Consider the following 57,671-nt stretch of genomic DNA (forward strand, 5'->3'; position numbering starts at 1 on the left):
CCACCTGATCCCTTCCCGAACTCAGAAGTGAAACATCGTTGCGCCAATGGTAGTGTGGCTCCGGCCATGTGAGAGTAGGTCATCGTCAGCTCTCTATACCCTAAAAGCCCCCACAACATTGTTGTGGGGGCTTTTTTTTGTAGCTGATAAATCGAATGTTAAAAATCTAATCTACCTATTGAAGTTTAATTGCTAAACTACTGGCTAAATGAATAAAGTAATAGAGAGTTTTAATCATGGTTCAGGTCGTTTTCGGTATTATCTTAGGTGTAATTGTTACTGTAGGCTACTTAGCTTTTAATTCTAAATTTCATTTCGACCATGAGCTTACTCTTAATATGGTTATCGCTACTGCAACGGTTGTAGCAACAGTGATTCATTTTGACAGTGTTCAGAAGCAAAAACGTGACCGAGTTTGGGAAATAAATAAAGGTAGCTTGCTTAATTTATCTCATGCCGTTGCTGATGCTATTGAAACTTCTTCTAAGTTAACAGACCAAGCATTTAATGAAATGCAGGGTATACCTGATGATACTTGCAATATTGATGCTACAAATACTTGTAATAAATTTCAAAAAACAATTTCAGAATCATTAAACGTCTATAAGCCATTACTTAATTCAAAGTTAATTGAAGCAATTGAAGACTATCAAGAAACTGAGCAAAAAATTATAGATAAATTTAATTTTAATGCTATAAATATGTTCGAAGCTTATGAGCTTCAATGGTCAGCACAACAGGATCTACAGCATATCATTCATAAATTTATTAAAAAGATATCAGGCATTTAATTTTAGGTATAAAACCTTAAGTTCAGATTAATTACTTGAAAGGATTAATGTGTGATAGAAGTTTATATAGAATCTTGAGGTGTCCCAATGTAAGAGAGAGCAGGCAACTAAAGTAAAACTTCACCACAAAAAAGCCCATATTAGCAAACTAATACGGGCTTTAATATTCAGTAGAGTATTCAACAAATTAGGCTATCAACTAAGCCCCTTCACCAAATTTACCACTTTGGAAGTCAGTGACAGCTTGCATAATTTCTTGCTGACTGTTCATCACAAACGGACCGTATTGCACAATCGGCTCATCTAGTGGGCGACCCGTGATTAAGATCACTTTGGTGTCTTCTTCACTATCCGCTGTAATAGTCACGCCATCGGCATCTTCGTCATTTTTCAAGATAGCCATGTTCTTCGTCGGTACGATTTCGCCTTCAATATCTAGCGTACCGCGATATACAAAAGCAAAGGCATTATGATCGGCTGGAATGACTTGGCTAAAGCTCGTGCCTGCTGGTAGATGGATATCTAAATAAGTCGGCTCAGTGGTCTCGCGGGTGACTGCACCTTCTATGCCGTGCGATGTACCTGCGATTACCGTAACGTTTACGCCATCTTCAGTGGTGTATTTAGGTAAATCATCACTTTGGAAGTCTTTATACCAAGGGTCGTTCATTTTGTCTTTGGCAGGCAGATTGAGCCACAGCTGAAAGCCTTCCATCGCGCCGTCTTCTTGTTCCGGTAGCTCTGAATGAATCACACCACTAGCCGCTGTCATCCACTGCACGCCGCCATTTTGCAATAACCCTTCGTTACCCGCGCTATCACGGTGACGCATACGACCGGTAATCATATAGGTAATGGTCTCAAAACCGCGATGCGGGTGATTGGGGAACCCAGCGATATAATCATCTGGATTGTCGCTTTTAAAGTTATCTAGCATTAAATACGGATCGAGGCGCTGTTGCAGCTGCTGCGTGAGCACGCGAGTTAATTTAACACCAGCACCATCTTGGGTGTCTACCCCAGCGTGTAGCTGCTCGATTTGACGTGAGTGGGTGACGGTGTCTTTTACGCTATTTATTAGGCTGTTATCCATTGTACTCTCCTACATTTTTCATGACTACTCGTATATATTTGAGGATATGGATATAAAATTCAATAGCTACTATGTAGTTAATCTATAATAGCTTGAGTCGTTATTAAACGCATATTAACTATTTTCCATTGATTAAAACAGCTCTCCTGTCTCAGCCACTTCGTTAAAATCAAAGCCTAGCTGCTCGTTTTTGCGCTGGCGCATCTGCTCGATACGCTGTCTGCGCCCGTTGACCAGTCGTAGTACTTCACGGCGCTGTTCTGTCGTCATCTCGTGCCATAGCTGACGTTCTGTACGACTACGCAGACAGCCAAAGCAATAGCCTTTTTTATTGCTTTGACAGACACCAATACAGGGATTGGCAATCTCGAACAGTTCAAACTGCTGATTCATGGCAGCTCCATTGCTATTGTCGTTAGTCCTTTTACTTATATCGTCGTATAGTCAGATACTGTTATTATGGCGCAAATACTGAATAATAGTGTGCCGTTTTAGTGTTATTGTTTTACTTGCGGCAGTGCTATGCTGGGTTTTTATTATCGAGATAAAACCATCTTAACAAAACCAATAAGTGAGATGATACGTGAATATTATTTATATCCATGGCTTAGACAGTGATGCCAATTCTATAAAAGGCTCGCTATTAGAGGAATATTGCCGCCAGTATGATCCTGATATCAAGGTGTTACGCCCCGATCTAAATAAGACGCCAAACCAAGTGTTTGACCAGATGCTGTCGTTAATCGATAGTGTGGCGAGCAAAGACACTTATGGTCAAGATACGGTTTTGGTCGGTAGCTCATTAGGCGGGTATTTTGCTACGTTGCTCAGTAACCATACCGGCTGTCCGGCGCTTTTATTAAACCCTAGTATACAGCCGCATCAGACACTGCAGCGATTTAAGCATAGCGCTGAGACTAAGGATGAGAGTGCGAAGAACGAAGCATCCGAGGTGTTATACACCACTTCAGGTGGTTGGCGCATCACGAATGCTGATTTAGAGTGGTTTGCGTGCCATCAGCTATCGAGCCTGAACTATCCTAAAAAAGTAGTCGCGCTAATCAAAGAGGGTGATGAATTACTTAATAGCAGTCTTTCTGCCAACTTCTATAGGGAGCAAGGAGCGACGGTCGATATGCAAAAAGGCGGCGATCATCGCTTTAGTGATTTTAAAACACAATTGCCCAAAGTCATCGAGGTCATACAGCAAGTAGTCAAAGGCCGCTTGGTTTAAAGAGACGACATTATCTGACGTGAGCGACTGAGTATTGACCTTAATGCCGTTATTTTTCGTTATAATGGCTGTATAGAATTCATCGTATATAAACAGTTAAGGATGCATTTGTGAGTCAATATAATGCGCAATCGTTAGAAGTTTTAGAAGGGCTGGAGCCGGTACGCCGTCGCCCCGGGATGTATACTGACACCACTCGTCCCAACCATTTGGCCCAAGAGGTCATCGATAACTCCGTCGATGAAGCGCTGGCAGGGTATGCCAAAACCATCAAAGTACAGCTGCATAGCGACGGCTCGCTATCGGTCGAAGATGATGGCCGCGGTATGCCAACCGATATCCATCCTGAGTTTGGTCAGTCAGGTATTGAGCTGATTTTGACGCGTCTACATGCAGGCGGTAAATTTTCGACCTCCAATTATGAGGTGTCGGGCGGGTTGCACGGTGTCGGTATCTCTGTGGTCAATGCGCTATCAACACGCGTTGAGGTGACGGTATGGCGCGATAGTACGCAGTTTGCGATGGCGTTTGAAAATGGCGCAGCGGTGACGCCGTTGACTAAGTCTGTCAGCTCCAACAAACGCAAACGCGGTACTCGGGTGCAGTTTTGGGCCGATGGCAGTTTTTTTGATACGCCGAAATTTAATGTCAAACAGCTCAAGCATAACCTAAAAGCCAAAGCGGTATTGGCCGCTGGTCTGACGATTGAGTTTGTCGATGATATCAATGACGAAAAAGTCGTTTGGCAGTTTACCGATGGGGTGGTTGAGTACCTCAGTGAGCAGCTAGACGGGCTTGAGACCCTGCCACCTGAGCCATTTTATTATAGTCATGAGGCAAAAGACGGTGAGCGCGCGGGTATTTCCTTTGCTTTATCGTGGCTGCCTGAGGGTGGTACGCCGATTCAAGAAAGCTATGTCAACCTGATTCCAACTGCGCAAGGCGGCACGCATGTCAATGGCCTACGTACTGGTATCTTAGAGGCCCTGCGCGAGTTTTGCGATATTCATAATCTACTGCCTCGCAATGTGAAGCTGACGGCAGAAGATGTGTGGGATGGGGTCAACTATATCCTATCGCTCAAGTTTTCTGAGCCGCAGTTTTCTGGTCAAACCAAAGAGCGTCTCTCGAGCCGTGAAGCTGCCGGTGCGGTGCAGACCCTTGCAAAAGATGCCTTTAGCCTATGGCTCAATCAGCATGCTGATATAGGCACTCAAATCGCCGAGCTGGCTATTAATAAAGCTGGTCGACGGCTCAAGTCTGCCAAAAAGGTCGCCCGTAAAAAAATCTCCCAAGGGCCTGCGCTACCAGGTAAGCTTGCCGATTGTCGCGGCGATCTGCGTGATGGGGCAGAGCTGTTTTTGGTTGAAGGCGACTCTGCGGGCGGCAGTGCCAAGCAAGCACGCGATCGACATTATCAAGCGATATTGCCGCTGCGTGGTAAGATTCTAAATACATGGGAAGTGTCATCAGATACGGTGCTGTCGAGCCAAGAGATTCATGATATCGCCATCGCTATCGGTGTTGACCCTGCCTCAGATGATCTCTCTGAGCTGCGTTATGACAAGATATGTATCCTCGCCGATGCCGACTCTGATGGCCTACATATTGCCACGCTTATCTGTGCGCTGTTTGTCAAACATTTCCCAGCACTGGTGGATACCGGGCATTTATTTGTCGCGATGCCGCCGCTGTATCGAGTTGACATTGGTAAAGAGGTGCATTACGCGCTAGATGAGTCTGAGCTTGAGCATATTTTAGCGGGCGTACCGGGGAATAAAAAAGCGCAAATCACTCGCTTTAAGGGGCTCGGTGAGATGAGCGCTGAGCAGTTACGTGAGACCACCATGAACCGCGATACACGGCGTCTGGTGCAGCTGGATATGGATGATATGATACTGACCAACGGCGTGATGGATATGCTACTGGCCAAAAAACGCGCTGCCGATCGCAAGTCGTGGTTAGAGAATAAAGGTAATTTAGCAGACATACCGTGATGTATGTCATCGCTCGCTCGCCCATGCGCCAGTGTCTGCCGAGCGCCTATGCAATAAAAGTATAAAAGATAATCTCGCCCGATAAGCTTAATGTTATGATATGGCTATCTTTAATTATATGGTGCCGTCATGACATCAACGTTATTTAATCGTGCTAAATCGGGCCGCTCTGAGTCTGCACGAGTCAAAGCATTACCAAAACTTAGCAAAAAAAATCTGGGTGATTTGGTACCAAGACGGGGCAATAAGTTTGCGCCTGTCCTTGCTTCTGCCTTACTCAAAGCAGCTGGCTGGCGTACAGTCGGCGAGGTGCCCAATATCGCACAAGCGGTGGTATTGGCACTGCCTCATACTTCAAATGTCGATGGTATTTATGCCATTCCAAGCCTATTTGCGCTGGATCTTAAGATCAGTATTTTGGGCAAACATACTTTGTTTAAAGCACCTGTCTTTGCCCAGTTGTTAAATTGGATAGGCGTGATTCCGATTGATCGGGGCAACAAAGGCTCGGTACTACAAGCGAGTATCGATAAGTTTAAAACCGGTCAGCCGCTGTTTTTGGGTTTGGCACCAGAGGGCACGCGCCAGTACACCAAAGGCTGGAAGTCGGGATTTTATTACTTGGCAATGGGTGCCGGCGTGCCTATATTGCCAGTGGCGATGGATTATAAAACCAAAGAGATACGTTTTATGTCGCCCATTTATCCGAGTGGCGATATCGATGCTGATTTGCCAAAAATTTATGCGCAGTATAAAGGGGTGGTGCCCAGACATCCTGAGCGCTTGTCGCAGCCTCTGCAAGACATCAATCGCGCGACAGATTAAGCGCTATGGGTTTTTTATACGCCGCACAGGCTTTGAGGTTTTATATATAACCAGCCCCTGATATCTGATGATATCAAGGGCTGTTTTTTATGAAAAAGACAAGAAGCGCTGGCTATTAGCGAGCGAGGTAACAGTAATTATGAGGTTTGATGGTGTTTGATTGATGGCTGGATCAAAACTGCGGCTGGCCGTTTGAGGCACTGACGCCGCCATCGACGGGTAAGTTTACCCCCGTGATCATCGCCGCGTCGTGACTGGCCAAAAAAGTAATGGCGGCGGCAATATCGTTTGGTGTCGCTAAGCGGCCGAGTGGACAGCGCGCCAAAAATTTATTGGTTTTATTGTCGTTGTTTTGAATGGCGCTGCTCATGTCAGTTTTGGTAACGCTGGGATTGACCGCATTGACCCGCACGCCATCTGGCCCATGGTCTAAGGCTAGCGTGCGGGTGAGGTTGGTCACTCCGGCTTTGGCAGCGTTATAAGCGGCCATGTTCCAGTCGCCGCCGACCCCTGAGAGCGAGGAGACATTGACGATGTTGCCCTTGGTCGCAATCAGATGCGGCATGGCGGCTTGCGAGACATAAAACGTACCATTTAGATTGACATCGATGGCAGCTCGCCAGTCTTCGGCTGCCAAGTCAGTAATTTTTCCTTGCATGGCTTTGCCAGCGTTATTGACTAAAATATCAATTTGTTCGAACTTATCGACGGCGCGTTTGATCATCTCTTGTACTTGGCTTTGTATGCTGATATCACAAGTGATGGTCAGATAGTTATCGGTATGAATCCACGTACGGTCTTGTGGAAACTCTTTTGCAGTCTCTTCTAAGGTTTCAGCAGTACGACCGACCAAGACGACATTGGCACCTTCTTGGGCAAAACGAATAGCAGTCGCCCGGCCAATACCTGAGCCTGCGCCTGTGACGATGACGGTTTTTTCTTTAAAGCGTTTCATGGTATTCAATCCTTGTTATTATATGACAATCATGGGCGATGTGAGCCGAGTATCCCTGAGGTGTCAGATATGACAGATGCTGAGGGGATAAAAGACCATCAGCTGCATCGAGTCGCGTCTGGCTCGTCTCGTCAAATCCCTAAACTATATAAAGACGCACGTAAGCGCTGCTGTGCTGATATCATCATAACAACTCATTGCGGTGAAAGCGACTGTGTCTCATAATGCTTATGTCGTTTAATTTTTCATAATATTAGGGCGTGTTGAGCACGCCATAATCATAAAAGGTTGAAACGGTGGCTGATTTGACTGACCTAACCGAGGATCTGGCTTGCTATCTGCAGGGCGCCGCGGTAGGCGTAAGCGTTGGCGATATGCAAGCCGTGACGCATCAATATAACGCCTACTATGACGCTCGGCAATCCTGCTATCAGCTGCCGCTGGGGCTATTGCAACGGCTGGATCTGACACTGTATCTACCAAGGCATAGTAGCGCGAAGGCTATTGAGGGGGCGCGAACGGCGACGCTAAAGGCGGTGCTGGCATGGTATAAGACTTCTTGCGTCGTGGATAGCAATGACAATCAACATAAGCATGATCGAAGCGATAACGGTCAAAGCGATGATCAAAGCGATACTCAAAATCATGACAAGAAAAGCCGCCGCGATATATTGATCTTTGATATCGTCTTTTTTGATGAGACAGAGATGAGCGCTGATATACCGACACTCTCACCGAAACAGCGCTTAGCAAATCGCCTGACGCATTATTTTGATACTGCTTATTTTATGGAAGATTTGGTCATCGATATGAGTGGTGAGCCGCGGCCGTTACAAATCTTCAGTCACGCTGACTGGCAGGAGCTGTCATCAACGCTACAGACGCCTTGTGAGCTATGGCGGTTTTTGCGCCATCATTTACAGCAGCTTCAGCAGTCCCTTAGCGATCAGCACGCACATTTTGAGAGGGTGGCAGATTTGGTCACTCAGTTTTTGTACAGCCCGTCTGTATTTACTCATGCCATCACCATTGATAATGCCCTTATAAAAGCGGGCGTGCAAGATGCGCCCAATGCGGCGTTGATCGCCATGACACTGGCGCACAAAAACCAAAGTGCGACAGCGCAGATGTATCAGCAGCATATGGCACAAGCTGCCACACTATGGTCACAGCTAAGCGACCAGATGATAGCGATGTGCCGTGATGAGCGACTGAGCAATAGCGCTCAAATGTCCTCAGAGGTCGATTTTTTATATTGGCAGCAGCAGCTACTCGACGAGTCTTTGTTTTCTCGTCACGAGCTGGTGCGCACTTTATACCGACATCCAAAGCAACCAGACAACCTAAAAAGCGCCGGTTACGTGGTACATCAGCACTCGTATGAGAGTCTGGGTCGGCATTATGTGCTGATATTTTATGGTCAAAATCGGGAAGGGCAGCATAGCAAACAAGCCATTCAGCCAAACTTGGCAAAAATTGCTCAAGATGTGGCCACACGCTTACCGATAGCAGCGCTGCATCATGTCATTATCTTGGGGGTGGAGTTTATCGATGAAGGGCAAGAAACCTTTATCGATATTGATTTGTGGATTCAACCCGTTGCGACCATGACTCAGCGTGAGCGCCAACTCACCAAGCAGATACAACAGCTGCAACAGCAAAAAGTGCCAAAACCGAAATTGTCAAAATATAAAGTGCCAGTGGCAGGCACTTCTGCGGATAACGGCCATTCAGCAGATGCACTACCGCAAGTTCACTTGAATCTCACCATTCCTGCTCGTAAGAGCAATAAATAGCACTATCGATAGCGATTGGTAGGTATAAAACACACATTTATGCCCATAAAAAAAAGACAGCCTAAGCTGTCTTTTTCTTTGGTTTAAGCGAGCATACAACTGATGAATTTATCTCAAAAATACATATTTCGAGAGCAAATTATTTATTATTGATATCGTCGTTTAGACCGCTACCTGGTAGCAAGTTGTTATTGTCGATATCTTCATCAGTGATACTACCATCGGTAACATCGTTATCGATATCAGCGGTGTCGATAGTATCGGTATCGACGCGAGTGGTATCAATGACATCAGTGTGAGTATCAGTGGTCTTCGTTGCCGCTGATGGGGTGTTTTCGCGGACAGCGTCAGCAAATTTCTCACGAGTTGATGCACTCGGCTGTAGCGTAGACTTGGCTTGAGCTTCATCTTGCTCTTTATCCATTTTGTCTTGCATCTTGCGTAAGAAGCGGGCGGCTGCTTCTTGACCACCAAGACCGAACGAGAGAGCAAAGGCCACGGCAACTGCGCCTAGTGTCAGACCAAAGGCTAGGTTGACGATAGAGTCAGCAATACCCATCGCTTTTAGACCCATAGCAAGTACGAGACCCATGATTAAGACACGCACGATGTTTGCTAAGAACTGTGAGCCTTGCTCAGAGCGCTCCACCACACCAGCGATGATGTTGGCAAGCCAAAAGCCGATGAACAGAATAATCGCGCCCAAGATAATATTGGCACCAAAGGCGATAAACATCGCGATGATGGCTGAGATTGGCTCAAAGCCTAATAAATCAGCGGCAGCGATAGCAGCAAACAACATGGCAAAAAAGACAATGGCATAACCGACAAGATCAGAGACCTTCTTATCACCCATGGTTTCTTGTAGACCAACCTTGGCAGGTATCTGATTGATCTCTGTGTTTTCAATCAAACCTTTGATGATATTGGCGACCATACGCACCACATAAAACGTCACCACTAAGATAGCCGCTGCCATAAAGATGTTTGGCAACGCTTCCATGATTTTGTTTAGCATATTGGTCGCTGGGCGTGCAATTACTTCGATTTTTAAAGCGTTTAATGCCGCGATAATCGTCGGGATAATCACCACTAAAAATGCCAAAGACCCTGCAATATTCGGCAGGCTGTTTTTTTCGCTCAAGCCAGCTTTTGAGGCCAGCTCTTGTATATTAAAGGTAGACACAAAATTGGTGACGATACCGCGCACCACTTTTGCAATGATATAGCCGACGACAAACACCACGCCAGCAATGATGATGTTAGGGATGAAACTAAAGATTTTATCAACCATGTTGGTCAATGGCGCAAACAAGCCATCAAGCTCTAATTGACCGAGTACCATGGTCAATACCACCAATAAGATGAACCAATAAACCATATCGGCGATCGTGCTGCTCATGGGTTTTACGCCTGCTTGTGCGCTTAGACGCTCATCCATCGAGGTTTTAGCAAGGGCGGCGTTGATAGCAGTACGCGCCACAGTGGCGACGACCCAACCGATTACTCCAACAGCGATAGCGCCGATCAGATTAGGGATAAAGGCCAGCACTTGATTGACCATATTGGCAAATGGTGTCGAAATGGAGTTTAGATTCAATTGGTTCAACGCTCCAGAAATGGCGATGATAAAGATAAACCAAAATACGATTTTAGAGATGATGCCTTCTAAATCGTAGGTTTTGCCGGTTGAAGAATTCATGCGTTGGTTGAGATTCACTTTAGACAGTACATTGCGAACCAAAGCCGCGATACCCAGTGCGACAAGCCAACCAATAATAAATATCAAAATGGCCCCAATGATGGAACCAATAGGCCCACCCAGATAACCGTTAAAAGACGCAAACATTGGATTCATCTTATCCTCCTTTAATCATCATATAAAAGCCGCCGAATGATAGGCTAGGTACTGCTATCAGCGAGCGAAACCAACATAGATGGTTATGATAAATAGTTTTTTTTAAATCAGTTATGCGGTGATATTATAATTTTTAAGTGTAAAAATTCATCGAAAAAACATCGGCTTATCTTGTACCAACTGCTGTACTACCAATGTCGTATCATCCATGATAAAGAGTTACACTCGGTTACTTATCACCTGAACTCATTCAGCTTAGCTGATGTATTAGGGGATTTAAAGATAGAAAGCTTAACGTGTTACTGTATTTGTGTGATAACTTGTTATCGTGACAGTAAATATTAACACAGACTGTACATTCGCCCGATAATTTTTTGCCAAACATGGCTCCTAAAACTAAGATTTGCTATCATAGGAGCATGTGACATCTTGCCACTATTCTTACAATTTGAGAGTACTTTATGAAAAAAATCACTACCTTAAGCGTTGGTGCACTTGCTAGCGCTATGTTGTTAGTTACAGGCTGTAGCACCAATAACGGCAATCAAGAAACCGCGGCGCAAAGCATCTCAATCACTGAGCAAAGCTCGGCGAACGAAAAAGTAGGCTATAGCTTGGGTTATATGATGGCCGAAGGTAACAAAGAAGCGGTCGGTGATCTGAATCTTGATACTTTTGAGCAAGGCTTTCGTGATGGCTATGAAGGCAATGACTCAGCACTGACCCAAGAGCAGATGCAACAAGTCTTGATGGATTATCAAAAAGAGCAAGAAGAAAAGTTTGTTAAAGACATGGAAGCCAAAGCCACAGAAAATAAAGCGGCAGGCGAAGCATTTTTAGCAGAAAACGCTAAGAAAGAAGGCGTAAAAGAAACCTCTTCTGGTCTGCAGTATAAGGTCATCGAATCAGGTACAGGCAAATCACCAAAAGCCACTGATGTGGTCGAAGTCAATTACGAAGGTAAGCTGATCGACGGTACAGTATTTGATAGCTCATACGAGCGCGGCGAGCCAATTGAGTTCCCACTCAATCAAGTCATCGCGGGCTGGACAGAAGGTCTACAACTGATGAAAGAGGGCGGCAAATACGAGTTTTATATCCCATCTGACATCGCGTATGGTGAAGCGGGTAACGCGGGTATCGAGCCAAACAGCACGCTTATCTTTACGGTTGAGCTATTAAACGTAAAATAATGCATTAGGGGCACTCATCGCTTTTAGTGTTATATCTGGCATTGACAGACTGATATCTGTGCGCGACTGCTTCTATCGGGTGTCATTTATAAGGCATCCCTTATAAAGTGCCATTTACAGAGTGACATTGAGAAAGTATCAGTGACCAAATGAAAAGCTACCCTACCGATTTTTAGCGTTGATAAAAAAGCCCTCATTTATAAATGAGGGCTTTTTTGGTTTGGCGCGGCGATTGACTAAAGCCTGCCTAGATTATAAGGTTTTTTGAAAGACCTTAGAGTTACGACCGTTGTTGTATTTTTCGCGGCGCGCAGCGGGCAGGGCGCTGGCATCGACTTCGGCAAAACCGTGCTCGACAAACCAATGGGCGGTGCGAGTCGTCAAGACAAAGAGCTTGTGTAGGCCATGGCTACGTGCTTGCTGCTCAATAAACGCCAGCAAATCATTGCCGCGGCTGCCGTTACGGTATTCGGCATGGACGGCGACACAAGCGACCTCTGCTGAGTCGTCATCGAGTGGGTATAAAGCGGCGCAGCCTAAAATCATGCCATCACGCTCGATGACGCTGTAGTTGTCGATTTCTTGCTCGAGGCGCTCACGCGAGCGAGCCACCAAGATACCTTGCTCCTCAAGTGGCGTCAAAAGCTCGAGCAGGCCGACCACGTCATCGATGTTGGCGTGGCGGATTTCTTCATAAGGGTCGTGGCTGATCAGGGTACCAGAGCCATCACGGGTGAACAGCTCTTCGAGGAGCGCGCCGTTTTTGGCGTATGAGATGATGTGCGTGCGATGGACACCTTGACGGCAAGCCACACTGGCACAGTGTAAGAAATAATTGATCTCACAGTTTAGGTCACGGTCGCGTAAGAAGCGATCGACTTCGTTTGGAATCATCTCTCGTAGCAAGCGGTCGTTGTCATTGATGCCGGCTTCTTCTCCTAAGAAAATAAGCTTATCGGCACCCAAGCTCACTGCGGTGCTAAGCGCCACGTCTTCGGCGAGCAAATTAAACACTTCGCCTGTCGCTGAGTAGCCCATCGAGCCCAATATCACGATATGGTCGTGAAGCAGATTGTTTTTGATGGCTTCAACATCGATCGAGCGTACTTCGCCTGTCATTTGGTAGTCGACGCCATCACGGACGCCATAAGGGCGCGCTGTGACAAAGTTGCCTGAAATTGCATCGATACGAGAGCCGTACATGGGCGAGTTGGCCAAGCCCATCGATAGCTGCGCTTCGATCTGTAGGCGGATGGCACCGACCGCCTGTAAGATGGCAGGCATCGCTTCTCGCGGCGTGACACGAATATCTTGATGCAGGGGCGAGGTGATGGCGGCGTCTTTTAAGTTTTTTTCGATTTGTGGCCTAGAGCCATGCACCAGCACCAGCTTGATACCTAAGCTATGGAGTAAGGCAAAGTCATGGATTAGAGTGCTAAAATTTGGGTGGTTGACCGCTTCACCACCAAACATAATCACGAACGTTTTGCCGCGATGCGTATTGATGTAAGGGGCTGAGTTGCGAAACCAATGAACGTATTCAGGATTGATCTGTGGCATGGCGCTAGTAGTCATAATAGGGGCAGTAGTGGTTAGAATAAGAAAGGCGCGGCAAACAAGCCGATCGCTAAAGAATTACCATAGCAAAAAACGCCGTTATGAGCCATCTTTTATTTCAGTGGTGTTCATCATTTTCAGAGCCGATGCACTATATACACAACCGCAACACGGGGCTTATGTACAGCCATAGGGTTTTTGCTATGCTAAACGCTATTGCTTTACAGACCGCGAACGAAGATAATCAAGAAAAATAAACGCCGCCTTTGGCACGCAAATATACTGCCAAATGCCGGAGAGCCACGCGCGTATCAAAAGATGAGCGAGCGTCATACCGATAGTGAAGCGGTATCGCGGCGTTTTATCGATATATCAACGAGGGATAATGAACATCATGAAAAAAACCAATCACTTTGCCAGTCCATTTAGCGCATGGAGCGGACATCGCTTATTTCACGTTGTTGCCGGTACGCTTATCGGCGCAATGGTCGTCACGCAAGCCTCGGCCATGTTGCCAACGCCAGAACAGACGGTAGACGCTTCAGCTGCGGTACAAACAAGTACTAGCAACGCCGGTAACTCAAGCGCTCAAGCAGTCACTAGTAAAATTACTGCCTCTTTGGTTAGTGTCGATGCCAATGGCGAAGAAGTGCTGGTACCAGTCAATGCCAATACCCGCTTGCAGTCAGGCAACGTGCTGGAGTATCAAGGATACTTTACCAATACCAACGCTGACCGCGTGCGTAAGATGACCGTGACCATGACCATACCTGAGCAGGTCGAGCTGCTGCGTACAGTAGCGCCTGATTTTCCATACGGCAGTGTCGATGGCAACACCTTTGCACGTATGCCGCTGCGTACTCGCGTAGACAATCAACTGGTCGATGTCGATCTCAAGCATTACAAAGCCGTACGCTGGGATTTGCAGGGCGTCGGTCTCAATGACACCGTGGCAGTAAAATACCGCGCACGCGTCAAGTAGCCTCGTAGCCGGCGATGATGATATGACTGCTCGTTAAGTCATGGCATCACATTATTTATACAGTCATTTTTATAGTGTATTAACTATAGATAAATGAATAAAAAGCACTGCAATGTATCAATTGTGGTGCTTTTATCGTATTAGGCATCTTTGCAGCACGTGCGCACGACACGCCCTAGTCCGTTCAAAATAAAGTGGTTATCTGTTTAAGCACGCGACTGAATCGAAGGCACGCAGTACGCAAGTAAAGTTTATACCAGTAGCGCTATGTCATTGTTAGAGGGGGTCGACTGCTAGATACCGTGTTATCAAATCGCTTGGCATAATCGATGGTGTTGTCAGTTATAATAAAATCAGCCAGTGATTTATAGTGTGATGATAATACTTGCTTTTGTCGATGGAAATAAAAAATTGTTAGGATCTTCGATGACCACATCCGCCAATCAGTCCCTCAGTCATTTTACCGCACCTGCACGGCCAGCAGGCGCAGTCTCGCCATTAGATATGCCAGTGACAGCGCTGGCGGGTGTTGGGACAAAGGTCGCTGCGCAGTTGGCGCAGTTGAATATCAAGCGGATATTTGATCTGCTGCTCCATCTGCCGCGTGATTATGAAGATCGTAGTCGCTTGGTGGCCATCGCTGACGTGGAGCACGGGCAAGCGGCGTTGATTACGGGACGTGTGGTGCATGTCGATACCAAACGAAATGGCATGACCGTCATTGTCGATGACGATACAGGCACGATTTCTCTGCGATTTTTTAAGGTCTATCGTGGTCTTGCTCAGACCATGAGTGTGGGTGCGCGGCTACAACTGTTTGGTGAGGTCAAAGTCAGTCGCTATGGCAAGCAGATGCACCATCCTGAATATCAGGTGCTAACTGATAGTACTGCCATCACCAATACCGGTCTGCAGCCAATTTATCCTACTGTCAAAGGCCTACATCAAAACAAATTGCGCACCTTGATTAAGCTGGCACTACAGACGGTGCGCAGCCAAGGTCTGCCGATGACGCTATTTACGCCAGCGGATTTTGCGGTGGTGGCAGATTTGCCGTTGGTGCCTTTTGCGCCAAAACCGGCAGTGACCGCAGAGATGGACTATCCAGACGATATATTTTCAACGCTTGCGCGGCGTGTGCCAGATCATACTCTAGCTCATGGTGCCGATGAGTCCAGCAGTGCAGCTAGTACGGCCAATAACAATGTCTATAACTTGACGATATTTGAGGCATTGGTTTTGCTGCATACCCCGCCCACTTATAGCGATGCCAGACAGCAATATCAGCTGCTGACTCAGCTCAGCGCTCGTAGCCACGCGGCGTGTCAGCGCCTTATCATTGAGGAGCTGACCGCCCATCAGTTAAGTTTGCTATATCGTCGCCAGCAGTTGCATCAGTACAAAGCGCCTAAATGTGCCACTCACAGCCCTTTGGCTGACAAGCTGTTTGCCGCGTTGCCGTTTGATTTGACCGGTGCGCAGCGGCGCGTGCTCACAGACATTACCACAGATATGGCAACGTCGATCCCCATGCTCAGGCTGGTGCAGGGCGATGTGGGCGCTGGCAAGACATTAGTCGCCGCAGGCGCGGCGGGCTATGCGCTCGATAGTGGCTGGCAGGTGGCCGTCATGGCACCGACTGAGATTTTAGCAGAGCAGCATCTGTTAAACTTTAAACAGTGGTTTGAGCCATTAGGCATCGGTGTGGGCTGGCTGGCAGGCAAGCAAACCGCCAAGCAGCGCCGCGAAGCACTAGAGGCGGTAAGTGAAAACACCGTGCAAGTGGTGGTCGGTACTCATGCGCTGTTTCAGGAGCAAGTGCAATTTGCCAAACTGGGCTTGGTCATTATCGATGAGCAGCATCGTTTCGGTGTCGAGCAGCGCATGGCGCTCACTAATAAAGGCGTAGCAGGCAGTACGCCGCATCAGCTGATCATGACCGCGACTCCTATTCCGCGTACGCTGGCGATGAGTGTCTATGGTGATATGGATACCTCTATTATCGATGAGCTGCCACCGGGACGCACGCCCATCACCACCGTGACGATTGACCGGAATCGCCGTGATGAAGTGATTGAGCGTATTGCGGTGAACTGTGCTGCAGGGAGTCAGGCGTATTGGGTATGCTCGTTGGTAGAGGAGTCGAGCGTGCTCGATGCGCAAGCGGCAGAAGCGACGTTTGAAGATTTAAGTGCACGCTTAGATATTCGTATCGGGCTGGTGCATGGCAAAATGAAAGCTGCTGATAAGCAAGCCATCATGCAGGAGTTTAAAGCAGGCAATCTTGATTTATTGATTGCCACCACTGTCATCGAAGTCGGCGTCGATGTGCCCAATGCCTCGCTGATGGTCATCGAAAATGCCGAACGTCTGGGTCTATCGCAGCTGCATCAGTTGCGCGGCCGCGTTGGACGTGGCTCTACCAAGAGCTTTTGCGTCCTACTGTATCAAAAGCCTTTATCAGAGACGGGCACTGAGCGGCTAAATGTGCTGCGAGATAGCACCGATGGTTTTGTCATTGCCCAAAAAGACTTGGAGCTGCGCGGACCAGGTGAGCTACTGGGCAAACGACAAACAGGCAATGTCGGCTATTATTTGGCTGATTTGATTCGCGATGAGCAGTTATTTGCGATTGCGCAGCGTTTGGCCAAGCATCTAATTGCAGATCCCGCGCGCAAAGCCGATGTCAGTCAGCTGATACACCGCTGGATGCCGGAGGCCAGCCGTTATACCAATGCTTGAGCTGCTTGAGTCGCATGAAGCATTTTAGACTGAGGCCTTTACAGCTGAAGGCTTTAAGACAGCGAGCAATAAGAGAATAACAAAATTATGTTATTCTTAATGGTTTTATAAATTACTATACTAAAAAACAGTAGGTTATGAGTAAGTAGCGCAATCATCATTGCTCGCCCTGTTTTATCTTATGATGGCTTGTATTGATAGAGACTACCCATGAATGATTCTGACAAGACGCACCCAAAACCCGTAAATGAGACAGAGCTACCGCCGTACCGTCAGCCCAGTACGCCCGCAGCTGTTTCAGCAAAACCGCCTTTATGGCTGTGGCCGGTACTGGTGGTGGTACTGGTATTAGGTGTCTTGTTGGGGAGATATTGGGGCGCTGATAAGACGGCGGCGGATACTCCCACTGCGCCTAACGCGTCAAGCAATGAGGTAGGGGGTAAGGCGGCCAGTGACGCGCAGGCGGTGCTATCGGTTGAGACAGTAATGCCCAGCCAAGATACGATTGGCAATACCTTGAGCGCCGACGGTACGATTAGTGCCAAAGACACGGCCAATGTCAGTGCCAAAGTCAATGGCGTGGCTGTCGAGCGTGTCTTGGTGGAGGAGGGCGATCGCGTCAAAGCAGGCCAAGTGCTGGCGGTGTTTGATACCGATGCGATGGAGCAGCAGGTGTTGCAAGCCGAAGCTGACGTGGCTGAAGCCGAAGCCACCCTTGCCAATGCCAGTGCCGACGCCGCACGAGTCCTACCCTTGATAGACATCGATGCTATTAGTAGGCAAGAAGCCGATCGCTATCGCACCTCTGAGGTGCGTGCTAGAGCGTCTTTGCAGGCGGCAAAAGCGCGGCTAAACAGTCAGCGTTTGACCTTGGATAATGCTAAGGTCGTCGCGCCAGTCAGCGGCGTCGTCAGTGACAAAATGGTGGAGGTCGGCATGGTCGCAGGCGGCGAACCGCTATTTACCATCATAAAAGGTGGGGTATTAGAATGGCGCGCAGATATCGATCCAAAGCTTGTTGAGGAAGTCAGTATTGGCACGCCTGTGCGTGTCAGCCTGCCAGGAGGCGACTCTGTAATGGGGAAAGTCAGTCGCATCGCGCCGACAGCGGACAATAATCGTCAAATCACCATCTATGCTAGCTTAGCGGCCAACGCGAAAGTACGCGCTGGCATGTATCAAACGGGCGAGTTTTTATTGGGTAGCAGCAACACCCAAACCATTCCTAACAGTGCGGTGGTCAGCAATGATGGTTATGACTATGTGATGATGGTCACACAAATCCGCACCGACCACGCAGCGCAAAAAGTAGGCCGTATTAAGCAGCAGCGTGTGAGTTTGGGTGAGCGCCTCGGCGATAGTGTGGCGGTCACTGAGCCATTGCCGAGCGACAGTCAAATTGTCAAGCAAGGCGGTAGTTTTTTAAATGATGGCGACTTGGTGCGCATCGTCGATGGTCTTAATCAATACGATGATAATGCTGACACAGCCTCGCAGGCGCGTTCATGAGCCTAAATGTATCTGCTTATTCGATTAAAAATCCGTTGGTCGCTATTCTGCTGTTTGTACTGCTAACGTTGGGCGGTATTTATGGCTTTATGCAAATGAAGGTGCAACAGTTCCCTGACATTGATTTGCCTGCCGTGGTGGTGACCGTCACCCTGCCTGGCGCGGCACCTACCCAGCTCGAAAACGACATTGCCAAAAAAGTCGAAAACAAGCTGACCAGTATCGAAGGTGTCAAGCATATTCGCACCACTTTGCAAACCGGTGCTGCCACCATGGTCACTGAGTTTGTCCTAGAAAAAGACATCCAAGAAGCGGTCGATGATGTGCGCTCAGCCGTCGGTGAGGTGCGAGGGGATCTGCCAGCCGCGGCCAATGATCCGATTATCACGAAGGTCTCAACGGCAGGGTTTCCGGTGGTGACTTATTCTGTCGCCGCAGAAAACATGAATGTGGCAGATCTGTCTTGGTTCGTTGATGATACGGTCACCAAGCGTTTATCAGACATCCCTGGTGTCAGTACCGTTGGCCGTATCGGTGGCCTGCAGCGTGAGATCACCGTGGCAGCAGACCCGATTGCGCTCAGTGGTTTAAATTTTCCTATCTCTCAGCTATCGCAGCAAATCGCTGGGATTCAGCAGGACAGCTCAGGCGGTGAAGCCGAGGTCGGTAAAACCACCCAAACCATTCGCGTGCTTGGGGCGGTCGAGCGCGCAAGCGACTTAAACGACCTACAAGTGGCCGTGCCGACTGGTGGCACGCAAGCGCTTGGACGTATGGCGCAAATCACCGATGGTGCTGCTGACCCAAGTTCGATTGCTAAGCTCGATGGGCAGACGGTGGTGGCGTTTAACATCACCCGCTCGCGCGGTGCCAGTGAGGTCGAGGTCATGGAGCGTGTCGATGCCGAGCTTGCCAAACTGGCGGCCGATACGGGCAATATCAGTATCGAAAAAGTCTATGATCGTGCCACGCCTATCGCCGAGGATTATCAAGCATCACTGCGTATGCTGATAGAAGGCGGACTATTGGCCGTCGTGGTGGTGTTTTTATTTTTGCGCAATATCCGTGCGACCATTGTCGCAGCTGTGGCGTTGCCATTGTCCGTTATTCCTACCTTTTTGGGCATGTATCTGTTTGGCTTTAGTCTCAATATTATTTCCTTATTGGCATTGTCATTGGTGATTGGGGTGTTGGTCGATGATGCCATTGTAGAGGTCGAAAACATCATTCGTCATCTGCGTATGGGTAAGACGCCTTATGAGGCGGCGATGGAAGCGGCTGATGAGATTGGTCTGGCAGTCGTTGCTACTACCTTTACCTTGATTGCTGTGTTTTTGCCGACGGCTTTTATGGGCGGTATTGTTGGGCAGTTTTTCCGTCAGTTTGGCTGGACAGCGGCTTTGTCGATATTTGCGTCCTTGATGGTAGCGCGACTGATCACGCCGATGATGGCAGCTTACGTACTGCGACCAGAAAAAAAGCGCGTGGAAAAACAAAGCGCGCTGATGGATTGGTATCTTAAAGTGGTTGCATGGACCTTGCGCCGTCGTTGGGTAACGATGGGAGCGACTTTAGTATTGTTTGTGGCGTCGTTGGCTTTGGTGAAGTTGCTACCGACCTCCTTTATTCCTGACAATGATATCGATCAGACGCGCGTTGAGATTGAGCTGACGCCAGATGTGGCGCTCGAAGATACCGAGCGCGTGGCAGCGATGGCCAGTGAGCGTATCTTGGCCATGCCTGAAGTGACCAATATCTTTACCTCGGTAGGGGAGGCGCAAGCTGCTATGGAGCCCAGCTCTGGCGGCAAAGCCGAAAATCTCGCAGGGCTAGATATCGTCCTTGCGCCGCGGGCAGAGCGTATCTCTAAGCAAGAGATTGAGCGCAAAATCAGTCATCTGCTCGCGGAGGTACCTGGCGCACGCTTTACCGTTGGTCTATCGAGCGGCGGCGAGACGGGCTACAACTTTTCTTTGACCAGTACCAATCCAGAGGTGCTAGCGCAGACCGCCCAGCAGATTATGACTGAAATCCGAGCACTGCCCAGCGCCGGCGCAGTGACCAGTGACCGTAGCCTGCCGCGGCAAGAGCTTACGGTCATGCCTGACAGACTGGCGATGGCAGATAAAGGCGTCACCACGCAAGATATCGCCACCACGCTACGAGTGGCGACGGTCGGCGACTATGAGCAGCGCTTATCTAAGCTTAATCTCGATACTCGGCAGATTCCTATTGTGGTGCGACTGCCTGATGTCGCCAAACAAAACGTCAGCCAATTAGAAGGCCTATACGTGCCAAGTGCACTGCCTGCAGGGCAAGGGGTACGCGTGGGCGAAGTGGCCGATCTAAACTTTGGGACAGGCCCGGCCCAGATCAACCGGCTCGATCGCGAGCGCGCCATTAGTATTACTGTGCAGCCTTCTGATGGCGAGCTTGGCGACTTGGTACAAGCGGTCAAGTCGGTACCAGCGATGCAGACGCTGCCGCCATCGATTACCATCATTGACCAAGGTCAGGCAGAAAACATGGCAGAGCTGTTTAGTGGCTTTGTCATCGCCATGTCGGTCGGTGTGGTCTGTATTTTGGGTGTGCTGATCTTATTATTCGGCCGTATATTGCAGCCCTTTACCATCCTGATGGCGTTGCCGCTTTCGATTGGTGGTGCGTTTGTCGGCTTGGTCATTACCAATAGTAGCTTGTCGATGCCATCGATGATTGGCTTTATTATGCTCATGGGTATCGCCACCAAAAACTCTATCTTATTGGTGGATTATGCCTTAATCGCTCAGCGCCGCGGCTTGGCTCGTTTTGATGCCATCATTGATGCTTGTCGCAAGCGTGCGCGCCCAATTATCATGACGACCATCGCCATGGGCGCAGGGATGCTGCCTTTGGTATTTGGGTGGGGCGATGCCGATCCGACGTTCCGTCGCCCGATGGCCGCAGCTGTATTGGGCGGCCTTGTCACCTCGACACTATTGAGCTTGGTAGTGATTCCGGTGGTATATACATTGATGGATGATCTATCGGGATGGTTTGCCAAATGGTTGACGCCAAGTGGCAAGCCGCAGTCGAGTACTGATAATCACACTTAAATAAGGAAAAGCAGTGCTTTGCTCAATCCACTCTCTAAGCTGAGGCTAACATTGCCCATCCTGCATTACAAATCTAGCTAAGGCATTTCATTATCATCGCTTTGCGCCTTGGCTGGAGCCATTTTAGTCATCAGCAGTGCCTATTCGTGAATATTCAACACGGCCTAGAGATGAGCAAGACAATTGAGCTGAGGGTACCAGTGATTGACCTCTCTTAGCCGCTTACTTAACCTACGTAGATGAATTAAATTCATCTTATATTTAAATAACCTCGTTTTTATTCATGTAATAGATTGGGTATGATTTATCTCATACAGACCCTGGATTCATATCAAAAAATAAAGGTAGCCAATTATCATGACTAAACCATTTACCTACTCCATCTCAAGTATTCGCTTTGATGAAAACTATCAGCCAGCTGATAGCACGCGTTTGACGACCAACTTTGCCAACTTGGCGCGCGGTGCTAGCCGTCAAGAAAACCTACGCAAAACACTCACCATGATAAACAATCGTTTTAATGCCTTGGCGCATTGGGACAACCCTCATGCCGACCGTTACTCAGTAGAAGTCGACATCATCTCGGCAGACTTGGACGTGGAAGGCAATGGCAATACCTTCCCTGTCATCGAGACATTGCAAACCACCATCATCGATCACAAAGAAAACACCCGTATCGATGGCATGATTGGCAACAGTTTTTCTTCTTATGTCCGTGATTATGATTTTAGTGTTGTCTTGCCAGCGCATTTCGCTCAAAACCCTGAGTGCCCGCCGCCAGAGGATTTTGGCGACTTGCACGGCAAGCTGTTTCAGCATTTGTTGAACTCAGATGCTTACCACGCAAGATTTAACAAGCAGCCTGTCATTTGTCTGAGTGTGTCGACCAGCAAGACTTATTATCGTACGGGCAACCAGCATCCTGTCTTGGGGACTGAGTACAGACAAGACGGCGGCTCATTGAACAAAGGGTCATTGACCGATGAGTACTTTTTTAAAATGGGCTTAAGTGTTCGCTACTTTATGCCTGAGGGTAGTGCGGCGCCTTTGGCGTTTTATTTTGCCGGTGATTTGCTCAGTGATTATACCGACCTTGAGCTTATCAGTGCCATTAGCACTATGGAGACGTTTCAAAAGATCTATCGCCCAGAGATTTATAATGCCAACGCTGCGGCCGCTCAGGTGTACCAGCCAAGCCTAAACTATCAAGACTATTCACTCACGCAAATAGTCTATGACCGCGAGGAGCGTAGCCAGTTGGCGGTGACACAAGGCAGGTTTACCCAAGAGGCCTTTATCCAGCCGTATCAAGCCATATTAGAGGAATGGGCGACAAACTACCCAGTGCAACCGCCAGCGCTAAAACAAACAGCGGCAAAAAGACAAGCAGCATGATGGTATCGGTGACCTGTCAGGCAGTTATCTGTCGTTTATTAGACAACCAAACATAGTAAAAACTATCACAGTAAAAAGAGACAAGCCATGGATATATTATTACCAACTTCTACTGCTGGCAGCTTGCCAAAACCTGTATGGCTGGCTGAGCCTGAGAAACTGTGGTCACCTTGGAAGCTAGCAGGCGATGAACTGCTAGAGGCCAAGCAAGACGCGCTACGGGTATTATTGCAGGAGCAAATACAGGCAGGCATTGATATCGTGAGTGACGGCGAGCAGACTCGTCAGCATTTTGTCACGACCTTTATCGAGCATCTTGAGGGTGTGGATTTTACCAATCGTGAAACGGTCAAAATTCGTAATCGCTATGAGGCCAGCGTGCCGTCGGTAGTGGGCAGTGTTAGCCGCTCAAAGCCTGTGTTTGTAGATGATGCAAAATTTTTACGCAGTCAAACCGACCAGCCGATCAAATGGGCATTACCCGGCCCGATGACCATGATTGATACTTTATATGATGGTCATTATAAAAGCCGTGAAAAACTGGCGTGGGAGTTTGCTAAAATCTTAAATCAAGAAGCCCGAGAGTTAGAAGCAGCTGGCGTGGATATCATTCAATTCGATGAGCCTGCGTTTAACGTGTTTTTTGATGACGTCAATGATTGGGGCATCGCTACGTTGGAGCGTGCTATCGAAGGCCTAAAGTGTGAAACAGCGGTGCATATTTGTTATGGTTATGGCATCAAAGCCAATAACGACTGGAAAAAGACACTGGGCTCAGAGTGGCGTCAGTATGAGCAGGCCTTTCCAAAGCTGCAACAGTCGAGCATAGATATTGTCTCGCTTGAGTGCCAAAACTCGCACGTCCCGATGGATCTGATTGAACTAATCCGCGGTAAAAAAGTAATGGTCGGTGCCATCGATGTGGCGAGCGATAGTATCGAGACGCCTGAAGCGGTGGCAGAGATACTACGCAAGGCCTTGCAGTTTGTCGATGCAGACAAGCTGTATCCGTCCACCAACTGCGGCATGGCACCATTATCTCGCGGCGTTGCACGCGGTAAATTAAGTGCATTGAGCGCGGGCGCGGCAATCGTGCGTAAAGAGCTGGGCGCTTAACGCCTGTCTGGCACGGGTCACATGCTAACTGAGGATAAAAGCGATGATTGAAGCAAGCGGTTTTAGAGAGGCCATGTCTTTGTTGACGACAGCAGTCAACGTGGTCACTACAAACGGAGACACAGGCCGACATGGTTTTACCGCCTCTGCGGTATGTAGTGTCACAGACACACCACCGACGCTACTCGTCTGTATGAACCAAGCCTCGCGCTCACACAGTCATTTTATCGACAATAAAACGCTGAGCGTCAATGTGTTGGGCGCTCAGCACCAACAGTTATCTAATGTGTTTGCCTCAAGGCTCAGCTCAGCAGAGCGATTTGCCCATGGCGCTTGGACGGAGCTGAGCACTGGCGCGCCTGTGTTAGAAGATGCGCTGGTGAGTTTTGATTGTGAGATTGAACAGGTGCAAGAAGTGGGCACACATAGTGTGTTTATGTGCCGCGTGGTCGCCATCAAACAGTCTGGCTCAGCAGGTATCAACGATGAGAGTTTGGTATATTTTAATCGAGCCTACGCGCGCGTGGGTCAGACAAAAGATGAGTTTATCTTGGATATTTCTAAGACATCGAGCCTACGCGCGCGTGGGTCAGACAGACTTGGCATAAATGCAGGGCACGCGTGTATCAATACAATCATCCTTTCACCAAAATCAAATAAGAAGTAGCTATCCTGTGGAATTAATCATTTTTTTAGTAATAGGCGCGCTCGCAGGGTTTGCGGCAGGGCTGTTTGGGGTAGGCGGTGGTACCATCATCGTACCGCTATTGTTTATCGTCTTTACCCAAATGGGTTATGATGCCGACGCGATTATGCACCTGGCGTTAGGGACATCGCTTGCCACCATTATCGTCACCTCGATCAGCTCCTTGATGGCGCATAATAAAAAGGGCGGCGTCATCTGGCCGGTCTTTAAAAATCTGGCCCCTGGTATGGCGCTTGGGTGTTTTTTGGGTGCAGGGATTGCTGGGCAAATCTCTGGGTTGTATCTGCAGATTGTTGTTGGGGTATTTTTGCTGTGGGTCGCTTATAAGATGTTTTTTGCTGGTAAAAAACAAGCCATGAATAATGCCAATAGCGCCAGTAGTGGTGCCAACTATCGCAATACAGCACTACCATCAAAACCCAAGCAGCTCGCAGCAGGCGGCGTCATCGGTATTGCCTCTGCTATCTTTGGGATTGGTGGTGGCAGCTTAACGGTGCCATATCTGACGCGTTATAATGTGGTGATGCAAAAAGCGGTGGGCACCTCAGCGGCGTGCGGTCTGCCGATTGCGGTGGCAGGCGCTCTAGGTTTTATGCTCTTTGGTATGCAAAAGCAAGTAGATGTGCCCAATACCATCGGCTTTGTGCATATTTATGCCTTTTTAGGTATTAGTATCATGAGCTTTTTTACCGCAAAATTGGGCGCAAAAGTCGCTCATATATTATCACCGCAATTGTTAAAGAAGTGCTTTGCGGTGTTATTGACCGTCGTTGGGTTTTATTTTCTGTATAAAGGGCTGGTTTAGAGAATGATATTTGTATAATAGGGCGTGTTCTCTTTAGAGAGAGAACACGCCCTAAGCATATTATTTTGGCTAACAACGTTCACTAAACCCTGTGCTATCTAGTAATGCTAGACAGCACAGGGTTTAGTGTTATATAATGGTTTAATTCATAAAAAACCATTTAAAATCAATGATTTGTATTATTCGACCGTCACTGATTTTGCGAGGTTACGAGGCTGGTCGACATCTGTACCGCGCATCACGGCCACATGGTATGACAGCAGCTGCACAGGTATGCTATAGACGATAGGGGCAAGTATCTCGCAAACCTCAGGCACATAGACCACGTGCATTCTATCTTCTGCAATCATCTTGCTCTCTTCACTAGCGAAGACAAACAGCTCGCCATGGCGCGCATGTACCTCTTGCATGTTGGCTTTGAGTTTATCAAACATACTGTCTTTTGGCGCGAGCACCACGATTGGCATGTCTTTATCCACTAAGGCTAATGGGCCGTGTTTTAGCTCGCCGGCCGCATAGCCTTCAGCGTGGATATAAGAGATCTCTTTTAGCTTCAATGCGCCTTCTAGTGCAATAGGAAATTGTAAACCGCGACCTAAAAATAAGCAGCTTTTCTTATATTCAAAATGCTCGCTCATGACTTTGATAGGCGCATCGAGGTGTAAGCTGGCATGCAGTTGGCCGCGCAGCGCTTGTAATTTCTCTAGCAGCGTGCTCAGTTTTTCGTCTGTCATGCGCGCTTGGACGGCGCCTACCTTTAACACCAGCAGCATCAAGGCGGCCAGCTGAGTGGTAAAAGCTTTGGTGGAAGCGACACCAATCTCAGGGCCCGCCAGCGTCGGCAAAAAGATATCGGTCTCGCGCACCAAAGACGACGTCGGTACGTTGCACAGTGCCAAGCTCACAAGACTGGCTGGGGTGTTTTTTTGAATATCGCGTAGCGCCGATAAGGTATCGGCTGTCTCACCAGACTGCGAGATGCAAATGACCAGTGTGTTATCGACGACGACTGGATTGCGGTAGCGGAACTCACTAGCCACTTCGACTGAGCACGGCACACGAATGAGACTTTCAAACCAGTACTTTGCCACCAAGCCTGCGTGATAACTGGTACCACAAGCGATGACTTGGACCTGTTTAATGCCTTTTAACTGCGCTTCATGATGCTGTAAAAAGTCGTCGCGCAGCTTAGACGGTGCATCGCTATCTACTGCCATCTCAATGGTACGAGCAACTGCATCTGGCTGCTCGTAGATTTCTTTGAGCATATAATGTCTAAACTCGCCTTTATCAGCATTATGCTGGGCGGCGTCAATCTCATGTATTTGACGTTTTACCTTTACACCGTCTGCATAAACGTCAATGCTATCGCGTGTCAGCTTGGCGATATCGCCTTCTTCTAGATACATAAAGCGGTTGGTCACGGGCAGAAGTGCTAGCTGATCGGACGCGATAAAATTCTCGCCGATCCCCACACCGATGACCAGCGGTGACCCTAGGCGTACCGTGATGAGCTCGTCTGGGCAGTCGATATGTACGATACCAAGGGCAAACGCGCCGTGCAGCATAGGAATGACCGCACGCACCGCTTCTAATAAGTCAGGTGTGGTTTTATAGATATCATTGATTAAGTGCGCAACGACTTCGGTATCGGTCTGTGAGGTAAACTCGTAGCCTTTTGCTACCAGCGTTTCTTTAAGCTCAGCATAGTTTTCCACGATACCGTTATGCACCACCGCGATCTTACCAGAGATATGCGGATGGGCGTTGCGTTGGGCAGGCTCGCCATGTGTCGCCCAGCGGGTATGGGCAATACCGATATGACCATCAAAAAATTCAGGATTGACGGCGACGGCATCGACTAAGGCTTGTACCTTGCCCACTTGGCGTTCGCGATGTAGCTCGCCATCACGAATGACCGTTAGGCCAGCGGAGTCGTAGCCGCGGTATTCTAAACGTTTTAGTCCTTCAAGTAAGATATTGGCGATATTACGCTCAGCAACTGCTCCAACGATTCCGCACATAATTATTCCTTAAATTTTATGTTCTCATACCATGTGATTTGAAAAGATGCCAATACATGGATAATCATTAATCTGTCAATATAAATAAGCAGCACCACAAATTATTGTCGTACTGCCTTAGTGGTCTTACTATCGTTTTTATCGAGTTGACGATCACCGCCGTCTTTATTTTTTAGTTGGACGCTGAAAGTTCTCTTTTTGCGTTTGCCGAGCGCGGCCAAACGCTAAGGCACTAGCATCGACATCCTTGGTAATCACCGAGCCTGCCGCTACAGTCGCTGTATCACCGATGGTAACCGGCGCCACCAAGCTGGCATTGGAGCCGATAAAGGCGTTGTCCTCAATGATGGTTTGTGACTTATTGACGCCATCATAATTACAGGTAATGACACCTGCACCGATATTGACGCCTGTCCCGACGATCGAGTCGCCCACGTAGCTTAAGTGATTGACTTTGCTGCCCTGACCGATGGTGGATTTTTTGATTTCGACAAAGTTACCGACCTTGCTCTGGTCTGCTAGTACGCTTTCAGGGCGCAAATGTGCAAAAGGCCCGACATCGACACCAGCGCCAATCTTGGCATGATCAATGACGCAGTAGGGTTTGATATGACAAGCATTGCCGATATGAGCGTTTTTGATGACGCATCCTGCCTCGATATAGACATTGTCGCCTAAGGTACAATCACCCTCAAACACCACACCAACATCGACAAACACATCTTGACCGGCGCTTAGAGTTCCTCGAATATCGACACGACTAGGATCGGCAAACTGCACGCCGGCTTCTTGTAAGTCGGCGACTAATTTCCCTTGCCACGTCCGCTCTAAGCTGGCGAGCTGCTGACGGTTATTGACGCCTTCAATCTCAAAGGTATGCTCAGGCTCGATCGCAGCGATGGCGATACCATCGGCCACGGCCATCTTGACGATATCCGTCAGATAGTATTCTTGTTGGGCGTTGTCATTTGATAGTTTTGGCAAGTATTTATGGAGCAGGGCATTATCGACGCAGTAAATACCGCTATTGATCTCTTTGATGGCTTGCTCATCAGCGCTGGCGTCTTTTTGCTCAACGATGGCTTCGATATTACCGTTGTTGTCACGTTTGATACGGCCTAGCCCAAATGGGTTATCTACCGTTAGCGTCAGCATCGACATGCCATTGGTGTTGGCCGATTTTAATGCGGTTAACGTCTGGCAACTGACCAATGGTACATCACCATAAAGAATCAGACTTTGCCCGTCTTTTGGCAAATCGGACAGCGTGACCTTGACCGCATGCCCGGTCCCTAGCTGCTCAGTTTGTGCCACCCAAGTAATGGCTGACTGGGCGTACTGGGTGGTGATTTCAGCTTTGACTTGCTCGCCGCCAAAACCATACACGATGATGGTCTCATCGACCGTCAGCTGGTGACAGGTATCTAAAACGTGAGCAAGTAAAGACTTGCCAGCCAGTGTCTGCAGGACTTTGGGTTTGGCCGACTGCATGCGCGTGCCTTTACCCGCTGCTAGGATAATTACCGAAAGAGGAGAAGTCATAATGGCCTACAAATGTAACAAGATGTGATTTGAATTATAACGTAAATGCGTAACCAACCAAACTGCTAAGTCGTGACATCTTTGTAACGTCTTTTTTGCAGCGTCACGAAATGTGCTAACGACTCATAGCAGCATCAGTTAGCAAATGATAATACGCTACTATAAAGAATAATCCAAACAATTGCCGCCATGATACCTGCGATGATGTCATCGAGCATGATACCTAGGCCACCGGCGACTTTTTTGTCCGCCCAGCCGATCGGTGGTGGCTTGATGATGTCAAAAAAACGAAACAGGATAAAGGCGATAAGAAGCGCGATGAGAGAAGAGGTTTGGCTGATATTTTGCCAAAAACTGCTATCGGCAACGCCCATATAAGACATCGGCAGTAAGGTGAGCCACATACCCGCCCATTCATCCCAGACGATATGCGGGTTATCGTGACCGCCCATCAGAGTGGAGGTTCTGCCGCATATTGAGTTACCAACGACACAAGACAATATAGTGATTATCAAAAACGGCAAAAAGCCGAAACTCATCAGCGGTATCGCGACGAGTAGCCCGCCCACTGTCCCCCATGTGCCGGGGGCACGGCGGGGCAGGCCACTACCAAGACCAATACCAAGCCAATAAACCACACGATCGAGCGTGCTGGCCGTGGCAGGTAGAGGCGGGCAGTCATTGGCTTGCCGGATGTTAGGCTTGGATAGATCGTGATCGGTCATGGATTAACCTGTAAAGTGTTGGTAACCCGTCAGCGTGGGCCATGTGGCAAAAGGGGCAGGGTGCGTCGGTGTTACCCGCTGTCCTTGATAATACAGCTCAGCATGCTTATTTGTTGCCGTGTCTGCCTTGGCCAATGCTATCACCTCGCCAATACAGGTCACTGGCGTGTCACTGATATCGTTGACGAGTAGCTCGATATCAGCGGGCAAAGTAAAAGCAAGCTCATAGTCGTCGCCACCTGCCAGCTGGCATAGTAAGCGCTCAGATACATCCACGCTCGCTAACGCTTGGCTGGTTGGCAGCTGCTCTAAATCAAGGCGTATGCCAACGCCGCTTTGCGTACAAATATGACCAAGGTCTTGATACAGACCATCAGAGATATCGATCATTGCTGTGGCGCCGACTTTGGCCAGCGCGGCCCCTAAGGTGATGCGCGGCGTGGGCATATGCAAGCGATGCGCCAGCGCTATGCCTTGGCTACTATCAGGATGTTGCAGCGCATATGCGGCATCCCCAAGCGTGCCTGATACATAGACTTTATCACCGACTTGCGCGCCTGAGCGATAGACGGCTGGTGTATCAGCCGCTAAAAATCCTTGCGCGCTAACGCTTAACACTAAATTATCGCTGCGCGTGGTATCGCCGCCTATCAGGGTCACGCCAAAGAGCTGGCAGGCATGAAACAAACCCTTGGCAAATTCAGTGAGCCAAGTCTCAGTCGCTAAGCGCTCAGGCAATGCCAATGCCAGCAAAATACTGTGCGGCGCCGCGCCCATTGCGGCGATATCTGAGACATTGACCGCGACCGCTTTATAGCCAATTTGAAAGGCTAATTGATTTACCTCATCCCAGTCGGCGCTAAAATGCCGCCCTTGGACGAGAGTGTCAATGCAGCTGACCAAGCGCGCGCCTGTAGGCACGCTCATCACCGCCGCGTCATCACCGATGCCTTTTTCGACGTCCGTTGCCGTGCCTGCTGGCGATATTTGCATCTGTGCAAAGATGCGCTCGATCAGCTCAAATTCATTCATGGTTAGTCTTTACTTTTTTCGTCTGAGTTGACAAGGTTTGAGTCCTGTAGCCCCACATCGGCGGCAGTACTCTCAGTGGTAGAGGCTGCTGCCTCATTATGTCCCTGCGCATTGGCTTTTTTGCTGGCTCTATAATCACTGATATTTGCCTGAGCCTTGTTAGCACGTGGCCGTTTAATGGCTTTGTTGGCACTGATACGAGGTTTGCCAGTTGTGGTCGGCGTCTCGCTGGTGTCGTCAGCGTTAGTGCCAGCCTTGGTTTCATCAGCAGTTTTCGGCTGTGACTGTGGCTGCTGTGCGGCGGGTGTAGTGGCTTTTTGTGAGCGGCGGCGGTTGGCCTTGATATCAGCCTGTACTTCGAGGTCGCGCAGATCTGTGGCCATTTTATCGAGCACCGCGTTGATTAGCTTGTGCGCGTCAGTGGCGCCAAAGTGATTGTTAAGCTTCATCGCTTCATCTAGTACCACTTTATAAGGAATTTCTAAGCGGGTTTGCAGCTCGTAGGCACCAATCAATAAAATAGCATGCTCAACAGTGTCTAATTTATCGATATCGCGATCGAGATGCTGACTGATAAGCGCATCTAGCGCTTCGATTTGCTCGGGAATATCGCGCATCATTTCGTGATAGTAGCCGATATGTACCGTATGCATGGCGTTGGTCGCACGGGTGCGTGCGGCGATATCGTGCGGCGCATTGTCTTTCCAGCCAAGCTTACCGTCTTTATCAAAACGGCGGTCGGTGACCAGCCATTCATATAAGCCTTGCATAGCAAAGCGTCTGGCTTTGCGCACAGCGGTGTGACTGGTCTTATAAGAAGACTCACTCATATCAAATTTTTGCTCACCGGCACTGCTGCTTGCGAGACGAGTCGCTTCAGCTTGTTGGTCATCGGTCTGTGCGGTTTTTGCAGCGTTGATGGCGCGCTTGAGTTGGTCAGTCATAGGGGGTTAATACCTGAATGTTAAGTGGCTGTTTTGAGTAACTGCTTTTATTAACTATTTTTTGATTGACTGTATCCATCAATTATTTAACGACTTTTTAAGGTAAATATATTGATGCCAATAGCGTCAGGGTACAATCAGCTTGATTGTAAAAAATAGCCTGTGATAAGAAAAGCATAGACGTTTGAACTAAAAATGTTAAATAGTAATCGACTGGCAGATGATGACAATCGAGTGTTAAAGCAAAATTGCAGCGTTTTGTCGGCAGTGCCGCGAGCTTTAAGACACTGGCGCCACGAGTTTTTAACCCGTCAGCGCCAATCAAAAACAGTAAAGCAATAAATAATGAATAATAAATATATAAAACGACTGCGATGTAGTAGATTCAATTTAAAAGTGTTATAGCACTACTGGTATAAATCTTCCTTGCGTGCTATATACACAGAGGCTGCGTAAAACCCATCCCAGTCGCGCTTTGGAACTTATGACAGTTTGGTTTTCAACTGACTATATTACGCGTCATTATCATTGTCGTAATCATCAACATCTAATTGTGATAAAACCGCTAGCATCTCAAGGACGACCATTGCTGCTTCCGAGCCTTTATTGCCCGCCTTCGTGCCCGAGCGCTCAATCGCTTGCTCAATGCTGTCGGTGGTGATGACGCCGTTGGCCACAGGGATATTATAATCAATCGCAACGTTGCTAAGACCTTTGGCTGACTCGCTAGCGACAAAGTCAAAATGTGGCGTGCTACCACGGATGATCGCACCTAGGGCAATGATGGCATCAAAACGATCTGACTCACCGGCGCGCTGGGCGACCAGGGGTAGCTCAAAGGCACCTGGTACACGAATCACAGTGATGTTGCTGCCCAATACGCCATGACGTAGTAAGGCATCGATAGCCCCGTCGACTAATGACTCGACGACAAATCCATTAAAGCGGCCAACGACGATACCGATACGTGCCGCTTCGTTTTGATGCAAGTTACCATCGATATGGGTAATATCGTTGCGCTGCTGCTGTAAATTTGACATAAAAAATCCTTTGAATAAGTAGCATTATAAGCAAAATTTTTGTACAAAATCTCGATTGTTTTCAATAGTTAACTGACAAAAATAAATAAATAGCGCTATGATAACATTTTTTGTCAAGGCAGTTGTATTTTACCAAGCTTATAGGCGCATGGGTATGCCTTTTGCTGCCATATAGGCTTTGGCCTCCGACACGGTGTATTCGCCAAAGTGAAAGATACTGGCCGCCAGCACCGCATCAGCACCACCTTCAAGCACACCATCCGCCAAATGTTGTAGGTTGCCCACGCCGCCTGAAGCAATGACAGGGACATTGACTTGGTTGGTAATCTCACGCATCAGCGCCAAATCATAGCCTTTTTTGGTGCCATCGCCGTCCATCGAAGTGACCAATAATTCACCTGCGCCAAGATCGCTCATTTTGCTTGCCCAAGCAACGGCATCAATGCCAGTCGGCTTACGTCCGCCATGGGTAAAAATCTCCCAACGTGGTGTGAGTACGCCATCCACCTCTACGTCAGCGACACGTTTGGCGTCGATAGCGACGACGATACATTGGTTGCCAAATTTTTGCGCCGCCTCTCCGACGAACTCAGGCGTAAACACAGCGGCTGAGTTAATCGCCACTTTGTCAGCCCCTGCATTGAGCAGGTTACGAATATCGGCGATTTTGCGCACGCCGCCACCGACAGTTAAGGGGACAAACACCGTCTCTGCCATACGCTCGACAGTATGATAAGTGGTATCACGCTCATCGCTGGTGGCAGTAATATCCAAAAAAGTAATCTCATCAGCGCCTTGTTCGTTGTAGCGCTGCGCTACTTCGACAGGGTCGCCCGCGTCTTTGATATCGACAAACTGTACGCCTTTGACCACGCGGCCATTGTCCACGTCCAAACAAGGAATGATACGCTTTGCTAACATAGGGTCTTTCACCTTATAATCAATTCAACCATAAGCGCTAGTCTAGCAAAATCGCTGCCATATCAGGCAGGTTTTCACAAGATTATTATGCTATTTATGATGGTTTGCTGATACGCGGGACGATTATTGTCATTAGCGTCCAGATTTATTCTATTTATCTTCTTATCCAATTGCCAAAGTGAGATGTCATGTCCGTCTATACCCAGTTAACTGATGATCAATTTGCCGCCTTTTGCCAGCGTTTTGGCGTGTCATTTGCCCGCGCGATTCCGATTACCCAAGGCATCAAAAATTCTAACTGGTTTATTCAAACGACGGACGATGTCGATGGCGCGCACGCTTATGTGTTTACCTTATTTGAAGAGCGCCCGCCAGAGGATATCGAAAAAATGGCGGTGATATTAAACCAACTAGATGGCAAGCTGCCGGTCGCTGCCCCATTGGCACTGGTAGAATTAGATGCTGATGATAATGCTGATACGGAAAAACGCTATGTCATTCATTATGAAAACAAAGCAATCACTTTGGTGCCGTGCTTGTCTGGCGCGCATCCGCAAGAGACCACGCCTGCGATGTGTCATGAGATCGGCGCGGCGTTAGCGATGCTGCATGAAACCCTGCAAGCGCTACAACCGGCACAAGACTACGGCGTGCCCCTCTATCCATGGAGCGAGGTGCGCGACCGTGAAATGCAGTTTATGCCAGGCGATGAAGCCAAGCTCATGCGTGATATTTGGCAAGCTTACTCAAATCTACCCCTGACCGACTTACCAAAAGGCTTGTGTCATCTCGATATGTTCGCTGACAATACCCTATGGGACTTGACTAAAGGGCAGGAAAAGTTGACAGGTCTATTGGACTTTACTGAGGTCAGTGTCGAGCACTATGTGATGGATATCGCCATTACCATCAATGATTTTTGTACCACGTGGGGCGATGCCGAGCAAGGTGAGCTGGTACATTTTGATCGTCGTAAGATGGCAGCGTTTCTAGAAGGATATGAGTCAAAACGCGCGCTAAACTGCGATGAAAAACGCGCGTTACCTGTTATGCTTGCCAAAGCGGCGGTGATTTTCTGGCTTTTGCGTCTTAATGTCATTCATTACAACCGTACCGAAGGTCGGACGGGCGACAATATCATGGTGAAAAATCCTGACCTTATGAAGCGTCTGGCGGCTTATCATTGGGCGCATGTTGAAAAAGCGCAAAAGACGGTATTTGTATTATCAAATGATAAGAGCGACAAGCAAATCATTGGCGTATTTAGCGATATCACCCACGCTGAGCAAGCGCGTGCTACTTTAAATAATCGTCGTGACATAAGCATTAAAGAATATACGCTCGATCAATTGGCGTAAGTTTTTTTTGCTCAATACTATTTTTTGCATCCAAACCACAGAGGCGACCCTATGACCGATCAATTTGATAACTGGCACAAACTGGCACGCTATGACACCAATATGCAAGGTGAGCTGCATGCCAATCTACTGCGTAATAACGGTATCACTGTGTCCTTGCAGCCGCTAAGCGCGATGCCAGGGATGAACTCAGGTATCGTACTGTGGATACAAGATACCGAGCTGGCGCATGCCAAACGTATCTTGGACAGTATCGATACCGAAGGCGTGACGCCCTATGAGATGTTTGATGAAGGAGCAGAAAATGGCGCAAGCGCGACTGTGCATCCTACAAAAAACGACGACCATAACGACAATCATGATGGTGATCTATAAATGTGCCAGCTCTTAGGAATGAACTGTAATACCCCAACCGATATTGGGTTTAGCTTTGCAGGGTTTCGTCGTCGCGGCGGTATGACGGACAGCCATGAGGATGGTTTTGGTATTGCTTTTTTTGAGCGTAGCGACTGCACCAACAATGGCGAGACGGCAAATGACTCAACGGGGCTGCGTTTGTTTCATGACAATCGCCCAAGCCATCTGTCGCCAGTAGCTGATTTGGTCAACAGTTACCCGATTAAGGCCATGAATGTCATCGCCCATATTCGTAAAGCCACGCAGGGACAAAACTGTCTGGCAAATACCCATCCTTTCGTCCGCGAAGTCTGGGGCGAGCAGTGGGTATTTGCTCACAACGGGCAGATGAATAGTGAATTTATCAAGCGCTGTCAGCGTCTGCAAGACAATGGCAACGCCTCGCACTGCCAACCTGTCGGCAGCACCGACTCAGAAATGGCGTTTTGTTATCTGGTCAATCGCTTAAAAAGCACTTTTAAAGCCCGTCCTGACGACCAGACGCTGTTTAACTTTTTGACCACGCAGTGCCGTTATTTATCGGCCAATGGCCTGTTTAATTGCCTAATCTCCAACGGCCGCTGGCAATTGGCTTATGCCGGTAGCTTATTGTTTTATCTGACCCGCCAAGCGCCATTTGGCGAAGCGAAGCTGGCGGACGATGACTTGGCGATTAACTTTAGCGATGTCACCACCGATACCGATAAGGTGACGATTTTGGTGACCGTGCCATTGACTGAAAATGAAAAATGGCAACAGTTGGCGGTCAATGAGTGTTTGATATTCTCTGAGGGTGAGATTATTTATAAGGACAGCCCAAGTCAACGTAAGTTTTTGACTATTGACGAAGGCATTGCGGTGGCACGGGCGGTTGGGGCCAGTGTATAGCGCCGGCAGGCATTGTATCGGTTTTACCGTGAATTAACTATATAGTCCACAACAGCGCTTAAACTTCTCACCCGAGCCACAAATACAAGGCTGCTTTTGGGTGACAGACATAGGAATGGTCGGGTCGAGAAAATACCAACGCGTATCATGATTGGCTTTATTTGCTACCCTTACAAAGGCAGACAACTCATGATGCGCTTGCAAGCCATCAGGCGTTCTAAAATAAGCTTTAAATTCGACCTGCGCATGCCGTTTGCCAAGTTTTGCTCTATGTTCTACAACCTCTAATCCTGCCCAATCGGTCTCGGTGGCCCATTCCTCAATCGCTGTGACATCAAGCAAGCTTTGCTGCGCGGGTAGTGTGGTTTTGACGATGTATTCTGGCTTAACTAAGACAAAGGCGCTATAACGCGTGCGCATCAGACGCTCCGCCGTTTCTGCCTGTACGCCGTCAGTTTTATCCGCTTCTTTATTCACTTCTTTATTTAAAACGCTGTCATGATAAGGCTGACAGCAGTCTTTATAAAGTAGGGGCGCGGTGGCGGTCTCTGAGGCGGGGTTGATTTGGCAAGGGCAGGTTTGGAGGGCGGCAGAAGTCGACATAGTATACTCTCATTGTTTATCATTTTTTGCTGGTAGAGGCGGCCTTAACTTAGCCAGCCTTTTATCAATTCTGGCCATAGACCAAGCTTAAGCTTTGCCCAAGCTGCAGGATCACTGACCTGCTGCCAAAAGGCGTCAAACGGCGGCGCTATATATACCAATAACGCCAAAATAACGTACAGCAGCACATACCACCATTTGTCTTTGTGTTGATAAAACTTCATCGCCGTACCCGCCGAGCGCTTCATTTTCATATTGGACAAATTGACACTATATAATTCGTCTAGGGCCAGATGCACCATCGCGCCGCCAAATAAAAACAAACCATAAAACCAGCTCACCGTTAAAGGCAGGTGCAAAATATCATAACTTAAATACGTCAGCGCGAGTCCCAATATCGCCATATAAGGCACAGAATGGATAATGCCGCGATGCACCGTCATCGTGGTGAAGATATGAAATACTACATAACGCATAAACCCATAGCCTGCCAACCACAATACCATCAATGCCAATAAACTCAGCTCACCGCGCCAATGCATCACCAGCCCAAAAGCGAAGACAAAAGAGATGAGGTTAAAGCCAAGCTTAATCGGTGTTGAGTTGTCTGAGTCCAAGTCTGGCAAGAGGCCGCCGATGGTACCGAGCGCTGCACACATCAAAAACCCAGAGTCATCAACCAGCCCCGCTTTATAGACCGTTAAGCTCAGTGTGCCGCTGACCATAAATGCAACATTTAAGTGGGTGTTAAAATTTGCCATAAAAACTCATCAATAAATAGCGCGCGAACACAACGTTTCGAGCTGCCCGTCTAGCCGTAAAAAAGCGCACCATGATACCATAAGCCGCCCATTGCCCAAGAGAGATAGTTTGATATGACTGCCAGTAATCCGCCTTCTTTGCATCGTTCAGATGCGCGTTTTGATAAGCCTTTGCTAAATGATTCGTCTGTACAGGCGTCAGCTGTAGCGGCAAGCAGACTTGATGACAGCTTTGCCCAGATTGACTGGCGCGCGCCATGGCTTGGTCATGTGCAGCAGTTAGATGCCATTAGTCAAGTCATCACTCAGCTTAGTGCGGCGAGTAACTGGAACATGGAGCGCGCTGATACTCAAAGCTCTGCTCCTGAGATTCAAGCCCTTATCAGCCGTACCCAAAACACACCAGACATCATCGCGAAAGTATTAAATACCGCATTGCATCAGCAGGCCGCCGACTTGCAGCAGCAACTGCCGCACACCAAGCCTACATATAACCATAAGGCGCAGACTTTACAGTTTGTCTCGCAAGATGCGTTGCCAGAGGGCGAGGCTTACGAGAGCTTCATCGGCAGTACGGGCAATATCCCGACGCGTGACAACTTACACGACTTATTTAACGGTAGTATTTGGCTGACGTTCCCTAAGACCAAAGCCCTGCTGAACTACTACCATATGCTTGAGATTGAGCAGCAAGGGGTCGGTGCCAGTCGAGGCCGCGTCCGCGATACCATCACTGTGTTTGATGAAAACGGCGCGGTATTGGTCACCGCCAGTCCTAGCATTGGTGAGGCGTTGATTGGCTTTGACTGGCAGGGCAGTTTGGTACAGCCACGCACGCAGTGGGATGACCCTATAAGTCCTAGTCCAAAGGCGCAAGCGGCGGTTTATATTTTTGGTCACGCCCTTCTTGAGCAATTAATAGCACCGCGCAAGCCCTTGTGCGCGCATAGTGTGGTCATCAACGTCGGCCAAGATTTCTTTGCCTTGTCAACGCAGCAGCGCATCGCCTTTTTGGATGATAAGTTGACTGATTATATGAATGAATTATTATCAAAGGACGAAGTCACACCGCGTCATTTATCGCCACTGCCTATTTTAGGTGTGCCGCATTTTTGGTCTGAAAATAAAGATCCTAATTTTTATGATGATCCATTTGTCTTTCGTAGTGGTCGCCGCAAAAAATAATAAAAACGGCTTTTTCTAACTCCTTATCAATAACCCGCTAACACATTGTTACGGTTACGATTGTGCCACGATTTGACTACGTCCAGACGTTAACAAAGCACTATATATTTGTTATGGTAAAAACAAGCTGATGTCAGGTTTTATAAGCATCTTTAGAGCTTGTTTTAATGAAGATGTATATCTTAGGATTTTGTCTTGCATGGTTTGATAGTAACGAAAGTTTTTAGTGCCTACTTTGACACAGTATTGCTTTAATAAACCACCATTTATTGAGCCACCAATATCAACATAAATGCTGACTTACGATTAGCCATTTATGTTTAGGATTTATAACAACGATAAGGAAGCTACCATGAGTGATATCTTTAATGTAAAAGACACCATTTCGGTCGATGGCAAGGAGCATGCCTATTATAGCTTGCCCAAACTTGCCGAGACTTACGACAATATCAATACGCTACCGTACTGTATGAAAGTCGTACTAGAGAACCTATTGCGTAATGAAGATGATGGTCAGTCTGTCGGCAAAAATCACATCGAAGCAGTGGCCAACTGGGACGCTGGCGCTGAGGCGTCCAAAGAGATTGCCTTTATGCCAGCCCGCGTGGTGCTGCAAGATTTCACCGGCGTGCCATCAGTCGTCGATCTGGCAGCGATGCGTGTTGCGGTAGTAGAGCTTGGCGGTCGTGCTGAGCAAATCAACCCATTTATCCCCAGTGAGCTGGTCGTCGACCACTCGGTGCAAGTCGATGCTTATGGCCGTGAGGATGCGCTGGATCTGAATGAGAAGATTGAGTTTAAGCGTAATAATGAGCGTTATGAGTTTTTGCATTGGGGCCGAAATGCCTTTAAAAACTTTGTTGTTGTCCCGCCAGCGACGGGTATCGTGCACCAAGTCAACCTAGAATATCTTGCGCGCGTGGTCATGGCAGCAGAGGTCGATGGCGAGCTGACAGCCTATCCTGACACGGTGTTTGGTACCGACAGTCATACGACGATGATTAATGGTATCGGTGTGCTTGGTTGGGGCGTTGGCGGTATCGAAGCTGAAGCGGCGATGCTCGGTCAGCCGTCTTCGATGCTCATCCCGCAAGTGGTTGGCTTTGAGCTGACAGGCAAACTCAGTGAAGGCGTCACCGCGACGGATTTGGTATTGCGTGTGGTCGAGATGCTACGAGCACATGGCGTGGTCGGTAAGTTTGTCGAATTCTACGGTGAAGGCTTGCATCAAATGCCATTAGCGGATCGGGCGACGATTGCCAATATGTCGCCTGAGTATGGTGCGACTTGTGGTATCTTCCCGATTGACCAAATGGCGATTGATTATCTGCGTCTATCAGGCCGTGACGAAGCGCAAATTGAGTTGGTCGAAAAATATGCCAAGGCACAGGGCTTATGGCATGATGCCGATACGCCAGCGGCGACGTATTCGAGCAAGCTAGAGCTCGATCTATCGTCAGTACAACCCGCATTAGCAGGGCCGAACTTGCCACAGCAGCGTATCAACTTATCTGATATGCACGAAAAATTCGGCGAAACGCTAGAAAAAATGACCAAAGACCGCAAGGCAGAAGTCGAAGGCAAAGTACGCTTTGACCAAGAAGGCGGCGAGCAAGAGCAAGCGGAACACTTGGCAGCTGAACCCAACATCGACGTTGACACCGAAACTGACGATAGCAAAGGCTACCAGCCAGCCAATAACGTGTTCTCAAGCGTTAATATTGACGACAAAGAGCACAAGTTGCGTGATGGTTCAGTCGTCATTGCCGCCATTACCTCATGTACCAACACCTCAAATCCAGCCGTTATGATTGGTGCTGGATTGGTCGCCAAAAAGGCCGCTGCCAAAGGGCTCAAAGCCAAGCCTTGGGTTAAGACCTCATTGGCACCTGGCTCAAAAGTAGTCACCGATTATCTTGAAAAAACCAAGCTGATGGATGAGCTAGAAAAAACAGGTTTTTATTTGGTCGGTTACGGTTGTACCACGTGTATCGGTAATTCAGGTCCGCTTCCTGATGTGATCGAAAAAGGCATCGAAGAGAACGATTTAGTCGCCTCAGCGGTGCTCTCTGGTAACCGTAACTTCGAAGGTCGTATTCACTCACATGTCAAGGCCAGCTACCTAGCATCGCCGCCATTGGTTGTCGCTTATGCCTTAGCAGGTACAGTCGATATTGACTTAACCACCCACCCACTCGGTCAAGATCAAGACGGCAACGATGTGTACTTAAAAGATATTTGGCCAACGTCAGATGAGATCAATGAGCTGATTGCCAATAACATCAATGCTGATATGTTCCGTAAAAACTATGGTGAAGTGTTCGATGGTAGTAAAGAGTGGAACGCGATTAGCTCAGCCGATAGTCAGCTATATCCATGGGATGAAGGCTCAACGTACATCAAAAACCCACCGTTCTTCGATGGTATGACCATGGAGCCAGAGGGTATCCCTGATATCGAAGGCGCGCGTATCTTGGGTCTGTTTGGTGATTCAATCACCACCGACCATATCTCACCTGCGGGTAATATTGATCCAAACTCGCCAGCAGGTAAATACTTGCAAGAGCGCGGTGTCATGGAAGCCGACTTTAACAGTTATGGCTCACGACGTGGTAATGATGCAGTCATGACCCGTGGTACCTTTGCCAATATCCGTATCAAAAACCAAATGATGGGTGGCAAAGAAGGCGGTTATACCTATTACTTCAAAGATGACAAGTCGACACTACAAGATGGCGAAGAAATGGCCATCTATGATGCAGCGATGAAGTATAAAGAAGATAAACGTCCACTCGTCGTCCTCGGCGGGGCGGAGTATGGCTCAGGCTCTAGCCGTGACTGGGCTGCCAAGGGTACGATTTTGCTTGGTGTAAAAGCGGTACTGACTACCTCATTCGAGCGTATTCACCGCTCAAACCTCGTCGGTATGGGCGTGCTGCCATTGACTTTCAAAGATGGTGAAGACGCTCAAACCTACAAGCTTGATGGCTCAGAAGTGCTGAGCATCACGGGCCTTGATAATGGCGAGAGCAAAGTCGCCACCGTCACTGCCACCCGCGCTGATGGCTCGACCGAAACCTTTGAGGTCAATGTCGGTCTACAGACACCAAAAGAGCGTGAATACGTACGTCATGGCGGCGTGTTGCACTATGTCCTGCGCCAACTAGCGGCGGAGAGTAAGGGCGCTGCTTAGTGGTTCGTTAGACTTACAACGAAAAAACCCAATCCCAGTCAAAGTAGGGGATTGGGCTTTTTTGTGTTTGATTGTTTTAGATGAGGAAGATTATTCCGCCATGATTTTCTCCCATCTATACTGACAATCACTGCATTTGCCTTCATTATATTGATCTTCTAAGTCTAGAGGAACTCCGCACATTTCACATTCGGTGTATTGCATTTCGTAGTCACATGCTACACAACAGTCCTCTTCATAAATGAAAGTATTTTGCCAGCATTCAGGGCATGTATTATAAGGAGGGTTACCGCCATCCTTCGCATTTATGTAAGCCTCTCCAGACAAAGAATCATCGATACATTGTTCGACTACATCATAAAAGCTAAAATCCTCCCCACATGACTTACAATGCAAGTCAATTATTGGATAAATATCATCACTATGTGGAGCTTGTATTAATGAAGAGTGGCATTGATTGCAACGAAGATTTTTAAGAGCTATTTCAACTGAATGATATTTCCAATCAACTGCATAAAGACTGGCTTTACAAGCTTGTTCTTCTGCCGAATAAACATCGCTTACCTTAAGCAAAGTTGCCCAGCAATAATCACCCAGAAATTCTTGAGGATCTTCTTGCAAATGCTCTGATAGGAAGTCTCTAATCAGTAAAAATGACTTGGCTACGATTTCACGGACAGCATCAGGAGATTTAGATGTATAATAATGCTCTAAGTCGTTTCTTAGTCTACTTATTTCATCAAATCTATCCCAATCTACTGTTGTAATGTTTAAACTTTTGAACCTTTCTTTTATGGACTGAACATCAACTGTCTTATTACCTTTGCCTTCAAAAGTTATCTCACCTTTCGCATTTTGCACAGGCCTAATATTCTGCTTTATGAGCAATTCTTTATTATCAGGTGGAGATAATCGACAAAGCTTTTCTTTGTAAAGTAATAAAATCCCAGCTGCAATGTTTCTTACAGCAGACACACTACGTCTATCATCATCAATTTCAAAATCTTCAACTCCAATTTGGATTGAATCGATTGCATTTTGCAAAATGCTCATCATGTCTCCTGAATTTAATAATTGCTTTGTATATAACTAACACGTGATGAAGTTGGTATGGCTTTATAAGTCTATCTCTAGAATCGCTGATCCGCATTTAATCACCCCTTCTCAGTAAGCAACTTAACCCCCAAACCAATAAATACCACGCCGCTTATTTTATTTAAAAGAACTTCGATAGCTGGGTTTTTTCTTAAGTTGGCACTAAATTTTGAGGCCAATAAAGCAAGGCACGAACACCATACAAAGCCCGTCAGCGCAAAACTCAATCCTAAAATCAGAAATGACAAGGCGCTATGAGCATAGCTAGGATCGATAAACTGCGGAAAAAATGCGAGGAAGAATAGCGCGACTTTTGGATTAAAGACATTGGTTAATACGCCTTGTTTGTATATTTGCCAGTGCGCTATGGAGTTGGCAGGTGCAGATTGGCTATTTTTTGGCAAATGATTGGCCAGTAAAGGGGGCTGCTTGCTCATCAGCATTTTTATACCCAGATAACACAAGTAGCTGGCACCGATATATTTTATAATCGTAAAGGCCAGAGGCGAGTTGATCAAAATGATCGATAGACCCAATGCGGCGAATACCGTGTGCACCAAGATGCCTGAGATGATACCGAGGACAGAATAAAACCCTGCTACGCTGCCATGTGAGACGCTACGGGTAATGATATACATTGTATCGGTGCCTGGAGTGAGGTTTAGCAAAATCGCTGCCAAGACAAAGCCCAGATAGTTTTCGATACCGAACATGGCTCATACTTCCTTGTGTTAGCAATAATAGGGGAGTGTTTTATTTATCGTTTATTTCGTAGTTTACCTGGTATCGGTCGTCATGAGCAGCTCATATCGATGATTTTTATAAACGACAAACGAAAAAAATCCCAATCACCGGATGATGACTGGGATTTTTTAGTGTTCGCTTATTAGTCTAACCTGATGCTAAGCAAAAGTGCTAATAAGTGACGCCGAATAGTGGCGTCCCCAGGGGGATTCGAACCCCCGTTACCGCCGTGAAAGGGCGGTGTCCTAGGCCTCTAGACGATGGGGACGCATAGAGTGTCATAACCTATGGTTATAACGGTACTTCACAATATCAGAGCGCTTATTTATAATAAGCCTTGCCTAGGTGCTGACATTGTTCTCAAAGCAATATTTATCCGTTGAGCGATAAATAGTATGGTGGAGCTAAACGGAGTCGAACCGTTGACCCCTTGCATGCCATGCAAGTGCTCTACCAACTGAGCTATAGCCCCTCGCTAAGAGTGTGCGTATTTTAGGTAAGACCAGCAGTCTTGTCAACCGCTATTTTTAAAAAAATGCAAAATAATGCAAAAAAAGTCATTAAAAGTATTTAAATGGCCAATTATGGACGTTTGAGTATGGAGGTTGCATAAAAAAGAGCCAGTATCGAGCTGACTCTTTTTTATTATTTGTCCATTCTACTCTTCATCGGCAAGTACGATAGTACCCTGCTGCCAAACTATGCATCAGCCAAAAAATTAGGCAGATCCGCCGCTTTTTTCTCAAGTTTTTTCAGTTTCTTTTTACCGAGGCCGCCTAGGACATCAACCGCATGGCGCAAGCGCGTCAAGGTCATATCCGCGCCAATAATCGCCATCGAGTTCATAACGGGCGTCGACGAGGTGCTACCAGCAATCGCGATAAAGAATGGCGCCATAAAGTCTCGCATCTTGATATCGAGGTGAGCGGCGAGGCCTTTTAGCGTGGTATAGATGTTTTCCTCCGACCACGTCGGCAGGGTCTCAAGCTGCCAAAGCGCCAGTTGTAACAGCTCGATGATTTGCTCGGGCTCAAGCGATTTATGCGTGAAGCTCTCAGCGGTGATGTCTGGCAGGTTTTGGAAATAAAAGCCGCCCCAGTTGACCGCGTCAGACAACAGCTCGATGCGTGGCTGAATCGCAGCGGCGATCGCGGTGAGTTTATCGCTGTCACTGGCCCACTCAAGGATTTTGTTTTTAAGCTCTTCAGGCGTCAGCGCACGTAGCCATTCGCTGTTTAGCCAATTGAGTTTTTCGGTATCGAAGATAGGGCCGCCAAGAGACACGCGCTGGATATCAAAGCTGGCAATCATTTCATCCAAGGTGAATTTTTCGGTATCGTCAGGCATTGAGTAGCCCATACGGCCTAGGTAGTTGAGCAGCGCCTCAGGTAGTACGCCGGCATCACGGTAGTAAGTAATTGAGGTTGGGTTTTTGCGTTTCGACAGCTTTGATTTGTCGGGGTTACGCAGTAGCGGCATGTGGCAGAGTGTTGGCATCTCCCAACCAAAGTAATCATAAAGCAGCTGATGCTTGGGGGCAGAGTTGAGCCACTCTTCGCCGCGCATGACGTGAGTGATCTCCATCAAGTGATCATCGACGACGTTGGCAAGATGGTAAGTTGGCATACCGTCAGTTTTTAGCAGTACTTGCATATCGACTTGCGCCCAAGGAATCTCGACGGTGCCGCGCAGCATGTCATGTACCTGACAAACGCCGTCGGTGGGTACACGCATACGAACCACGTGCGGGGTGCCCTCGCTTACCAATTGCTCGGTTTTTTCTGGAGGTAGGTGGGCACAGCGGCCGTCATAGCGCGGGGTCTCGCCATTAGCCATTTGCTCAGCGCGCATGGCGTCTAGCTCTTCTGTAGTACAAAAACAGCGAAACGCATGGTCGCTTGCTATCAGCTGCTCAGCGTGTTTTTTATAAATATCGCTACGCTCGCTCTGACGATAAGGCGCGTGCGGGCCACCAACGTCTGGTCCCTCACTCCAGTCAAGTCCGACCCAGCGTAGCGCGTCCAAAATCATCTGCTCGGATTGGGCCGTCGAACGCGTTTGATCGGTGTCCTCAATACGCAAAATAAACTCGCCGCCGTGGGCTTTGGCGAAAGCCAAATTAAAGAGCGCAATATAAGCGGTACCGACATGCGGAAAGCCAGTCGGCGAGGGCGCAATACGCGTGCGAATAGGGCGGGCGTTGCTCGTGTCGGAGGGAGCGTGGGTCGATGTTTGCATAATAAAAATCTCAAAAAGTCGTGGGCGATAAATAGCAACAATAGCCACAAAATAACTAAAGGAAAAATATGACTAAAATAGCAATGAAAGAGTGGCCGTCAATAGCAAAAAATAGCGTAAAATATAGCGCTAGTATAACAGACAGCTGCGATATTTTTAATGAAAAGCCTGTCTAGTGCTTGACTCACCGTGTATCCTTGCGATAATAAGGTAAAGCAAGACATAACTTGTTTATTTTCATCTGATTTTTTACTATTACCGGCCGATATGGCCGTCATCTACTGAGTCGTTTGTGTCCACATTGAATGATAAGCCAAATAAAAAGCAAAACAGTACGTCCACTCGCAAACAAAGCCCTTCTTTGGCCACTGACCCTGCCAAGTCGGCGGCTGATTTATCTGCTGTAACCCCTGATACCGCGCAGCCCACCCGTGACGGAGCGTCTGCGTGCGCGGCAGCTAGCGAGCAGCGCTTTGTCCATGATGCCGTGCTATTGCAAGAAACGGTGGCGGCGGTACTGGGCGTCAAATCTCTTCCTAAACGCACAGATGACGCCCTACAACCCAGCTTGCAAATGAGCGGCATCTACGTCGATGCTACCTTTGGCCGTGGCGGTCATAGCCGTTTATTATTGAGTCATCTGAGTGACGACGCGACGCTGGTGGTGTTTGATAAAGACCCGACAGCAATTGCTGTGGCGCAAGAGCTGGCAGCTAGTGACAGCCGTGTCAAAGTGGTGCATGATAGTTTTGCGACATTGACGGACAGCCTAGCGGCGCTGGATATCGATCAGGTCGATGGCTTGATGGCAGATTTGGGCATCTCATCGCCGCAGATTGATGATGGTAGCCGCGGTTTTAGTTTTATGCGTGATGGCGCGGTCGATATGCGTATGGATACCAGTCGTGGTCAGTCGGTGGCCGAATGGCTCGAGCAGGTCGATGACGAAACCTTGGCCAATGTGCTTTATGAGTTCGGCGAAGAGCGCCACAGTCGCCGTATCGCGCGCGCCATCAAGCAGATGGACAGCTATGAGTCCACGCTTGAGCTGGCAGAAGTGATCAAAACGGCGCACCCTAACTGGCAGCGCGGCAAGCATCCAGCGACCCAAAGCTTTCAGGCCATGCGTATTTTTATCAATAACGAGCTTGGCGACGTTGATGACTTTTTGGCGCAAAGCATTCCGATTTTAAAAGCAGGCGGGCAGCTGGCAGTGATTAGCTTTCACTCCTTAGAGGATCGCCGAATCAAGCAGTTTTTGCAGCGCCATAGTAAAGGGCAATATCCAGAGGATGACAATCTGCCGATGCCGCCCAAACGTCCGCGCTATTTTGGTAAGCCCAAACGTATCGGTCCAAGTAAAGCTGAGGTCAGCCACAACCCGCGCGCGCGCAGTGCTTGGTTACGACTGGCCACGCGCAGCGATGTTGAGTATCAACAGGCGGCAAGCCAAGATTAGCTACATTGTCAGTGAAGCGGTTTAAAAGTAGTCATATCTCCTTACTGTTGTTCGTCTAAATAAGATACAAATGTGCGAATGGCTACGCTAGTGTTAAAAAGCTGTAAATATTACCTGCTAGGCTCAGCAGTTGGTTTTTTGTTTGTAACGCGCATGACAGTGATATTTGGTTTTATGTCACTGATGCGGCCTGAGTGTCTGATAGAGACATTTGCGCATAAAAACCAGTTAAAACCGTCGCCGATTTTATATTTGAAGTCCACTTTTTGAGAGCGTCATGGCAATATCTGACAAACCTACTCGCCGCGCCGGCACCCCTCCTAATGTCGATATCGGCGAGCTGTTTGTGCGCCGGTTTAATGTGGTCAGCATTTATGTGGCGATTTTATTATTGCTGGCGGCGGCAATTATCTGGAGCGGTATCAAGACCGCTGAAGGCGTCCAGCAATACCATCAGGACTATAAAACCTTGCAAGACATGAAAAAACAACAGCGCAAGCTACAAGTAGAGCATCAGCGGTTGCTTATCGAGCAGCAAACCTTTAGTGCCACGCCGCAAATTGCCAGCCGCGCTGTGGCCGAGCTTGGCATGTACTCTCCAACCCTCAAAGACAAGTTGATTATTCAGCCAGGTGCTCCTACGGCGCGGGCGCCAGCCGCCTCTAGCGAGTCGGACATCACCGCCAATGACAGTGATGCCATGCAAGAGGTTGCCAGTACCGATTTATCGCCCGCTGCGCTGCCTAGAACTACATCAATTAATAGTAATGCGGCGGAGGCTGGGCGATGAGTGAAAAAAAATCCAAAGCCAAGACTGGTAAGTCAGCTGCAAAAAACAACAGCAAAAAACCCACCAGCGGCAAAGTCACCAAGCCGCTGCGCCGTGTCAATGCGGCCAAATCAGGACAGAAAAATAAAAAAGCTGGTAGTAGTGCGGCAGATAGCCGTAAGGCCAAGCTGTTTGGGCGACTAAAAAAGAATGACAGTCAAGGCGCTTATACCAGCGTCAAAAACCGTAAAACCGCGTTTTTAAATAAAGCATCAGGGGCGTCCTCACGGGGCGGTTTTGAGCAAGACAAAGCGCGATTTTGGACGGTTTGGGGGTTGGCGCTTGCCATCTTGGTCGCGCTGATAGGCCGTGCTTACTACATTCAAGTCGCCAATGCCCAGTTTTATCAAGATAAGGGCAATGAGCTGATCACCAGCGTACGCACACAAAAATCTTATCGCGGTATGATCACGGATCGCAATAAACTGCCACTAGCGGTGAGTGCGCCGCTGTCGACAGTATCGTTTAGTCCGCATGACTATGCGCGCGAATACTATGAACTAAAACGCATCATTTTGACCAATCCTGACAGTCCGCAGCTACGAGCGCGCATGCAAAAGCGCTTGGACGCTATGGATTTGACTACCTTGGCCGCTGCCGCCAATATTTCAGTCAGTGAGCTAAAACGGGCCGCCGCGATCGATGATAGCATCGATGTCACGGACGAAGAAGCAGTAAAAGCGGCGTTGCCATCAGGTGCAGGCTCGCACTACTTACCGCTTCTTAATAAAGTCACGCCAGAGATTGCCCAAAGTGTCAGCTCTTTAGACTTCCCTGGGGTGTATGAAAAAAAATTCTTTCAGCGTTATTATCCGCAGCCTCAGCCCAACTCGCAATTGCTCGGCTTTATGGGACAAAACGCCAATGACCCTGAGGGCAGCTATGAAGGGCGTGCGGGTATCGAACGTCAGTACGAAAAGGAGCTGGCGGGTAAAGATGGCAAGGTACTGGTACTAAAAGATGCCAAACAAAACAGCCTAAAAGAAATTAAGCAAGTCGAGCCTGAGATACCGGGCAAAGATGTGACGCTGACGATTGACTCGCGCCTGCAGTATTTGCTTTATAAAGAGTTAGAAAAAGCAGGGCGCCTACAGCGGGCGCGCTGGTCGACAGGTATGGTCGTCGATGTACAGACAGGCGAGGTGCTCGCTCTCTCGACATGGCCGTCATTTAATTCCAATAACCTCAATGAGATGACGGGTGAAAACCAGCGGAACCGTGCGCTGTTAGACGTCTTTGAGCCAGGCTCGGTGATGAAGCCATTTACTGTGGCGGCGGCGTTAGACTCGGGTAAATATACCGCGACATCATTGATTGATACCAATCCAGGCTCTATTCGTGTCCGAGGTTATACCATTCGCGATCACCGTAATCTCGGCATGATCAACATGGGCACGCTACTACAAAAATCGAGTAACGTCGCCTCGACCAAGATTGCATTATCCCTACCGCCTGATGCCATTACCAATATGCAAAAGCAGTTTGGCTTTGGTAAAAAAACCCCGTTACAGTTCCCTGGTGAGGGTAGTGGTCTGGTGGTCACGCCAAAAGAAAAAGAAACCTCGCGCCGCGCCACCGTCAGTTATGGTTATGGTCTGCAGGTGACACTTGCGCAGGTCGCACAGGCCTATTCGGCATTGGCTGCAGGTGGTGTCATGCATCCGCTGACCTTGATCAAAGACGACAAACCGAAGCCAAGTAAACGCATTATGGCGCACGAGCAAGCGATGTCTATCGTGCAGATGATGGAGAGCGTCACTGAGCCGGGTGGTACCGCGAAAGGCGCGGCCATTGATGGCTACCGTGTGGCGGGCAAAACTGGAACGTCGCGCCGTATCAACCCAAAAGGAGGCTACTATACTGACCAGTATCGTAACGTCTTTGCGGGTATGGCACCAGCATCAAACCCAAGGCTGGTGGGCGTGATGCTCATCGAAGACCCGCGCGCGCAGATTTATGCGGGTCTGACGGTCGCTCCTGTCTTTCATAATGTCATGAAAGAGGCGCTGCGTTTGTATAATGTGCCTTTAGATAAACCGCTAAAAACCGAAGAACCATAAGTATTTTGCCACACAAACATGATGACTGATGTCGGTTAGTGTCCAGCGCCAGCAGCTGATTTGTGTTTACCGTTTAGGATTTGCCCATGACCACGCTTACCTCATCGCCCAGTACCCCCGCGGTTACCTTGCAGCAGCTTTTAGAGAGCGGCGATCGTCAGCATTCTTTGCTACAGTCATCGCTCACCGCGCTGCTCGCTGCTGCGGGCAATACCAGTGAGGGCGTCTCGGTCGAGCATATACCATTTGCACAGTTTCGGTTGGATAGCCGCCACGTCGCGGCACACGATGTGTTTGTCCTGCTAAAAAGCCAGACAGGCCACTGTCAAAAAAGCCGCGACTATGTGCTACAAGCCGCATCACAGGCGGCTTTTATTCTCTCGGAGATTGACCCAAGCGACTTGTTTGATGGTGGACAGTTGCCAGAAGAGGTCTTGCCCTGTCCTTTGATATACACGCCGTATATTCGTGATTTTTTGGGCAGTCTCATTCAGGCGCGTTTGCAGTACCAGCAGCCAAGCCGATTACCCACGGTGGTGGCAGTGACGGGCACCAATGGCAAAACCACCATCAGCCAGCTAGTAGCGCAATTGACGCAGCTGACTGGCATGAGCAGCGCTGTGATGGGGACCGCAGGTAACGGTCGATTGGGTGCCTTGGTGCAGGCTAGCCATACCACGGGCGACGCTCTTGCCGTGCAGCAGTTTTTGTATCAAATGGCGCTTGAGAAGGCAGAAATATTGGCTTTGGAAGCCAGCTCGCACGGCCTTGATCAGCAGCGTCTACAAGGCGTGCCGATATCTGTCGCGATTTATACCAACTTAAGCCGCGATCATTTAGATTATCATGCCGATATGGCAGCGTATGCCGCGGCAAAAGCTAGGCTCTTTGACAAAACCCATTTTCCTTCCTTGACGCACGCCATCATTAATATCGATGATGAGTACGCGCAGGTCATGCTAGATATGGCGCATGCCAGTGGTTTGACGGTATGGACGTATAGTCTGGATGCCTCAAAGCCTGCGACCTTTGTCGCCACCGATATTACCCCAAGCTTAGAAGGGGTAAAAATTGCACTGCAGACAGAGAGCGCTGATAAAGGCACTGATGATACAGGCACTGGCCATAAAGAAAGCCGTTGCATAAATATCGTTAGTCCTTTGCTTGGGCGTTTTAATGTCGCCAATTTGCTGGCAGCCATTGCCGCTGCTGCTGCGTTGGGCATGAGTCTTGAACGTATCGCCGAGCTCGTTCCGCAGCTACAAGGCGCGGTGGGGCGTATGCAGCGCGTCGCATCGCGTGATGGCTGCTTTATCGTTGATTATGCCCATACTCCTGATGCGCTTAGTCAGGTGCTGGCCAGTTTGCGCACCCACTGTGAGGGGCAGCTGTGGGCGGTGTTTGGCTGCGGCGGAGACCGTGACGCGGGCAAGCGTCCGTTGATGGCGCAGGCAGGACTGGCGGGCGCGGACAGGGTTATATTGACCGCGGATAATCCGCGAACCGAAGACCCAGAAGCCATCTTGCAAGATATGCAAGCGGGCATGAGCACCGCGCAGTATCAGCGCACCCATATCGAGCCTGCACGGCAAGCGGCGATTGAGTATGCTGTCATGCAAGCAGCGCCCGATGATATCGTCGTCATCGCTGGCAAAGGTCATGAGACCTATCAAGAGATCGATCATGTCCGTTATGATTTTGATGACAGTGTGGTCTTGCAACAAGCCTTACAAAAGGCTGGGCGCAGATAGGCGATGGGTTTGCAGCGTCATGATGATTGAGGTTTGCGTCATTATTTAAGCGCGCTCATAAAATCATGTTAAGCGTAACAAACAGTATTTATAAAAATTAAGTAGTCATCATACAAGGTAATCACTATGACAGCCGACAACGACAATACCATTCAGTCGCAAGGTCTTTATGTCTGGCAGGTAGATAATCTGCTCGCTGCGACAGCCTCGCTGGATGGGCATTGGCAGCTAGCAGCAGAACAGAACAATGCAGGACAAAGCAACGTAGGACAAAGCAACGCAGGACAAACTGAGCTTGCCAACAACGCGGTGACCAGCAACCGTATCGCCACCGATACCCGCACGATAAAGAGCGGCGATATCTTTTTGGCGCTAAGCGGTGCCAATTTTGATGGTCATGACTATATCAATCAAGCCGCTGCCCAAGGCGCTGTCGCTGCTATCGTCTCACGTCCCATCTCGACGAGCATCCCGCAGTTGGTCGTGAGTGATACGCGTCTGGCTTTAGGGCAGCTGGCCGCTTATCGTCGCCAGCAGCATCAAGACTTGACTGTGATTGCTATCACCGGCTCAAGCGGTAAAACCACCTGCAAAGAGATGCTTGGTAGTATTTTTGGTCGTCTAGCACCGACTCTGATCACCCGTGGCAACCTAAACAACGATTTGGGCGTACCGATGATGCTGCTCGAGTTGTCCGATCATCATCGCTATGCCATCTTAGAGCTGGGCGCCAACCATATCGGCGAGATTGCTTACACGGCAGAAATCGTCCAACCGGATGTGGCTTGTATCCTCAATATTGGTACCGCGCATTTGGGTGAATTCGGTAGCCGTGAAGGCATCTGTCAAACCAAGTCGGAGATTTACCATACATTAACCGATACTCAGTTTGCTATTGTCCCTGACAAAGACGACTTTACCAATCAACTGCGCCGTATCGCCGAAAAACACACCTCGCATGTGATTGGTTTTGGCAATACTGATGTCAGCGCCAGTCATTTGGATGTCGAGCCTGAGCGTAGTGAGTTCAAGCTACATATTGGTAATCAAGTCCATGACATCAACCTACCATTGGCGGGTGAGCATAATGTCAATAACGCCTTGGCGGCGGCCGCTTGTGCGCATGCGCTAAACATCGATGTCAGTGATATCGTGATTGGTTTAGAAAACGCCCGCCCCGCCAAAGGTCGTCTCAATAGCCAGATACTGGGGATGCATCGCCTGATCGATGACACGTATAATGCCAATCCGCATTCCGTACGTGCAGCGGCCAAGGTGCTGGCGGCGCAAACAGGCACGCAAGTGATGGTGTTGGGCGATATCGCTGAGCTGGGTGAGGCGGCAGTGAGCGAGCATCAAAGCTTGGGTCGTACCATTGCCACCACTGGTATCAACGTGCTGCTGTGCGTCGGTGAGTATGCGCCGTATACCGTAGCAGGTGCGCAAGAAATCTCTGATATCAGTGCGCATGCGTTTGCGGATAAAGACAGTCTTTTGGCGTATTTACAGCCGTATTTGCAAGCACAGCAGGCTAAGCCTTGTACCGTGCTGTTCAAAGGCTCACGTGCCATGCAAATGGAAACCCTTATCAATGCGCTAGTCGAGGAGTAGGCGGTGTTAGTTTGGTTGTTTGGCTGGCTTGGCCAGTATTATACACCGTTTTCTGCGGTTTCTTCGTTGACGCTACGCGCGTTATTGGCGGTCATTACCGCTTTAGTCTTTAGCATGATGTTTGGTGGCCGCGTCATTCGCCACTTGCGTGCGCTCAAATATGGGCAGGCCATCCGTAATGATGGACCGCAGTCGCATTTGGCCAAAACGGGCACACCGACCATGGGCGGCGTCCTGATACTCAGTGCTATCGGGGTATCGACCTTGCTATGGGCGCGCTTAGACAATCCTTATGTATGGATCTTGCTGGTGGTGATGGTGGTGTTTGGCGCGGTTGGCTGGGCTGATGACTGGCTAAAGATTAAGTACAAAGACCCCAAAGGCCTAATCGCTCGCAAAAAGTACTTTTGGCTGTCGATGGGCGCGTTATTTGTTGGGGTGTCGCTGTACTATATCGCCACGCTGCAGCCAGATATGGCGACCACCCGCGAGATGCAGGATTTACTATTGCCTGTCTTTAAAAACTGGATCGTTCCTTTCTCCGCGCTACCTTTTGGTATTGGGTTTATTATCTTTACCTATTTTGTGATTAATGGCGCTTCTAATGCCGTCAACCTAACCGATGGTTTGGATGGTTTGGCCATCTTGCCGGTGGTGCTGGTGGCGGCAGGTTTGGGCGCGATGGCTTATGTCTCAGGTGATGTGCGTTTTGCTGACTACTTGCATGTGCCTTATATCGCTTATAACTCTGAGGTCATCATTGTCTGTGGTTCGATGATTGGGGCAGGCTTGGGCTTTTTATGGTTTAACGCCCATCCAGCCCAAGTATTTATGGGCGATGTCGGAGCACTGGCGTTGGGCGCGATGCTCGGTACCATTGCGGTCATGACTCGTCAAGAGATTGCCTTTGCCATTATGGGTGGTCTGTTTGTCGCCGAAGCGCTGTCGGTGATGCTACAGGTTGGCTCGTACAAGCTGCGCAAAAAACGCGTCTTTCGTATGGCGCCGCTGCATCACCATTTTGAAGAGATTGGCTGGAAAGAAACACAGGTGGTGGCACGCTTTTGGATTATTGCCATTATCCTTGTAATCTTAGGGCTAATGACGCTAAAACTGCGCTAACTAGGTTTTAAAAAAACTGGTGCTTTAATAACAAGTTGGTTTCTTAGCAAACTGGTGTTTTAACAAACTAAGTCTTTTGATCCAGCGCTCTGCAAAAGCCATCTCATCGTGTTTGAGGTGGCTTTTTTGGTTCTGTCTCTTATTGTTAAGTGAGGGGTTTTATGCCGCAGCTGAAGCAAACTTTGTTAAAATGACGGCCATATTTGGCTGATTTTGAGAAACCTGTGTCGTTATTTATTTGTCCCCTTTGCCAGTCACCCATGCAGCCTGCAGCCGATACGTGGCGCTGTGATGGCAGTTTGCATCCAAAGCAGACCAAGCACCCTTTCGATGTGGCGCGTCAAGGCTATGTCAATTTGTTACCAGTACAACAAAAAAAGTCCAAAGCGCCAGGAGATAGCCAGGCCTCTATCGAAGCGCGGCAGCGGTTTTTGGCCGCGGGACATTATCAGCCATTACAGGCTTTGCTTGAGCAGCAAATGAGGCAGCTACTCGGGCAGAGTGATACTGCTGCAAATTGGCTGGATGTCGGCTGCGGTGAGGGATGTTATACCCAAGCAATGGCGCAGATAGACGGTATAGCATCGCTGATAGCGGCTGACATCAGTAAGCCTGCCGTTTCTACTCTCGCCAAAGCAAGCAAAGCGGCAGGGCAGCTGTGGTATCAGCAGCCTAAAGAGGGTGCGGCTCAGACGGCGGTATATCCATTAGTGACCAGCGCCGCTCACCTGCCATTACGCGCCCATAGTGTGACGGGTATCAGTAGCATTTTTAGTCCTATCTTGCCTAAGGCCTTTGCCGAAGTATTGTGTGACACAGGCTATCTCATCATTGCCAAACCCGATAGTCAGCATCTTGCATCGATGCGTGAGGCGTTGTTTGATAGTGTGCGCGAGCATAATTCTGATAAGTTTTTGCACAAATTAGCCCCGCACTTTACCCTGCTTGCGACGCATCACGTCAGTACCGAGCTGTCATTAGCGGCAAATGGTTTGGCAGATTTGATGACCATGACCCCGTATGCTTATCGCGCCCACGCAGAAAAACGCCAAGCGTTGCTGGAGCTTAGCGAGCATGCGCCATTTAATACAGAGGCCAGGTTTGTGGTGTATGTTTTGCAAAAACAGGCGGGTAAATAGTGCAATCTGTCGATGAATTGAGCCTGCCTGCATCCTTATTAACAGAATCGGTATTAGGGCGTATCCTCAATTCAATCGATAGCCATTTAGCCATATAACTGGCCATTTATAAAATAGGCCCCATGGTTGCGACGATATTGTTCCAAATTCTATAAGGCAGTGGCCAGTTTTCCACCTGCTCACGGGTCACCTCATCTGAGTCCGCGATATACTGGTGTTGGCGTGCGACGATATCAGCGGTGAGCGCTCTATCACTAAAAACGATGTTGTTTTCATAATTTAAATCAAAGCTACGTAAGTCCAAATTGGTTGAGCCAATCAGGCTGATTTCGCCATCGACGGTTAGGGTTTTGGCGTGTAGTAGACCGGGCTTGTACTCATATATCTTTACCCCAGATTCGAGCAGTTGCCAGTAGTAGCTGTGACTGGTGGCTGCCACCACGATAGAGTCGTTGTGCTTTGGAAAAATCATCGTGACGTCTACACCGCGGTAGGCGGTGGCACACAACACACTGACCAAGGAGTAGTCCGGTACAAAGTAGGGTGTCGAGATAATAAGAGTGTGCTGGGCTTGGCTGATTAACGCGCCCAAAAACTGCGGCGTGGTGCCGTGACGCTGGGTCGGCCCATCGGAGAAAACTTGTGCGGCAAAGGTGTCGGTTGGTTGTATCTCGGACGTCGACTCAGCACCGTCACCCAAGGCGGTCGCAGGCTGGGTAAAAAAAGGGAAGCTCTCAAGCGGGGTAGAAGGGTTTTCGCTGAGCCAATCACTGGCAAACAGCATCTGGTTTTGCGCCACAACTGGCCCCTCAACACGCATCATGATATCTACCCACGGCGCAAACTTGGGTTTTACTCGAAATTCAGGGTCGGCGCAGTTGCGACTGCCAGAGTAGCCAATCTTGCCATCAATCACCGTGATTTTGCGGTGATTACGCAAGTCGATCCGACTAAACATCATCACCTTTAAGAAGTTGTTAATCGGTAATGCCACGCTGACTTGTACGCCGGCGTCTTTCATTTCTTGCCATATCTTTGAGCGCACCATCTTGCGTGAGCCCATGCCATCGACCATCGCGCGGCATGTCACCCCGCGTTTTGCCGCCCGTATCAATGCTTGGGCAGTGTCGATACCCATGCCATCAATCAGCCAAATATAATACAGCACATGAATATGATCGGTCGCCGCATCAAAATCAGCAATCATGCGTCTACGCGTCTCATTGGCATCAGCCATCAGCTCGGCACGGTTTCCCACCGTCGTACGGAAACCCGTGGCATTGGCAGAGTAAGCAAAGGCTGCGCGGTACTCTGGTTTGACAGCCTGTGTCAAGGCCGCCTCACTGCCCAGCACATCGGGGC

General features: G+C 48.6%; 43 protein-coding genes, 2 tRNA genes, 1 rRNA gene and 1 pseudogene (1 of these 47 running past the window's edge). 27 read left to right on the forward strand and 20 right to left on the reverse strand.

What is annotated here, in order from left to right; all coding sequences use genetic code 11:
- Positions 1-91: ribosomal RNA gene (gene rrf, locus R0I52_RS00960) — 5S ribosomal RNA — on the forward strand; the annotation flags it as partial.
- A gap of 145 nt (positions 92-236) precedes the next feature.
- Positions 237-791: a hypothetical protein gene (locus tag R0I52_RS00965; protein WP_317052774.1), complete on the forward strand. Its 555-nt coding sequence runs from the start codon at positions 237-239 to the stop codon at positions 789-791.
- 199 nt (positions 792-990) lie between these two features.
- On the opposite strand, the gene R0I52_RS00970 is transcribed toward R0I52_RS00965, so the two are convergent.
- Positions 991-1,884 carry a pirin family protein gene (locus tag R0I52_RS00970; protein ID WP_317052775.1) on the reverse strand — a complete coding sequence of 298 codons (894 nt, stop codon included), beginning with the start codon at positions 1,882-1,884 and terminating at the stop codon, positions 991-993.
- A gap of 132 nt (positions 1,885-2,016) precedes the next feature.
- Positions 2,017-2,277 carry a DUF1289 domain-containing protein gene (locus tag R0I52_RS00975; protein ID WP_317052776.1) on the reverse strand — a complete coding sequence of 87 codons (261 nt, stop codon included), beginning with the start codon at positions 2,275-2,277 and terminating at the stop codon, positions 2,017-2,019.
- 190 nt (positions 2,278-2,467) lie between these two features.
- Here R0I52_RS00975 and R0I52_RS00980 point away from each other — a divergent pair, with 190 nt between their 5' ends.
- From R0I52_RS00980 to R0I52_RS00990, 3 genes are all read left to right on the forward strand, one after another.
- On the forward strand, positions 2,468-3,118 hold the full coding sequence (locus tag R0I52_RS00980; protein ID WP_317052777.1) for a YqiA/YcfP family alpha/beta fold hydrolase: 651 nt from the start codon (positions 2,468-2,470) through the stop codon (positions 3,116-3,118).
- A gap of 110 nt (positions 3,119-3,228) precedes the next feature.
- Positions 3,229-5,115, forward strand: a complete 1,887-nt coding sequence (parE, locus tag R0I52_RS00985; protein WP_317052778.1) for a DNA topoisomerase IV subunit B — start codon at positions 3,229-3,231, stop codon at positions 5,113-5,115.
- 129 nt (positions 5,116-5,244) lie between these two features.
- Positions 5,245-5,940 (forward strand): lysophospholipid acyltransferase family protein, encoded by a 696-nt coding sequence (locus tag R0I52_RS00990; RefSeq protein ID WP_317052779.1) that lies wholly within the window; start codon positions 5,245-5,247, stop codon positions 5,938-5,940.
- A gap of 172 nt (positions 5,941-6,112) precedes the next feature.
- Here R0I52_RS00990 and R0I52_RS00995 read toward each other — a convergent pair whose 3' ends face one another.
- On the reverse strand, positions 6,113-6,895 hold the full coding sequence (locus R0I52_RS00995; protein WP_317052780.1) for an SDR family oxidoreductase: 783 nt from the start codon (positions 6,893-6,895) through the stop codon (positions 6,113-6,115).
- 296 nt (positions 6,896-7,191) lie between these two features.
- Here R0I52_RS00995 and R0I52_RS01000 point away from each other — a divergent pair, with 296 nt between their 5' ends.
- A complete protein-coding gene (locus R0I52_RS01000) occupies positions 7,192-8,691 on the forward strand; it encodes a hypothetical protein (RefSeq protein ID WP_317052781.1) in 1,500 nt (499 codons plus the stop codon).
- Positions 8,692-8,830: 139 nt separating this feature from the next.
- Here the strand turns inward: R0I52_RS01000 and R0I52_RS01005 are convergent, their stop codons facing one another.
- Positions 8,831-10,549, reverse strand: a complete 1,719-nt coding sequence (locus tag R0I52_RS01005; RefSeq protein ID WP_317052782.1) for a mechanosensitive ion channel — start codon at positions 10,547-10,549, stop codon at positions 8,831-8,833.
- A 461-nt stretch (positions 10,550-11,010) separates the two neighbouring features.
- On the opposite strand from R0I52_RS01005, the gene R0I52_RS01010 reads away from it, so the two are divergent.
- Positions 11,011-11,742 (forward strand): FKBP-type peptidyl-prolyl cis-trans isomerase, encoded by a 732-nt coding sequence (locus R0I52_RS01010; protein WP_317052783.1) that lies wholly within the window; start codon positions 11,011-11,013, stop codon positions 11,740-11,742.
- A gap of 252 nt (positions 11,743-11,994) precedes the next feature.
- Here the strand turns inward: R0I52_RS01010 and argA are convergent, their stop codons facing one another.
- Positions 11,995-13,317 carry an amino-acid N-acetyltransferase gene (argA, locus tag R0I52_RS01015; protein ID WP_075102463.1) on the reverse strand — a complete coding sequence of 441 codons (1,323 nt, stop codon included), beginning with the start codon at positions 13,315-13,317 and terminating at the stop codon, positions 11,995-11,997.
- Positions 13,318-13,693: 376 nt separating this feature from the next.
- Here argA and R0I52_RS01020 point away from each other — a divergent pair, with 376 nt between their 5' ends.
- From R0I52_RS01020 to R0I52_RS01055, 8 genes and pseudogenes are all read left to right on the forward strand, one after another.
- A complete protein-coding gene (locus R0I52_RS01020; protein WP_075102501.1) occupies positions 13,694-14,281 on the forward strand; it encodes a hypothetical protein in 588 nt (195 codons plus the stop codon).
- A 426-nt stretch (positions 14,282-14,707) separates the two neighbouring features.
- Entirely contained in the window at positions 14,708-17,023 is a 2,316-nt protein-coding gene (gene recG, locus R0I52_RS01025) for an ATP-dependent DNA helicase RecG (RefSeq protein ID WP_317052784.1), read from the forward strand.
- Between the two features lie 210 nt (positions 17,024-17,233).
- Positions 17,234-18,532: an efflux RND transporter periplasmic adaptor subunit gene (locus R0I52_RS01030; RefSeq protein WP_317052785.1), complete on the forward strand. Its 1,299-nt coding sequence runs from the start codon at positions 17,234-17,236 to the stop codon at positions 18,530-18,532.
- Positions 18,529-21,627, forward strand: a complete 3,099-nt coding sequence (locus R0I52_RS01035) for an efflux RND transporter permease subunit (RefSeq protein WP_317052786.1) — start codon at positions 18,529-18,531, stop codon at positions 21,625-21,627. The genes R0I52_RS01030 and R0I52_RS01035 overlap by 4 nt, the downstream gene beginning before the upstream one ends.
- Before the next feature lie 357 nt (positions 21,628-21,984).
- Complete coding sequence (locus tag R0I52_RS01040; RefSeq protein WP_317052787.1) at positions 21,985-23,022, forward strand: DUF1852 domain-containing protein; 1,038 nt, start codon at positions 21,985-21,987, stop codon at positions 23,020-23,022.
- A gap of 87 nt (positions 23,023-23,109) precedes the next feature.
- The gene (locus R0I52_RS01045) at positions 23,110-24,138 is read left to right on the forward strand and encodes a methionine synthase (protein ID WP_317052788.1); all 1,029 of its coding nucleotides are present in this window, start codon (positions 23,110-23,112) and stop codon (positions 24,136-24,138) included.
- Positions 24,139-24,181: 43 nt separating this feature from the next.
- Positions 24,182-24,676: pseudogene (locus R0I52_RS01050) on the forward strand (flavin reductase); the annotation flags it as partial.
- 136 nt (positions 24,677-24,812) lie between these two features.
- Entirely contained in the window at positions 24,813-25,649 is an 837-nt protein-coding gene (locus tag R0I52_RS01055; RefSeq protein WP_317052789.1) for a sulfite exporter TauE/SafE family protein, read from the forward strand.
- Positions 25,650-25,828: 179 nt separating this feature from the next.
- Here R0I52_RS01055 and glmS read toward each other — a convergent pair whose 3' ends face one another.
- The 7 genes from glmS to hisF all read right to left on the reverse strand — a co-directional run bounded on the left by glmS (position 25,829) and on the right by hisF (position 33,877).
- The gene (gene glmS, locus R0I52_RS01060; RefSeq protein WP_317052790.1) at positions 25,829-27,673 is read right to left on the reverse strand and encodes a glutamine--fructose-6-phosphate transaminase (isomerizing); all 1,845 of its coding nucleotides are present in this window, start codon (positions 27,671-27,673) and stop codon (positions 25,829-25,831) included.
- Positions 27,674-27,838: 165 nt separating this feature from the next.
- Positions 27,839-29,215: a bifunctional UDP-N-acetylglucosamine diphosphorylase/glucosamine-1-phosphate N-acetyltransferase GlmU gene (glmU, locus tag R0I52_RS01065; RefSeq protein WP_317052791.1), complete on the reverse strand. Its 1,377-nt coding sequence runs from the start codon at positions 29,213-29,215 to the stop codon at positions 27,839-27,841.
- A 134-nt stretch (positions 29,216-29,349) separates the two neighbouring features.
- Complete coding sequence (locus R0I52_RS01070; protein WP_317052792.1) at positions 29,350-29,940, reverse strand: phosphatidylglycerophosphatase A; 591 nt, start codon at positions 29,938-29,940, stop codon at positions 29,350-29,352.
- 3 nt (positions 29,941-29,943) lie between these two features.
- Positions 29,944-30,972, reverse strand: coding sequence for a thiamine-phosphate kinase (thiL, locus tag R0I52_RS01075; RefSeq protein ID WP_317052793.1), 1,029 nt, complete (start codon positions 30,970-30,972; stop codon positions 29,944-29,946).
- 2 nt (positions 30,973-30,974) lie between these two features.
- Positions 30,975-31,916: a transcription antitermination factor NusB gene (gene nusB, locus R0I52_RS01080; protein WP_317052794.1), complete on the reverse strand. Its 942-nt coding sequence runs from the start codon at positions 31,914-31,916 to the stop codon at positions 30,975-30,977.
- A 512-nt stretch (positions 31,917-32,428) separates the two neighbouring features.
- The gene (ribE, locus tag R0I52_RS01085; protein WP_317052795.1) at positions 32,429-32,956 is read right to left on the reverse strand and encodes a 6,7-dimethyl-8-ribityllumazine synthase; all 528 of its coding nucleotides are present in this window, start codon (positions 32,954-32,956) and stop codon (positions 32,429-32,431) included.
- A gap of 138 nt (positions 32,957-33,094) precedes the next feature.
- On the reverse strand, positions 33,095-33,877 hold the full coding sequence (gene hisF, locus R0I52_RS01090; protein WP_317052796.1) for an imidazole glycerol phosphate synthase subunit HisF: 783 nt from the start codon (positions 33,875-33,877) through the stop codon (positions 33,095-33,097).
- Positions 33,878-34,065: 188 nt separating this feature from the next.
- Here hisF and R0I52_RS01095 point away from each other — a divergent pair, with 188 nt between their 5' ends.
- From R0I52_RS01095 to R0I52_RS01105, 3 genes are read left to right on the forward strand one after another with little or no spacing between them, the layout of a single operon-like run.
- Positions 34,066-35,235: a homoserine kinase gene (locus tag R0I52_RS01095; protein WP_317052797.1), complete on the forward strand. Its 1,170-nt coding sequence runs from the start codon at positions 34,066-34,068 to the stop codon at positions 35,233-35,235.
- 51 nt (positions 35,236-35,286) lie between these two features.
- Positions 35,287-35,610, forward strand: a complete 324-nt coding sequence (locus tag R0I52_RS01100; RefSeq protein ID WP_317052798.1) for a hypothetical protein — start codon at positions 35,287-35,289, stop codon at positions 35,608-35,610.
- Entirely contained in the window at positions 35,611-36,519 is a 909-nt protein-coding gene (locus R0I52_RS01105; protein WP_317052799.1) for a class II glutamine amidotransferase, read from the forward strand.
- Positions 36,520-36,552: 33 nt separating this feature from the next.
- On the opposite strand, the gene R0I52_RS01110 is transcribed toward R0I52_RS01105, so the two are convergent.
- Both R0I52_RS01110 and R0I52_RS01115 read right to left on the reverse strand, forming a co-directional pair.
- Positions 36,553-37,122 carry a YchJ family protein gene (locus R0I52_RS01110; RefSeq protein WP_317052800.1) on the reverse strand — a complete coding sequence of 190 codons (570 nt, stop codon included), beginning with the start codon at positions 37,120-37,122 and terminating at the stop codon, positions 36,553-36,555.
- Positions 37,123-37,166: 44 nt separating this feature from the next.
- Positions 37,167-37,883 (reverse strand): metal-dependent hydrolase, encoded by a 717-nt coding sequence (locus tag R0I52_RS01115; RefSeq protein WP_317052801.1) that lies wholly within the window; start codon positions 37,881-37,883, stop codon positions 37,167-37,169.
- A 114-nt stretch (positions 37,884-37,997) separates the two neighbouring features.
- Here R0I52_RS01115 and R0I52_RS01120 point away from each other — a divergent pair, with 114 nt between their 5' ends.
- Both R0I52_RS01120 and R0I52_RS01125 read left to right on the forward strand, forming a co-directional pair.
- On the forward strand, positions 37,998-39,068 hold the full coding sequence (locus tag R0I52_RS01120) for a DUF3025 domain-containing protein (RefSeq protein ID WP_317052802.1): 1,071 nt from the start codon (positions 37,998-38,000) through the stop codon (positions 39,066-39,068).
- 352 nt (positions 39,069-39,420) lie between these two features.
- Entirely contained in the window at positions 39,421-42,261 is a 2,841-nt protein-coding gene (locus R0I52_RS01125; protein ID WP_317052803.1) for an aconitate hydratase, read from the forward strand.
- Between the two features lie 90 nt (positions 42,262-42,351).
- On the opposite strand, the gene R0I52_RS01130 is transcribed toward R0I52_RS01125, so the two are convergent.
- From R0I52_RS01130 to gltX, 5 genes are all read right to left on the reverse strand, one after another.
- Positions 42,352-43,314, reverse strand: a complete 963-nt coding sequence (locus R0I52_RS01130; protein WP_317052804.1) for a hypothetical protein — start codon at positions 43,312-43,314, stop codon at positions 42,352-42,354.
- A gap of 101 nt (positions 43,315-43,415) precedes the next feature.
- Positions 43,416-44,069: a LysE family translocator gene (locus R0I52_RS01135; RefSeq protein ID WP_317052805.1), complete on the reverse strand. Its 654-nt coding sequence runs from the start codon at positions 44,067-44,069 to the stop codon at positions 43,416-43,418.
- A gap of 223 nt (positions 44,070-44,292) precedes the next feature.
- Positions 44,293-44,368: transfer RNA gene (locus R0I52_RS01140), tRNA-Glu, on the reverse strand.
- A 128-nt stretch (positions 44,369-44,496) separates the two neighbouring features.
- A tRNA-Ala gene (locus R0I52_RS01145) sits at positions 44,497-44,572 on the reverse strand.
- A 227-nt stretch (positions 44,573-44,799) separates the two neighbouring features.
- On the reverse strand, positions 44,800-46,338 hold the full coding sequence (gene gltX / locus R0I52_RS01150; protein ID WP_317052806.1) for a glutamate--tRNA ligase: 1,539 nt from the start codon (positions 46,336-46,338) through the stop codon (positions 44,800-44,802).
- 292 nt (positions 46,339-46,630) lie between these two features.
- Here gltX and rsmH point away from each other — a divergent pair, with 292 nt between their 5' ends.
- The 7 genes from rsmH to R0I52_RS01185 all read left to right on the forward strand — a co-directional run bounded on the left by rsmH (position 46,631) and on the right by R0I52_RS01185 (position 56,309).
- Positions 46,631-47,797 (forward strand): 16S rRNA (cytosine(1402)-N(4))-methyltransferase RsmH, encoded by a 1,167-nt coding sequence (gene rsmH / locus R0I52_RS01155; protein ID WP_317052807.1) that lies wholly within the window; start codon positions 46,631-46,633, stop codon positions 47,795-47,797.
- A gap of 277 nt (positions 47,798-48,074) precedes the next feature.
- A complete protein-coding gene (locus tag R0I52_RS01160) occupies positions 48,075-48,587 on the forward strand; it encodes a cell division protein FtsL (protein WP_317052808.1) in 513 nt (170 codons plus the stop codon).
- Positions 48,584-50,686 carry a penicillin-binding protein 2 gene (locus tag R0I52_RS01165; protein WP_317052809.1) on the forward strand — a complete coding sequence of 701 codons (2,103 nt, stop codon included), beginning with the start codon at positions 48,584-48,586 and terminating at the stop codon, positions 50,684-50,686. Before R0I52_RS01160 ends, R0I52_RS01165 begins: the two co-directional genes overlap by 4 nt.
- Positions 50,687-50,772: 86 nt before the next feature.
- Complete coding sequence (locus tag R0I52_RS01170; RefSeq protein ID WP_317052810.1) at positions 50,773-52,437, forward strand: UDP-N-acetylmuramoyl-L-alanyl-D-glutamate--2,6-diaminopimelate ligase; 1,665 nt, start codon at positions 50,773-50,775, stop codon at positions 52,435-52,437.
- 126 nt (positions 52,438-52,563) lie between these two features.
- Positions 52,564-54,048 (forward strand): UDP-N-acetylmuramoyl-tripeptide--D-alanyl-D-alanine ligase, encoded by a 1,485-nt coding sequence (locus R0I52_RS01175; protein ID WP_317052811.1) that lies wholly within the window; start codon positions 52,564-52,566, stop codon positions 54,046-54,048.
- A 3-nt stretch (positions 54,049-54,051) separates the two neighbouring features.
- On the forward strand, positions 54,052-55,170 hold the full coding sequence (mraY, locus tag R0I52_RS01180) for a phospho-N-acetylmuramoyl-pentapeptide-transferase (RefSeq protein WP_075102493.1): 1,119 nt from the start codon (positions 54,052-54,054) through the stop codon (positions 55,168-55,170).
- A gap of 260 nt (positions 55,171-55,430) precedes the next feature.
- Complete coding sequence (locus R0I52_RS01185; protein WP_317052812.1) at positions 55,431-56,309, forward strand: putative RNA methyltransferase; 879 nt, start codon at positions 55,431-55,433, stop codon at positions 56,307-56,309.
- A 106-nt stretch (positions 56,310-56,415) separates the two neighbouring features.
- Here the strand turns inward: R0I52_RS01185 and cls are convergent, their stop codons facing one another.
- Positions 56,416-57,671, reverse strand: partial view of a cardiolipin synthase gene (gene cls / locus R0I52_RS01190; protein ID WP_317052813.1) — the 3' portion only. The gene runs 229 nt beyond the window's last position; 1,256 of the gene's 1,485 nt are visible here — the last part of the coding sequence; its start codon lies beyond the right edge, outside the window — the gene reads right to left on this strand; its stop codon occupies positions 56,416-56,418.

The sequence above is a fragment of the Psychrobacter sp. CAM01 genome, from assembly GCF_032842965.1.
Classification (GTDB): Bacteria; Pseudomonadota; Gammaproteobacteria; order Pseudomonadales; family Moraxellaceae; genus Psychrobacter; species Psychrobacter celer.

Bases quoted from the DNA above. Each gene is read 5' to 3' on its own strand.
- glmS (WP_317052790.1), bottom strand. From the start codon at position 27,673: ATGTGCGGAATCGTTGGAGCAGTTGCTGAGCGTAATATCGCCAATATC.
- recG (WP_317052784.1), top strand. From the start codon at position 14,708: ATGACCACATCCGCCAATCAGTCCCTCAGTCATTTTACCGCACCTGCA.
- R0I52_RS01030 (WP_317052785.1), top strand. From the start codon at position 17,234: ATGAATGATTCTGACAAGACGCACCCAAAACCCGTAAATGAGACAGAG.
- R0I52_RS01115 (WP_317052801.1), bottom strand. From the start codon at position 37,883: ATGGCAAATTTTAACACCCACTTAAATGTTGCATTTATGGTCAGCGGC.
- R0I52_RS00990 (WP_317052779.1), top strand. From the start codon at position 5,245: ATGACATCAACGTTATTTAATCGTGCTAAATCGGGCCGCTCTGAGTCT.
- R0I52_RS01005 (WP_317052782.1), bottom strand. From the start codon at position 10,549: ATGAATCCAATGTTTGCGTCTTTTAACGGTTATCTGGGTGGGCCTATT.
- argA (WP_075102463.1), bottom strand. From the start codon at position 13,317: ATGACTACTAGCGCCATGCCACAGATCAATCCTGAATACGTTCATTGG.
- R0I52_RS01035 (WP_317052786.1), top strand. From the start codon at position 18,529: ATGAGCCTAAATGTATCTGCTTATTCGATTAAAAATCCGTTGGTCGCT.
- thiL (WP_317052793.1), bottom strand. From the start codon at position 30,972: ATGAATGAATTTGAGCTGATCGAGCGCATCTTTGCACAGATGCAAATA.
- R0I52_RS01120 (WP_317052802.1), top strand. From the start codon at position 37,998: ATGACTGCCAGTAATCCGCCTTCTTTGCATCGTTCAGATGCGCGTTTT.
- R0I52_RS01125 (WP_317052803.1), top strand. From the start codon at position 39,421: ATGAGTGATATCTTTAATGTAAAAGACACCATTTCGGTCGATGGCAAG.
- R0I52_RS01105 (WP_317052799.1), top strand. From the start codon at position 35,611: ATGTGCCAGCTCTTAGGAATGAACTGTAATACCCCAACCGATATTGGG.
- ribE (WP_317052795.1), bottom strand. From the start codon at position 32,956: ATGTCAAATTTACAGCAGCAGCGCAACGATATTACCCATATCGATGGT.
- R0I52_RS01165 (WP_317052809.1), top strand. From the start codon at position 48,584: ATGAGTGAAAAAAAATCCAAAGCCAAGACTGGTAAGTCAGCTGCAAAA.
- R0I52_RS01040 (WP_317052787.1), top strand. From the start codon at position 21,985: ATGACTAAACCATTTACCTACTCCATCTCAAGTATTCGCTTTGATGAA.
- R0I52_RS00995 (WP_317052780.1), bottom strand. From the start codon at position 6,895: ATGAAACGCTTTAAAGAAAAAACCGTCATCGTCACAGGCGCAGGCTCA.
- R0I52_RS01010 (WP_317052783.1), top strand. From the start codon at position 11,011: ATGAAAAAAATCACTACCTTAAGCGTTGGTGCACTTGCTAGCGCTATG.
- R0I52_RS01185 (WP_317052812.1), top strand. From the start codon at position 55,431: ATGCAGCCTGCAGCCGATACGTGGCGCTGTGATGGCAGTTTGCATCCA.
- R0I52_RS00970 (WP_317052775.1), bottom strand. From the start codon at position 1,884: ATGGATAACAGCCTAATAAATAGCGTAAAAGACACCGTCACCCACTCA.
- R0I52_RS01020 (WP_075102501.1), top strand. From the start codon at position 13,694: ATGAAAAAAACCAATCACTTTGCCAGTCCATTTAGCGCATGGAGCGGA.
- R0I52_RS01130 (WP_317052804.1), bottom strand. From the start codon at position 43,314: ATGAGCATTTTGCAAAATGCAATCGATTCAATCCAAATTGGAGTTGAA.
- R0I52_RS01095 (WP_317052797.1), top strand. From the start codon at position 34,066: ATGTCCGTCTATACCCAGTTAACTGATGATCAATTTGCCGCCTTTTGC.
- hisF (WP_317052796.1), bottom strand. From the start codon at position 33,877: ATGTTAGCAAAGCGTATCATTCCTTGTTTGGACGTGGACAATGGCCGC.
- R0I52_RS01070 (WP_317052792.1), bottom strand. From the start codon at position 29,940: ATGACCGATCACGATCTATCCAAGCCTAACATCCGGCAAGCCAATGAC.
- R0I52_RS01175 (WP_317052811.1), top strand. From the start codon at position 52,564: ATGACAGCCGACAACGACAATACCATTCAGTCGCAAGGTCTTTATGTC.
- R0I52_RS01170 (WP_317052810.1), top strand. From the start codon at position 50,773: ATGACCACGCTTACCTCATCGCCCAGTACCCCCGCGGTTACCTTGCAG.
- R0I52_RS01110 (WP_317052800.1), bottom strand. From the start codon at position 37,122: ATGTCGACTTCTGCCGCCCTCCAAACCTGCCCTTGCCAAATCAACCCC.
- gltX (WP_317052806.1), bottom strand. From the start codon at position 46,338: ATGCAAACATCGACCCACGCTCCCTCCGACACGAGCAACGCCCGCCCT.
- R0I52_RS01160 (WP_317052808.1), top strand. From the start codon at position 48,075: ATGGCAATATCTGACAAACCTACTCGCCGCGCCGGCACCCCTCCTAAT.
- nusB (WP_317052794.1), bottom strand. From the start codon at position 31,916: ATGACTGACCAACTCAAGCGCGCCATCAACGCTGCAAAAACCGCACAG.
- R0I52_RS00975 (WP_317052776.1), bottom strand. From the start codon at position 2,277: ATGAATCAGCAGTTTGAACTGTTCGAGATTGCCAATCCCTGTATTGGT.
- R0I52_RS01045 (WP_317052788.1), top strand. From the start codon at position 23,110: ATGGATATATTATTACCAACTTCTACTGCTGGCAGCTTGCCAAAACCT.
- R0I52_RS01135 (WP_317052805.1), bottom strand. From the start codon at position 44,069: ATGTTCGGTATCGAAAACTATCTGGGCTTTGTCTTGGCAGCGATTTTG.
- R0I52_RS00965 (WP_317052774.1), top strand. From the start codon at position 237: ATGGTTCAGGTCGTTTTCGGTATTATCTTAGGTGTAATTGTTACTGTA.
- R0I52_RS01100 (WP_317052798.1), top strand. From the start codon at position 35,287: ATGACCGATCAATTTGATAACTGGCACAAACTGGCACGCTATGACACC.
- glmU (WP_317052791.1), bottom strand. From the start codon at position 29,215: ATGACTTCTCCTCTTTCGGTAATTATCCTAGCAGCGGGTAAAGGCACG.